We start from the raw sequence: 57,671 nt of genomic DNA on the forward strand, positions 1-57,671 counted from the left end.
TACTTCAACGAGAAGCCGGATATACGGACGCAAACCATTTTAGTCAAAACAGCATGTTTACTCTTGCAATAATGGGGGAGACCATATACAGGCCCTAGAGCAGGGAAGGTAAGGTTAAGGAATTAACGCACTTTAATAAGTTTCGATTGAACTTTGCTCTTGCATCCCCATATAAAAATGACATTTCAAACTAATTGAGAACAAGTATGACAGTTGAGCGTGAAAATCGCATTGAAATTCCTGTGCTTGCCTTGCGGGACGTGGTTGTTTACCCGCATATGGTCATACCCCTATTTGTTGGGCGTGAGAAATCAATTCGTTGTCTAGAAGCGGCAATGGATAATGACAAACAAATTTTTCTAGTAGCACAAAAAGACGCTGGCGTAGATGAGCCTGAAGCGGACGACATCTATACCGTCGGTACTATTGCTACTATCCTACAACTTCTAAAGCTACCCGACGGTACGGTTAAAGTGCTGGTAGAAGGTAGTGTACGCGGTGAAATTGAAAGCTATAAGCAATCAGAGCCGTTCTTTGTTGCTAATGTAGACAAACTAACTGATGAAGAGATTGATGAGAGTGAACAAGAAGTGCTTATTCGCTCTGCGGTTTCTCAGTTTGAAGGCTATGTAAAGCTAAACAAAAAAATTCCACCAGAAGTACTGACATCACTAAATGGCATTGAAGATGCGCCTCGTTTAGCCGACACCATGGCTGCACATATGCCTCTTAAGCTTACTGAAAAGCAAAAAGTGTTAGAGATGCAGGGCGTCAATGAGCGTCTTGAATATCTGATGGCGCTGATGGAAGGCGAAATAGATTTGCTGCAGGTCGAAAAGAAAATTCGTACCCGCGTTAAAAAGCAAATGGAAAAGAGCCAGCGCGAGTACTACTTGAATGAGCAGATGAAGGCTATTCAGAAGGAGTTGGGTGAACTGGATGACGCACCTGATGAATTTGAAGCGTTATCTAAAAAGATAGCCGACGCTAAAATGCCTAAAGAAGCGGAAGATAAAGCGAAAGCTGAACTTCAAAAGCTTAAGATGATGTCACCAATGTCTGCAGAAGCTACCGTGCTTCGAAGTTACATTGAATGGCTGACTAACGTGCCGTGGAACAAGCGCTCGCCGGTTAAGAAAGATCTTTCCCGCGCAGAAGGTGTGCTCAACGAAGACCACTACGGCCTTGAGAAAGTGAAAGAGCGCATTCTTGAGTATTTAGCCGTTCAGCAGCGTGTTAAGAAGCTAAAAGGCCCAATTCTGTGTCTTGTTGGTCCTCCAGGTGTAGGTAAAACTTCATTAGGCCAGTCGATAGCTAAAGCGACAGGTCGCAAATATGTGCGTATGGCACTAGGTGGCGTACGTGACGAAGCTGAAATCCGTGGTCACCGTCGTACTTACATTGGTTCATTGCCAGGTAAGCTAGTTCAAAAAATGGCGAAAGTAGGGGTTAAAAACCCGCTCTTCTTACTTGATGAAATCGATAAGATGTCATCAGATATGCGAGGCGACCCTGCGTCAGCGCTGCTTGAAGTACTAGATCCAGAGCAAAACAATAGCTTTAGTGATCATTATCTGGAAGTCGACTACGACCTGTCAGACGTTATGTTCGTAGCCACCTCTAACAGCATGAATATTCCAGGCCCATTACTTGACCGTATGGAAGTGATTCGTCTATCTGGCTACACAGAAGATGAAAAACTCAACATTGCAAAGAACCATTTAATTGGTAAGCAAATGGAACGCAATGGGCTTAAAGCGAAGGAGTTGGAAATTACCGATTCTGCCGTTATCGGTATGATTCGATACTATACCCGTGAAGCCGGGGTTCGTAGCTTAGAGCGCGAAGTGTCGAAAGTATGCCGTAAAGCGGTAAAAGATATCTTGCTTAAGAAGAGCAAAGACAAAGTAGTCGTAACGCAGGATAACCTTAAAGATTACCTTGGCGTTCAACGCTTTGACTACGGTAAAGCCGATAAAGACAATCAAATTGGCCAAGTTACAGGACTTGCTTGGACGCAGGTAGGTGGTGACTTACTGACCATTGAAACAACGTCGGTTCCGGGCAAAGGCAAAATGACATCAACGGGTTCGTTAGGTGATGTCATGCAAGAGTCTATTAAGGCTGCTATGACGGTGGTAAGAAGTCGTGCAGAAAAGCTTCGCATAAACGATGACTTCTACGAGAAACGTGATATTCACGTGCACGTACCTGAAGGTGCTACGCCGAAAGATGGCCCTAGCGCAGGTATTGCTATGTGTACTGCACTTGTTTCGTCACTTACGGGTAACCCTGTGAAGTGCGATGTAGCCATGACCGGTGAAATCACCCTACGTGGTGAGGTGCTTGCAATTGGTGGACTTAAAGAAAAACTATTAGCTGCGCATCGAGGCGGCATTAAAACTGTCGTTATTCCAAAAGATAACGAGCGTGATTTGGAAGAAATTCCAGACAACGTGAAGAAAGATTTATCAATCCATCCGGTTAAGTGGATTGATGAAGTTCTTGATATTGCACTGCAGGAACCTGTAGAAAGCGTCAAGGTGGTTAAAAAATAACTGAATCGACTGGCTACAATCCTTTGTTTTTAAAGGCGTGTAGCCGTTTTTTTGCTATAAAATTGCAATAATTGAACAAAAAATGTGCATTGAGCGAAAGAAAACCTGATTTTTTTAAAATTAGGGCTTTCAAGTCGCAAAAGTTGTGTTACCTTTAAGTGGTATTCGCTTGAAGCCTTGCCACAAAAGGGATTGCAGCGATTCATTAATAAAGTTAATTATTTGTGACTGAAGCTTGATGTTAACAATCAAGCTTGCTATAACGTTCAAGCAAAATCGTTTTGGACAAACAGTATAATAACAATCGAAGGGGATCATAATTGTGAACAAGTCTCAACTTATCGACCAAATCGCTGCTGGTGCAGACATTTCTAAAGCAGCTGCTGGCCGCGCTCTTGACGCATTCACTGACTCAGTAACTGCGGCGCTTAAAGACGGCGACCAAGTTGCACTAGTAGGCTTTGGTACTTTCTCAGTTCGCGAACGTTCAGCTCGCAGTGGCCGCAACCCACAAACTGGTGAGACTATTCAGATTTCAGCAGCGAAAGTTCCATCTTTCAAAGCTGGTAAAGCACTGAAAGACGCTTGTAACTAAGCACAAAAATTATAGAAAAAGGCGATGGCTAGTCCATCGCCTTTTTTATTTCTAAAACAAAGAATTCAATATTGGGGTCAGAGTAATGACTCTGACCCCAATATTTTAAGAGTAGAAATAACCCTACGAGGCTTGATGAGTTTTATACATGTCCTCGCAACGTTCGAACTTAACGAAAGACAGTACAAATAGTGTGTTTTGGTCGTTTATATTCGGCAGCATTGGGTTATAATCAGCGCTTATTTTATCTCGCACTCACGGATTTGTGATGGTTTGAGGTAACTGTAGTAAGCAACGGAGTTGAAGAACAATCATGCTAGAAAGAATCAGAGAAGGTTCTCAAGGCCCATGGGCGATGGCGATTATCGCGCTTATCGTTTTAAGTTTCGTATTCGCAGGTGTAGGTAGCTACCTCACATCATCAGGTACTACTGCAGTAGCTACTGTTAATGGCGAAGAAATTTCGGCACAAGAACTAGAGCGTGCATATCAGAATCAGCGTGCACAAATGGAGTCACAATACGGCGAAAGCATCGCACAGCTTTTCTCTAGTGAGCAATACCTCGCAGATTTCAGAAGAAATGTACTGGACAGACTTATTGCTGAAAAACTAATTCAGCAACAAGCGACGGACATGGGATTGCGCGTAAGTGATAAACAAATTCGCGAAACCATAACACAAATGCCTGAATTCCAGTTTGGTGGTCAGTTCGATAACGAACGTTTCCAAGCCATTCTTCGTCAAAACGGTTTTCAAGTAGCCGATTTCCGTGATTATCTGCGCGTTCAAATGACACAAAACCAGTTGGCTGCAGCGCTAACGAATTCTTCATTTGCGTTGGACGGTGAAGTACAGCAAGCGAATGCGCTACAGCGCCAAACTCGTGATGCGAAATACGTGCTAGTGAGCTCTGATGAATTTGCCGGCTCAATTGAAGTGACAGATGCGGATGTTGAAGCTTTTTATAATAACAACATCGCCTCTTTCGATACTGACGAGCAGGTTAAACTTGCTTACGTTAAGTTAAGTGTCGATGACTTGAAAGATCGCGTTTCGGTTGATGAAGAAGCGGTTCGCACGTACTACGAAAATAACCTGGGAAGCTACGGCAAAGAAGAAGAGCGACGTGTTTCTCATATTCTTATCGAAGCGGGCGATGATGCCGATGCAGCGAAAGCAAAAGCAGAATCATTAAAAGCAGAACTCGACAACGGTGCAAACTTTGCGGCTCTTGCAGAAGCAAACTCTGATGACACATTCTCTGCCGAAAACGGTGGTGACCTAGACTTCATTACGCCAGAAATGATGGATCCAGCGTTTGATGAAGCAGCTTTTGCTTTACAAAATGTTGGCGATGTATCCGACGTAGTTGAAACCGAGTTTGGTTTTCACATCATCAAGTTGACAGACTTAAAAGAAGCACAAGTTAAATCTTTCGATGAAGTAGCGGGTGAGATTCGCGATACGCTTCTTTATGACGCAGCTATGGAAAAGTACTTTGAGCTTCAAAATACGTTAGCTGAAATTGCGTTTGAAGTACCTGATACGTTAGAAGATGCAGCGAACGCGGTTGATTTGCCTGTGCAAGAGTCAGTGGTATTTAGTCGCAACACCGCACCCGCTGATCTAAGCTTCCCTGGTTTACTAGACGTTGCTTTCTCTTCTGAACTTATTGATGAAGGGCTTAATAGCGATATTATAGAACTAGACGACGAAACCGTTGTTGTTGCGCGTGTTATTGAGCATCAGCCTCAGCGTACTCAATCTCTTGAAGAAGTACGCGAAGGCATCGAAGCCTCTGTTAAGGCTGAAAAGTCAAAAGAAGCTGCAGAAGCTTGGGCGTTTGATATCGCACAAAAAGTGCGTGCTGGAGAAAGCGTTGAAAGCGAGCTAGCTGAAAAGTCTGTGTCTTGGGAGACAGCAGCTGCTGTTCCGAGAGCGGGCGGTACACTTGCACGTGCACTCGTTGACACGCTTTTCTCTCTTGCCCTTGAAGGCGAAGATAAAGTTGATGTTGCAACAACGGTAAACGGTGACGTTGCTGTTGTTATGCTTGAAAACGTTAACGCAGCACCAGAGCTTGAGAATGAGTTGGGTGAAAGCCTGAAGCAGCGCCTTGCTCAGGTACAAGGCCAGCGCGTTTATCAACAATATATTGATGCGCTTCGCGCAAATGCAGAAGTGACTATCTCACAGACGCTATAAGCACTGCTGCATAAAAGCTGTCGCTGCGACTAACAGTGACACCGGCAAATACTAAAAAGCCAGCCTCTTTCATAGATGCTGGCTTTTTTTTACAACACAGTGATTGGCTATTTATTTGAAGTGCGTTAGTTCGTTAAGAACAGCATCAGTGTATAAAATGCCGCAATAACACCAGATAACACAAATATGTACAGAAACCCTTGCTTGCCTTGCTCCAGAGTGTATTTATTGGCTTGTAAATAGCCAAACCAGAGTAGTGACAAAATAAGGGGTATTAAAACAATGATTTTTAACACAGTAATGCCTTTCTTTAAGTTATGTTCTAGTTATAACAACGCGCGTTGATTTAGACAAATCTTAACGAGCCAGTCCTAGTCGCCAACTCATCCATTGTCGCCTTCCTTGTTGTCATCCTTTATTATTTTTAACTTCAGGTTACCTTGTCCGCTGTCATGGCATTGTCGTAAATCTGTTATTGCCGTGTCACTTTACATTTGTGTAATAGACCCACGTTTCATAAAGGTTTCTTATGCATGTCAATTCAGCCTTTACCTTCCATAGCGCCAGCTCGCAGTATTTATTTTGCCGAAGTGCTTATGGCAAGAGCGTCGATTACCCCACAGGACGCTGGTTGCCAAAGTTACCTGATATACAAGCTCGAAAAGCTCGGTTTCTTTTGTGAGAAATACACAATTAATGGAGTGAGCAACCTCATCGCCAGGTGGGGGCAGGGCACGAATCACTTTGCATTTAGCGGCCATACTGATGTTGTGCCCCCAGGTCCTCTTGATAAGTGGAAGTCACCGCCTTTTAGTCCCGTAATTAGCAAAAATAAATTATATGGACGTGGTGCTGCCGATATGAAAACAGGCATCGCAGCCATGCTAGCGGCAACAGAGCGAACCATTGCCTCGTTAGATAAGGAAAAGGTCTCTTTCTGGTGGCTAATCACCAGTGATGAAGAAGGGGAGGCGGAGTGGGGCTCTAAATGGATAGCTGAATATTTGGCATCTAAAAATGTCCAGCTTGATATGTGCCTAGTCGGTGAACCTTCTGCATCTGCATCAACCGGCGATACAATTAAGATTGGCCGCAGGGGCTCACTTTCCGGCACTATCCATATTGCAGGAAAGCAAGGTCACGTGGCTTATTCAAAGACAGCGGTAAATGCTATCCACAAAGCGAGTAACGTGATTAATGCGCTAACACAGTACCCATTTGACAAGGGGAGTGATGATTTCCCTGGTACTACGCTTCAAATAACACATATGGACACGGGAAGCTTCACAGATAACATAGTGCCTAGTGCTGTTCGTATAGAGTTTAATGTCAGATATTCGTGGCAGTTTAATCAAAACAGTTTATCGGTATTGCTGCGCAGTATTATCAATAGCATTGATACAGAAGCCAAAGTTAGCTTTTCAAGACCCTGTGAAGCTTACTTGAGCAAGCCTAAGAGTAATGCGGAGCATTGCTTAATTGCATGCGTAGAAAAAGCGATAAAGGGCGCTACAGGGCGTTACCCTGTTATCAGTACATCTGGTGGTACTTCTGACGGGCGTTTTTTTGCTAGTGAGCACACACAAGTGGTTGAAGTGGGTGTGCCAAACACCACCATTCACCAAATAAACGAACACATTCATGTGTCTGATTTGCTCACTCTTGAAGATATTTATACCGACATTCTTAAGTATGTTGGCGAGCGATAACGACTTCTGAAATTTTCAGTAAAGCGGAAGGCCGTAGAATGAGAAAGGGAGCGTTTGTCAGAAGCTCCCTCTTCGCTTAGGCTGTGGCTTTAAGCTGAATATCGGTTAGATAGCGTTTGCGCTTTTTCTCAGTAAGTGTTTGCATGTCAACCACCACCAGTCCGTCGATACAGTCGTTAAAATCTGGGTCGACATTAAAGCCTAAAAATGCCACCCCGCCGTCTTTAGCCACTTCAGAATACTGCTTATACAGCGTTGGTACGTTTACGCCCATGTTAGCCAGTAAATGCTTTAGCTGCGTAAATTCTGCCTTGTAATCGTTACCTGTAAATTGATGTAACGCGTCGTTCGCCATTTGATAAGGTCGCTTGCAGGTCGCTTCGCCAAACTTGGCAGGGAAGTACGTGGAATAGAATTGTACCAATAAATCTTTAGCGGGTTCAGGGTAGGCATTACTGAGTGACACCGCACCAAACAGATAGCGATACTTTGGGTAGCGGCTTAAAAATGCCCCGATACCAAACCACAAATAATCTAAACTACGCTTTCCCCAATAGCGAGGCTGGACAAAGCTTCGCCCTAGCTCTAAGCCTTCTTTGAAGAGTTTATCGTTGTCCTTACCGTAATTAAATAAGGTGGCAGAGTAGAGTCCGGTAGGGTGGTCTGGCGCTGTCAAAAGCTCAGCATCGCCAAAGCGGTAGGCCCCCACAATTTCTAAATCGTTGTCATCCCAAAGTACAAGGTGATAATAGTGGGAGTCGTACTGATCGATGTCTCTACGCTTGTTGGTACCTTCGCCCACGGCTCGAAACGCCACTTCGCGCAGGCGGCCAATCTCTCGCATAATCGGTGAACAGCTTTTGTGTTGGTATAGGTAAATAGATTTTCCGTCGCCAGTTTCACCTAAATGTTCGCAGTCTCGCATAGCGCGGGCCAGTTCTTTTCTGTCTTCTGGCATGGCAATAGAAGCCTGGGTTTCAAATACGCCTTTCTTGTTACTGCCAATACGATACAGATGGCGCTTAAACAGCTTTACCTGCTCTTTTAGCGGTATATTGGTTTGCTGGTACGCTTCAAATGGAATAAGTTCGCCAATGCGCATAGGTAAATGCTTCTTACGCTGTTTGAACATCTCTTTAACGAGCAGCGCGGTGGCTAATGGCTTGTATACCATGGACACGCCGTAAAAAAGCGGGCTATTTTTCGCGTCTATATAAACCGGCAATATCGGTGCTTTTGCTTGCTTTGCAATGCGTAAAAAACCTGTGTGCCATCTGGTGTCGCGAACACCTTGTGGGCGTAATCGAGAAACTTCACCGGCTGGGAAAATCAGTATGGCGCCGTCGCTGTTAAGGTGTTTTTGAATTGCCGATAAATGCTGTTTTGGTGTGCCTCCCTGCATATTGTTTACAGGTAACAGCATATCGTGAAGCGGTTCAATGGCCATAAGCATTTCATTGGCGACCACTTTCAAGTCGTGACGTACTTCACTAACCAGCTTTATAAGCGCAAGTGCGTCGAGTGAGCCAATCGGATGGTTAGCAATAATCACCACTCTACCTTCACTTGGAATGCGTTCTTTTTCTACATCGCGGGTGGAGTAGCTGATATTAAAATATTCCAGCACTTGCTCTACGAAATCGATATCTTCGTAATGCGGATATGCTTCACCAAATTCGGTAATTTCACGTTCGTGAAGAAGGTGCCTTAAGACGAATGACAGCGACTTAAATAGAATGGGGTTATTTGCTACTTGAGGGTAATGCTTGTTCAGTACGTCGTTTACAGTAAACATAGAACCTGTTTCTCTTCCGGTTTTGGCGAACAATAGCAGGGCAATGTGACGCTTTTCACACAGTTTCATGGCAGTTATTTGACAGTGTTAAAAAGTTGTAACTATGACCTGTTAACCTATGATGTGGGGCACAGGTCAGCAGGCCCTAACCTTTATGGATGGGTTTGGAATTCACCTGTTGCTTGGTGAGTAGTAAAAGTCAGGGGCCGTTACAGCCCCATTTGTGTAATGCCAGCTATGCTGCTTCTGAGCGAGAGGTTTTGGTTGTAATAGACGTTACGGTAGCTGACTCTAATGAATCAAGGTAACGAATAAGAGATAAGCTACCGTTCACGTCTTCTGACAGTGCACTGCAGTTTTCTATCCAGTCCCCATCATTAATGTAGTGAATGCCGTTTTCAAAGCTGCTTTCAGGGTGATGAATATGGCCACACACAACACCGTCGAGCCCCATTTCATCGGCGCGCCTGCAGCATGCTTCTCGATAACGGGAGATGGCTTCATTCGCTCCCTTAATGTGTTTTTTAATATAGCCCGCAAGTGACCAGTATTCTCGCTTGCGCCACGCGCGTAGGCGATTAAACTCTCTATTTAGAAAAAGCAAAAGGTCGTAACCTTTATCGCCAATCCACGCATGGAATTTGCCCATAGTTACATCGCCATCGAACTGATCGCCATGTAAGACTAAATAACGCTTCCCTTGTGCTGTGGTGTGAACCAACTCTCGCTCTATTTCTATATCACCGAAGGCCATACCAGAATAAGACTGAATTGGTTCATCGTGGTTGCCGGGTAAGTACACCACACGCGTGCCGTCTTGGCTCATTTGCATGAATTTGTGCATGACTTGATTATGCGCCTGTGGCCAGCGAAATTGCTTGGTCATTTGCCACATATCAACAATATCACCCACCAAATAGAGGGTGTCTACAGTGATGCTATCAAGAAAGGAAAGTAAGTATTCAGCTTTGCAGTCGCGATTTCCCAAATGGATATCAGAAAGCCAAAGTGTTCGATAGTGTGTCTTTTTCATAGCGGTTTCCCAAAGCGATGCCTTGGATCGTCACTATAGGTTTGCAAATTGACACTACCGTGACGCTTGCTTGACCATTGTGTTACAGCAACACAAATACGGGCTATAACCCTAATGCCAGTCAGTTAAGCTGACTGGCTTTTTTCTTTGTGGGGTATTTAGTCGGCCTTTTCCTCACAACTCGTGGATAATACCTGTCAGGTCGTTTGTCAGGTAACTTCATCATCCTCAACGATTCCATCAGGTATTCATAGTGGACGGGCAGTTTGGTCACTGTGTCTGGGATGGTGGTCAGGAAGAAAACGATGATATGCCTCATGCATAGACCGAAGCTAAGCCGTGAGGGAGATAGCTCCGGCATATCTTTTACGGCATCAAGCATCATCATTCTAATCAGATTGTAGGCGAGTAATAGTCCCCACAGTTCCTGACGCACCATCTCAGATTTCTTGCTGCGAAGCGTCAGCTTTGCCTGATGTAACGTCTGTTTCATTTCCCTGAAGCCCAGTTCTATTTCCCAGCGTTGAACGTACACATCGGCAATCTCTTCGTAGGGGAACTGCATAGCATCGACCATTGAACTAAGCACGCGGTAGGTCTTTCCGTTTACTTCGTAGCTGGTCAGTCTCGCTTCGATGGTTTCAGGTAAACCATCAAACTTCTTCCGCGCCTGAGGCGAGGTCTTGAGGGTGACTACAGCATCATGTTCTCTTAGTTGATGTTTCACTATGTACTGTAAATCTTTACGGGCGGGCAGCATCCAGTGCGTATTAACACCTTTGGTCATCCACAGGTGCAGTAATCCCAGCGAGTAATATCCTCTGTCGAAGAGGGTTAGAGAGTTATCAGGGACTGAAGGAATAAGCCGCTCTGCAAGAGACATCTCTCCGACATCACGGCCGTCAAATTCACTGGCCAAAAGAAGGTGGCTAGACGTTTCCATCAGACTACACATGCGTACCTGCGGGTACGGGTTATCGCCCATCACATTCCGGTCACATCCGAATGCGGCAAGGTTCTCAGTGGTATCCTGGGCACGGAACATCACACCATCAACCGCCAGTACATTTAAACCACACCACTGTTCAAAGGCATACTCACCAAATGCCCGCTGTGCCATCAGCTTAAAGACATGACCGACAGCTTCTTCGCCCAGTCGCTGCCGGGCCTGCACCACTGCGCTGGGAGCAACAAACCTGTTTTTACCAGGTAACGAGATATCCAGTTTATTCGCGATATCCCAGACCGGATCACTACGAAACAGACTCATACCAACAATAGTAAATACGACCGAATCCAAAGGTAAGCGGCGACGTCTGACGGTCGCTACCCCCGATAAAGCATAAGCTTGCTGAAGAAGCTCAGGGTCAATTAAAGACATCAGTTTATTAATAGCATTCAAATCTTCTGCATGAGCAAATGTATCATCAAGGTTTGTAAGCAAAGACATAAAAAAATCCGATACCAGAGACTGATATCGGATTTTGAAGCCTTAAAACGATCGGTCAACCGATCAGGAAAATATTCTTAACTGATCGGCATTAGGCTATAACCCCAACTTATTCGCCACTGCTAAAAGCTTCTCTCGCATCCATACATTCACTAAGTATTCATCGGCGTGTTTGTGCCAATACATGTGTACGGGGAGTGGGAGGACGTCAAATGGAAGGGGCAGAATTTCGATAGCGAATTTATTACTGAATTGTTGGGCAAAGTGCGTTGGCGGCTTTCGTAATGCCGCCCTGATCGTAGACCGCATGCAGCACAACAAACAAATTTAGGTCTAATTTTCCATGCATATCATTTATGGGTTTCCATAATAAGGCATCATTTTTATTTATTATTAAACAGAGTACACTGGCTTAAATGTTAATAAAAGATTTCTTTTATAGAGGCTTCTTTTGTAAGGGGCGTGTGCATGCAGGCATCTGTACTTACCGAGGTGTTGTTACCTCTAGCGTTGGCATTTGTTATGTTTGGTATGGGGCTAACGCTAACCCTTGCAGACTTTGCCCGACTACTTAAAGCACCTAAAGCAGTAATAACGGGTTTTATAGGGCAAATTATATTGCTGCCTATGTTGGCGCTAGGACTGTGCTTTGTTTTTGGTCTACCCGATTATATTGCGGTTGGTGTCATGGTTTTAGCGGCATGCCCAGGCGGAACGACCAGTAATTTAATCAGCCACATTGCAAAAGCAAGTCTGGCCCTTTCAGTCAGCTTAACCGCTATTTCTACCATCGCTTGCGTTTTCTCAACGCCCTTCATCATTCAATTTGCTCTTGATTACTTTGTAAAAGAAAACGCGCCAGACTTTTCTATTATTCAAACAGTGATCGGGCTGGTTGGTATATCAATTGTACCGGTCATTTTAGGCATGACCATTCGTCGCTTTAACAGCAGGTTTGCTACTAAAACTGAAAGCTTCTTCCGGCAGTTTTCTATGTACTTCATGTTGCTTATGATTGTGGGCGTGTTGGTTTCAGAAAGAAACAATTTAGCCGCGTCCTTTGAAAGCGCGTTTTTGGTTTGCTTAACGTTAAATTTATCATCGGTATTGTTAGGGCTCGGGCTTGCTAAGCTTTCAAACCTAGCATTTAAAGACTCGCTCACGCTGGCCATTGAAATAGGCGTGCAAAACGCGGCGCTTGCAATGCTGATATGTATTACCTTTTTAGATGCGCCTGATTACGCGATTGCACCTGGTGTATATGGCGTAGCAATGTACATCGGGCCCGCACTATTGGCCCTGTGGGCAAAACGAAAAATGCGTGACGAAGAGCCATCAGTGCCACTGCAAAAGACGGAATCAGTTTGATTGGATTGATAAGGCGGTCAATTAGAGAGAATAGTGAAGTACTGATTAGCGCTTAACACAATAAAGCGCAACTAAACATAAACGCCGATACAAGAATAATGAAACAAGAACAGTTAGGAAACACATCATGCGCGTATTGATTACCGGTGGCTCTACCGGCTTAGGTCAGGCCATTGCCCTTAAGTGGGCGGAAAAGTGGGCAGGCAAAGACGAGGGGTTAGATATTTGCATTGCCGATATTAACCAAGAAAGAGGCGATGAAACAGTAAATACGCTATCCGCCCAAGGTGCCAATGCGTTTTACATCCATTGCGATATAACCTCTGAAAATGATGTTCAAACGTTAGCGAACACCTTAGAAAATCGCTGGGGCGGTGTTGATATCGTATTTAACAATGCGGGTGTTGCTTCTGGTGGCAGCCTTTTAGATGAGAGCATTGAGCAGTGGCAGTGGGTGTTTGATATTAATGTGTTAGGCATGGTGAGAGTCAGTCGTGCACTCTTACCGTTAATGCGAGAGCAAGGCGGTGGCTATTTCATTAATATTGCATCGCAAGCGGGGCTAACGCCTATTCCTTATATGGGAAGTTATAACGCGGTTAAAGCTGCAGTCGTGTCGTTTTCTGAAACCATGAAGTTGGAATTAGCACCTGACAATATTGACGTTAGTGTAGTTTGTCCAAGCTTCTTCAAAACGAATTTAGATGAGTCGATGCGAAGCAGCAACCCAGCGTCGCACAAAATGCTCAACAAGTTCTTTGCCAAAGCAGACATGACGAAAGAAGACGTGGCTGAGTCCATATTTCAGCAAGTCGATAAAAAGCAGTTTCTTATTCTTACCCATAAACTGGGTAAACGCGCTTTCCTGTTAAAGAAGCTGCTGCCAACCCAGCGTTATATCAAAAATATGCTCAATCAAACGAAGATGATGAAGCGTGCAATGGAAAAGCAAATTTAAAGCAAAATTAGGTAAAACGGAAACGCGCTCACCTGTGTTTGTCGCCAAGCTATCTGAAGATAATTGTCGAGCTGCTCTTGTACAGGCACAAACAGAAGTATCTTCTAGCCAAAGATTGTGAGTTAGCACTTTGAATAGGCCCTTTGAAACAGAATTACAAGAAGATTGAGATATGCAACAACAGGTCGTAGATAAAGCTGACAGCGTACGTGCAGGCGAAGAGCTAGACGTGAACGCTGTACACAATTGGCTTAAGGAAAATATTAGTGCCTCCAGTCCATCATTGAAGGCCATGATACAAAGTAGCGATAGCTTGCCTCAAGTCACCCAGTATTCTGGGGGCGCTTCTAATTGGACGTACTGCTTGGACTATCAAGGCAGTAAACAAAACCAGAGCGAGCAAACGTCGTTAATTTTGCGAAGGGCACCGGCAGGTACTAAAGCGAAAGGTGCTCACGATATGGGGCGGGAGTACCGGTTACAGCATGCGTTAAAACCTGTTTACCGCTATGTGCCAGAAATGCTTGGACTTTGTGAAGACGAGAGCGTTATAGGCACAGAGTTTTATGTAATGGAGAAGTTTACCGGCGTGATACCACGTAAGAACTTACCCAAAGGCTTAAACACGTCTGAGCAGCAAACCAAACAACTCTGCACTAATGTACTTGATAGCTTAATCGAGCTTCATAAAGTGGATTATAAGAAAGCGGGGCTTGAGCACTTAGGTAAAGGTGCTGGCTACATAGAACGCCAAATAAGCGGGTGGAGCGAACGCTATAGTAAAGCAAAAACCTGGAATGTCCCCTCGGGTAAAAAAATAATGCGCTGGCTAGAAAACCACATGCCCGCTAATGAACGCATTTGTATTACCCACAATGACTTCCGATTCGACAACGTGGTGTTAAAGCCAGATAACTATACGCAAATTATTGGTGTGTTGGACTGGGAACTGGCGACCTTGGGGGACCCGCTTATGGACTTGGGTAATACCTTGGCGTATTGGGTACAACCGGATGATGACTTTTTGGCCCAATCAACGCGCCGCCAGCCTACTCACTTACCCGGTATGCTAACTCGAAAGCAGGTGGTTGCGTACTACTGCAAAGAGATGGAAATAGATGTAGATGATTTTACCTTTTACGAGGTATACGGGCTTTTCCGTTTAGCCGGTATTGCCCAGCAAATCTACTATCGATACCACCACAAGCAAACCAATAATCCAGCGTTTAAAAACTTTTGGATCTTCATTCATTACTTAATGTGGCGTTGTAATAAGGCCATAAAAGCATCAGGAAAACGATAATGACAACAAGACGCAATATTCTGATCACAGGCGCGAGTTCAGGCCTAGGCAAGGGAATGGCGATTGAGTTTGCCAAACAGGGTTGTAACCTAGCCCTATGCGCAAGACGCTTTGAGAATTTAGAAAAATTGAAAGACGAATTGCATTCAATTAACCCAAACATTGATGTGTATATTCGCTCGCTGGATGTCAATGATCACGATGCGGTTTTTGAAGTATTCGACGCATTCAAAGCCGACATGGGAACCCTTGATAGAGTCATTGTAAACGCAGGCATGGGCAAGGGCGCGTCTATTGGCACTGGGTATTTCCACGCTAACAAGCAAACGGCGGTGACTAACTTTGTGTCGGCGCTAGCACAATGTGAAGCGGCAATGGCTATCTTTAGGGCACAAAATAGTGGTCATCTTGTGACGATTTCATCTATAAGCGCGGTGCGCGGGTTTAGACGCGCCATGACTGTATACGCGGCAACAAAAGCAGGGCTTACATCAATGACCGAAGGCATTCGAATGGATGTAATGAATACGCCAATTAACGTCACCTGTATTCACCCCGGTTTTATTCGCAGCGAAATAAACGAAAAAGTAGAGAAAGTACCGTTTATTGTTGATACCGATGTGGGCTGTCGTGCGATGGTCAATGCAATCAATAAAGAAAAAGCGAATGCGTTTGTGCCAAGCTGGCCTTGGGCCATCCTTCACTGGATCATGCGTATTGCACCGGCAAGCTCAATAAGAAAAATGAGCTGATAAGCGGATAGCTGGGATGTGAATACACCGCAAAGACTGTAACAGAGCTCGCCTAGTGGTGGGCTTTATGCCTTTAAGTCTAAATTTGAAATCAGTAACCCATGCTAATTAGCGTCGATTACAGATACAAAAAAAGCGCCGAAGGGCGCTTTTTTAACTACTAATCGTAAAGATTAACCTAGTGCTTTGATTTGTGCAGCTAGACGGCTCTTATGACGAGCAGCTTTGTTCTTGTGAATCAAGCCTTTAGTAGCCATTCTGTCAAGTACTGGAGTAGCAGCAGTAAGTGCAGCTTGTGCCGCTTCTTTGTCACCGCTTGCAATTGCAGCGATAACTTTCTTGATGCTTGTACGAGTCATTGAACGACGGCTAGCGTTGTGCTGACGACGCTTTTCGGCTTGGATTGCACGCTTCTTAGCAGACTTAATGTTAGCCAAGGTGTAACTCCCAAAATAAATTCATGTCAAAAACGAGGGTGCGGATTGTGCCTACCAAACGCCCAAATGTCAAACGATTTAAAACTTAAATCGTTCCGCGTTAAAACGCGCAAGCTATTGAACACAAAGTATGCTCAACACGTTGCACATTCTTTGCGACATTTCTCTGCGACATTTTTTGAAAGAGATTCGTAGTGATATTCTTTCAAGACATTTTAGCGATAGACATGCATAAACGACAGCACCCCATACCGGGCGCGGATTATAACAAGAAAGTTGTTAAAGATGCACAACTATTTTGAAGAAATCGTTTCGCCTGCGATAGCCTTTAGTTATTATGGCTCGCTTGCAACCTAGCGTTGCCGCTTTGCGGTTAGCAGACGCCTTTGACTATCTTTCAAATGGCTGATGCTATTCAGCCTATTCTTTACCTCTTATTGGAAGTGTGACGTGTCACGGAAGTTAATAAAATCTGGTCTTATCGTCAGTATTATGACCTTGGTCTCGCGAGTATTAGGCTTGGTACGTGATGTTGTTGTTGCCAAGCTTATGGGCGATGGAGCAGCCGCTGACGTATTTTTCTTTGCTAACAAAATTCCTAATTTTCTTCGTCGTCTATTCGCTGAAGGTGCATTTGCACAAGCGTTTATTCCGGTATTAACCGAAGTCCACGAGAACGACGATAAAAAGCAGCTTAGAGAGTTCGTTGCAAAAGTCAGCGGTACATTAGGCGCTATTGTTTTTGTAGTTTCTATTATAGGGGTAATAGCATCTCCTGTTTTGGCGGCTTTATTTGGTACAGGCTGGTTTGTGGCGTGGCTCGAAGGGGACGAGGCCGGAGATAAGTTTGTGCTCGCGTCGACCATGTTAAAAATTACCTTTCCTTATTTGGCGTTTATCTCTCTGACTGGGTTGGCAGGGGCGATACTCAATACGCTCAATAAGTTTGCGGTTGCTGCCTTTACCCCTGTTTTACTTAACGTATGCATTATTGCATGCGCAATATACTTAGCACCTACGCTGGAGCAACCCGCATACGCGCTAGCGTGGGGTGTGTTTATCGGCGGTATCGTACAGTTCTTGTTTCAACTACCGTTTTTGTTCAGGGCAGGGCTCTTGGTAAAGCCAAAGTGGGGCTGGCATGACGAAAACGTGGTAAAAGTACGCACCCTGATGATCCCTGCCTTATTCGGTGTGTCAGTAGGGCAAATCAATTTGTTGTTTGATACCTTCATCGCCAGCTTTTTAGTTACCGGTTCTATTAGCTGGTTATACTATTCAGACAGGCTGCTTGAATTTCCCCTAGGGTTGTTTGGTATTGCCATCGCAACAGTCATTTTACCTACGCTATCCCGAAACCACGTCAGTAATAACCCCAAAGCGTTTGCTGCGAATATCGATTGGGCGTTTCGCATGGTGTGTTTATTGGGCATACCTGCTGCAGTGGGACTTGGCGTGATGGCAAGGCCTATTTTGACCGTTATTTTTCAGCGCGGCGCGTTTACTGCTGAAACCGCTATTATGGCGTCTTACTCGCTTACCGCGTACTCGTTTGGCTTGCTCAGCTTTATGCTGGTAAAAATTCTCGCGCCAGGGTTTTATTCCCGCCAAGACACCAAGACGCCAGTGAAATTTGGTATTTGGTGTATGGTCGCAAACATGGTGTTTAACCTTATTTTAGCGATTCCGTTTGGTTATGTAGGGCTTGCTGTCGCTACCAGTATGTCAGCTACGCTTAACGCCGCTTTGCTTTATATAACACTGCATAGACAAGGTGTATTTGCGTTAAGCCGCACATCGGTTTTGTTTATTGCCCGTGTGGTTATTGCAAGTGCTGCCATGGGCGGGCTTATTTATTATCGCGATCAAGGCTTAGCTTTCTTTGAATTGTCTCTTCCCGCCCAAATGTTAGAGGTAGGAATAACCATTTCGCTGTCGGTTATATTGTTTGTGACCACCATGGTGGTGCTGGGCATGCGACCCAGACATTTCAGAAGCGGCGGCGATTAGTATTCAATAGATGCGAAATAGAGCATGGAGCCAGAATGGCCCGTGTGCTTGGTATTGTGCTCGCGGTCGGCTATAATCGCGAGCTTTGATTTTCTAGCAGTTAAAAGGTAGTGGCTAACAGTGGAATTTATCCGCGGGCTAAACAATGTAAAACCGCACCATAAAGGGTGTGTGCTCACTATTGGCAAGTTCGACGGCGTACACCGTGGTCATCAAGCTGTGTTGGCTAACGTGCTTGAAAAAGCGAGATCGCTATCACTTCCTGCCACCGTAATGGTGTTCGAACCTCAGCCTGAAGAAGTCTTTATGCCTGATAAAGCACCAGCGCGTATAAGCCCTCTTCGCGAAAAGTACGAGTTGCTGCGCCAACAAGGTGTCGACAGGCTGCTTGCTGTGCGATTTAATGCGGAGTTTGCTAAGCAAAGTGCCGATACCTTCGTCCACGATTTACTGGTGGACAAACTGGGTGTTAAATTTCTTGTTGTTGGCGACGATTTCCGTTTTGGCAATGGCCGCAAAGGGGATTTCGAAATGCTTGAGGCGGCAGGTCGCCAATACGGTTTCGAAGTAGTAAGTACCCACAGTTTTACCATGCATGCCCATCGAATAAGCTCTACCGCGGTGCGAGAAGCGTTGGCTGACAGCGACTTTGGTCTGTCTACCGAAATGCTAGGGCGCCCGTTTGCTATTCACGGTAGGGTGGTTCACGGCGAGAAAAAAGGTCGTACCATTGGTTTTCCCACCGCGAATGTCATGCTAAAACGCCAAAAAACGCCAATTCACGGCGTGTTCGCAGTTCGTGTCGACGTAGATGGTAAACACTATAACGGCGTTGCGAACATTGGTACCCGTCCTACTGTTAACGGGGTAAGAAACCAGTTAGAAGTCCATATTTTTGATTTGTCATCTGACCTTTACGGCAAGCCCATTACGGTGTTTCCGATGGCAAAAATAAGAGATGAAATTAAATTTGATTCTTTTGAGGCGTTGAAAAATCAAATTCAAGCAGATGCAGCACAAGCGCGTCTGTTATTAGCATAGTTAAACGTGATAAAGTCACGAAAAGTTTCTGCGCGTATTAATTTTATTGAGCTTGATTTTTTAAACGTGGATCCTTGTTCGCGAAACGCGTAAGTAAGTCACTGTGCTAGAACATATAATGTCAGCCTTGCGCTAGTAAGAGCGACACACAGTTTTACGTTGAACCTTTTACATTCAGCGTTTTAATTTAAACATCGCAAAATGAATATCGCCTTCACAATGTGTTAGTGCATTGGGTGAAAATTAAGGTAACCGGATAATACAATTTTATGAGTGATTACAAAGCCACACTGAACCTTCCAGAAACTGCGTTCCCGATGCGCGGTAACCTTGCTCAGCGCGAGCCGAAAATGCTTAAAGACTGGCAGGAAAGAGGGGTATACAGCAAAATTCGTGAAGCGAAAAAAGGCAAAAAGCCATTTATTCTTCACGATGGCCCTCCTTATGCAAATGGCGATATTCACATTGGTCACGCGGTTAACAAAATTCTTAAAGACATTATTGTAAAGTCAAAAAACCTTTCTGACTTCGATTCTCCGTACGTTCCTGGATGGGACTGTCACGGTTTGCCGATTGAATTGATGGTAGAAAAGAAAGTTGGTAAGCCAGGTAAGAAAGTTACTGCGGCTGAATTTCGCCAGAAGTGTCGCGAATACGCACAAAAGCAAATTGACGGCCAAATGGCTGACTTTAAACGCTTAGGTGTGTTTGGTGAATGGGATAACCCATACAAAACGATGGACTTCAAATCTGAAGCCGACATCATTCGCGCATTAAGTAAAATTGTAGACTCGGGTCACTTAGAAAAGGGCTTCAAACCTGTTCATTGGTGTACAGATTGTGGTTCGGCACTCGCTGAAGCAGAAGTTGAATACAAAGACAAAGTATCACCGGCTATCGACGTTAAGTTCCCAGTAGCTGATGTGGCTGCTATTGCAGAAGCGTTTGGTGTGTCTGAAGGTGATTTAACCACACACAAAGCAGGTGTAGTTATTTGGACTACCACACCGTGGACACTGCCAGCCAACCGTGCAATCAGCTTACACCCAGAGCTTACCTATGCGATTGTTGAAGTTCAGCCTTCAAATGAATGGCTAGTGGTAGCGCAGGACCTGCTTGAAAGCTGCATGAACCGTTACGGCGTTGAAGATTTCCGCGAAGTGGCAACCTGTACTGGTGCTGCGCTTGATAAGCTTAAAGTTAATCACCCATTCTTAGACCTTGAAGTTCCGTTAATTCTAGGCGACCACGTTACGACTGAGTCTGGTACAGGTTGTGTACACACAGCGCCAGCTCATGGTGTTGACGACTTTAACGTGGGCAAGCAATACGATATCGAAGTGTACAATCCGGTAGGCAACAATGGCGTGTACCTTGAAAACACACCGCTGTTTGCAGGTCAGTTTGTATTTAAAGCCAACGATGAAATTATCGAAACGGTTAAAGAGAAGGGTAACCTTGTCCTAAACGTAAAATACGAGCACAGCTACCCGCATTGCTGGCGCCACAAAACGCCAATCATCTTCCGCGCTACGCCTCAGTGGTTTGTCAGCATGGATAAAAAAGGCCTTCGCGCTGAATCACTTGAACAAATTAAGCAAACCAAATGGATCCCGGACTGGGGCCAAAACCGCATTGAGAAGATGGTTGAAGGTCGTCCAGACTGGTGTATCTCACGTCAACGTACGTGGGGCGTGCCTATTCCTTTGTATGTGCACAAACTTACCGGTGAAATCCACCCAGAGTCTGCGGCGTTAATGGAAAAGGTGGCACAAGAAGTTGAAGCTAAAGGCATTCAAGCGTGGTGGGATCTCGATGATGCAGCCCTGCTTGGTAGCGAATTAGACAACTATGAAAAAGTGACCGATACCCTAGACGTTTGGTTTGACTCAGGCGTGACGCATTACTTCGTTGTAGACCGTCGCGATGATATCCCGGCCTCTGCCGATTTATATCTTGAAGGTTCAGACCAACACCGCGGTTGGTTTATGTCTTCGCTTATGTCATCAACTGCCATGCACGGTCACGCGCCTTATAAAGAAGTGCTAACACACGGCTTTACGGTAGATGCCCACGGCAGAAAAATGTCGAAGTCGGTAGGTAACGTTGTGGCGCCTCAGGAAGTGACTAACAAATTAGGCGCAGACATCCTTCGTCTATGGGTAGCATCTACTGACTATCGCGGCGAGATTGCGGTATCGGATGAAATTTTAAAGCGTGCTGCAGATGGCTACCGCCGCGTACGTAACACTGCACGCTTCTTGCTAGCAAACCTGAACGGTTTCTCGGTTGAAGATGCGGTTGCAGAAGAAGATATGGTCGCGCTTGACCGCTGGGTTGTTGCTCGTGCTAAGGCACTTCAAGAAGAGCTTATCGAAGCGTATGACAACTACGACTTGCTGGTAGTGTCACAGAAGCTTACGCACTTCTGCTCAATTGAGCTGGGCTCATTCTATTTAGACGTGATTAAAGACCGCCAGTACACAGCTAAAGCAGATGGGCTAGCCCGTCGTTCATGCCAAACGGCCATGTATCATATCATTGAAGCATTGGTTCGCTGGATGGCGCCTATTACCAGTTTTACTGCACAAGAAATCTGGGAAACGTTACCAGGTGAGCGCAGCGAGTTTGTATTCACTGAAACTTGGTACGAAGGGTTTAATAACTTCACGCAAAGCGATACGTTTAACGATGCCTTATGGCATCAAGTACTAAGCGTAAAAGACGCCGCAAACCAGGCGATGGAGCAGGCGCGTAAAGATGGCGAGCTAGGTGGCTCACTAGAAGCGAGCATTTCGCTTTATGCTACTGAGTCGTTGTACAACGTACTTGCAAAGCTTGAAGACGAGCTACGCTTCGTACTTATTACCTCAGGCGTTACGCTAACGAAAGTTGACAGTGCACCGTCTGATGCGAAAGCTACAGACGTTGAAGGTTTATGGTTGAGCGTTGATAAAGCAAGCGGTGAAAAGTGTGTTCGCTGCTGGCATCACCGTGAAGATGTAGGCTCACATGAAGGTCACGAAGAGCTTTGTGGTCGCTGTGTGACAAACATTGATGGTGATGGAGAAGAACGCCACTATGCTTAAGCTTTTTCGCGATACAGGCTTGCGTTTTTTGTGGATAAGCGCAATTGCGTTTATCCTCGACCAATGGAGTAAGTACACGGTTATCGACAGCATGTCGTTGTATCAGTCGATACAGGTATTGCCGTTTTTTAACTTTACTTACGTACATAATTACGGCGCCGCATTTAGTTTTTTAGAAAATGCAGGTGGTTGGCAGCGCTGGTTCTTCACTGCCATTGCTGTCGTGGTAAGTGTAGTGATTTTGTGGTGGCTGAAGCAGTCACCCCGTTCGCAAAAAATGCTGCCCGTTGCGTTTGCCTTTATTCTAGGTGGTGCATTAGGTAACGTTTACGACCGTTTAGTCCATGGTTATGTCATCGACTTCTTAGATTTTTACGTAAACAATTACCACTGGCCAGCGTTTAACATTGCTGACAGCGCAATATTTATAGGCGCTGCCTTACTTATTATCGACATGTTTAAAAATGGCGACAAAAAAAGTGAAGGGAACGGTGCAGACGCGCGAGCCAGTGCCGCTGACAATAGCGAAACCATTAAGTAGTATTCGGAAAGGTTATGACAGACTCATTGATAATTGGTGCTGACAACGAAGTTATTCTTCACTTTGATTTAAAGCTAGAAGATGGCTCTGCCGCTGACAGTACTCGTGTAAACAACAAACCTGCCAAAATGGTGATGGGTGACGGTAGCCTTACGCCGAATTTTGAAGCGTGTTTACTTGGGCTTAAAAAAGGTGACAAAAAGTCATTTAAATTAGGCCCTGAAGATGCATTCGGCCAGTCTGATCCGAATAATATTCACTATATGGATAGAAGCCGCTTTGGTGCAGATTTACAGGTTGAGGAAGGCATGATTTTAGCGTTTGCTCAGCCTGACGGTTCAGAGATTCCGGGGATTATTCGAAGTGCTGCTGGAGATTCTGTTACGGTAGACTTCAATCACCCGCTAGCAGGGCAAACGGTTATCTTTGACGTTGAAATTATTGATGTTAAACCTGGCGTGTCAGCACAAGGTGGAAACTAGTTATGCAAATTCATTTAGCTAACCCTCGTGGCTTCTGCGCGGGCGTTGATAGAGCTATCACCATCGTTGAACGCGCGCTTGAAATGTTCGAGCCGCCCATTTATGTACGCCACGAAGTGGTACACAATAAATTTGTGGTAGATGGGCTACGTGAGCGTGGTGCGCTATTTGTTGATGAGCTTCACGAAGTACCAGACGACAGCATAGTAATATTTTCTGCCCATGGCGTATCGCAAGCGGTAAGAAAAGAAGCGGAAAATCGCGGTTTAAAGGTCTTTGATGCCACGTGCCCCTTAGTGACGAAAGTACATATGGAAGTTACCCGCGCTAGCAAAACGGGCACTGAATGTGTCTTGATTGGTCATGCTGGTCACCCTGAAGTAGAGGGCACCATGGGGCAGTACAGCAATGAAGATGGCGGTATTTATTTAGTTGAATCTGAAGCTGATGTGGCAACGCTTGAAGTTAAAGATCCGACCAATCTTTATTATTGCAGCCAAACTACGCTGTCTGTTGATGATACCGCCGATGTTATTGACGCACTTCGCGCTAAGTTCCCCAAAATCAATGGTCCGAGAAAAGACGACATTTGCTATGCCACGCAGAATCGCCAAGACGCGGTGCGTGACCTAGCCCAAGATTGTCAGGTTTTACTGGTTGTTGGGGCACAGAATAGCTCAAACTCGAACCGTCTTCGCGAGTTGGCTGAAAAAATTGGCGCAAAAGCGTATTTGATTGCTGACGCTAATTGCATTCAAGAGGAATGGCTAGAAGGTGTAGAGCATATTGGCGTTACTGCAGGCGCGTCTGCACCGGAAGTGTTAGTGCAAGGTGTGGTAAACAAGCTCAAAGCGTGGGGTGCTGTTTCAGCTTCTGAGCGTGCTGGACGCGAAGAGAATGTGGAATTTGCTGTACCTAAAGAGCTGCGTGTTAAACAGGTCGTTTAATTTATCCGCACTATCAAAATAAAAAAACACCGCACTTAGTTGCGGTGTTTTTTTATGCTTTTGTCTACTGGAAATTCAACAAGTTGCGAATGGATAATAATACCTTTAGAACTGGGTATTTTAACATGAACAGGCTACACGGTTCGGCTTTAAGGTAGCACCTTTTATGCCGTAAACGTACATTGTAAAGCGGTGTTATAGCACGCTAACCATTTAGAGCCTGCTACTTTAAAGATAAAGTGGTTGAACAGTCTGCCTTGTACTTGCTTGCTAGAACAGGTCACAGAAAATTATACGTTTTAATAACCATTGATACCCAGTGTTATACGCTTTTGTCTTACTATACTACATTGGTGATAACACCAATTTGAATGTTAGGTATATGGCAAAAAAAGATGATTGCTGAAAAGGTGATAATGAAGCGAGTGAAGGGAAGTCATATTCGCGCACAACGCGGTGCAGGTCTTATAGAGATCTTAATCACCTTATTTATATTAGCTGTGGGCTTACTGGGTGTTGCTGCGCTCCAGTTTACGGGCTCTTTTGCCAATAAAGACGCAATAAGCCGAACTCAGGCCGAAATGGTGGCAGCACAAGTTGCAGAACGATTGAGAGCCGCCGCTCGCCCAGCAACAGTGGGAGACGGCATGGTAGTCAACAATGCGTACTTCTCTAGCGATACCTATAATTTTGCCACGTTAAGTTGTTCTGGCTCGTCTCATCCTTATCACTGCTACTGTCTGGCAAGGCCGGCAGGGATCCCAAATTGCGAAGGCCAGGCTTGTACTGAAGCACAGATGGCTGAGTACGATGGTTGGGCGCTATCGTGTTCAGCGGTACAAACCAATCCTCAAACTAAAGTGTCGGTATCGTGTGACGACAACAATACGGCAGATATTTACAGCTGTAGTGCAGGTTCTCGTGTAGAAGTGTTGTTGACGTGGCCTGTCGCTTCTTCGGGAAATCAGACCTATACGCTTAATGCGCGATGTAACGAATCTGAAGGTGACAGTAACGCATGTGTGTTTAAGGACATTACATTATGAATGCACGTCGCCACCGCCCACAGCAGGGTTTCTCCCTTGTCGAGTTAATGATTACGTTAACGCTGGGGTTAGTGATATCAGGCGCGATTATTCAAGTGCTCGTCAGTAGTAGTGTGACGAATAAGCTCAATCAAGCCGTGGCTCAAGTACAAGAGTCAGGCCGCTTTATCATGGCTCGCCTCTCAGCAGAATTCTATGAAGTCGGCCGTTATGATCAGATAGTCGCGGATGTGGATACATCCGTTGATATCGTTGCCGAAGCGGCCTATGTGGAAAATCACCCCATCGCTGTAGCAGGGGATTTCGCTACCAACGCGACACTAGGCAGCATACAAACCTCTAGTGGCGGCAGTGATAAGCTGGTTGTGAGCCTACTAAGTGACGAAGATTGTACTGGAAACCAGCACGGCTATGGCGGTCTCGAGTTTCACGTTGTTAATCACTACTTTGTAAGCGGCAGTACACTTAAGTGCACAGGATATGATGGTCGTGTACTTCGTGGCCTAAAGGTGCAGACAGTGTCGCCCCTTACCGTAACATTGCTCGATAACGTCGAAAGTTTCCAAGTGCAGTTCGGCGTTTCAAGCAGCATTACCAATTCTCAAGGGCAAGCTGTTTCGTATGTAACCGCAGATGAAATTGAAGATTTAAGGGCGCTTAATCAACAAGTTGTATCACTGCGCTGGGCGCTAATGCTTAAAAGCTATCAAAATGAAGTGAGACAAACACAGTCTCAGAAATATGCGCTGTTAAACGAAGCATCTAAAACGATGGACACGGCCCATTATTATCAAGTGTTCTCAAAAACGTTGGCACTTCGAAATATGAAAAATTTTGTCAGGAGTTCGCGATGAAACAACAAGGCTTAGTGATGGTATTCGCACTTCTTGTGTTGCTTTCAATCACTGTTTTAGGGGTAAGCGCGGTAACCAGTAGCTTGTCTCAGTCTAAAATGGCAGTGTCTATGCAGCAAAGTGGTTTGGCTTTTGATGCTGCTGAAGCAGCGATCGCGGGCGTTTTCTTTGAATCTGAAGATGAAACCCTACTTACCGACCCGAATAAGACAGATCCGCTCTCGGAAGCTCGGCAGGGTAACGTGTTTGACCCTGAAGCAGATTCAATGAGCTGTTTCGATGACGGGGAGTGGACTGACAGATACATGACTGAAGGCGGCCTTGCTGTTGGTGACAGACATGTGGTGGATGGCACGTATCAAAGTGAGGCCTCGTCAAAGAGTTGGTCGCGCACTGCCTTTATCAGAGAGCAGGCTTGTCGAGGCTCGAGTAACGTGATTGGTGGAAGCAACGTCAATTGCCATGTATTCATTATCAGAGGATGTGGGAAAGTGGCGGGTAAATCTTCTGTTGTGGCGAACAGCTTGGCTGCCTCTGTATTTGGCCCTGCGTCTCAATAGGTATTAATATGAAGAAACTCTCGACTTACCTTGCCTCTATTACACTATTTAGCTGTATCGGTTTCTCTGCGTTTGGTGACGACCTCGATATTTACCTAGGCAACGCAAATAACGCCGTAACCTATAACCCGAATGTGCTGTTTATCATGGACTCATCGGGAAGTATGGGATCGTACGATAACACCAGCCAAACTCGAATGTTGCGCGTACAGAATGCACTAAAAGAAGCGCTCGGTTCGGCGACCAATATTAACGCAGGTTTGATGCGTTTTTCGGATTACGGTGGCCCAATCCTCTATCCGGTTCGCAATATAGATGAAGCGGTAAGACCTGAAATTATCATTTCAACCAACGACGACGATCACGACGCACATGAAATAGACGGTAGCGTTACCACTGACAGCAATGACCTTGTATTAAGCAGCGGTACCCAAACCGTAACCTCTGGTCTGCGTTTTACCGAGTTAAACATACCTCAAGGCGCGACAATCGTTAATGCCAGTATTAGGTTTACTTCAGAAAAATTCAATGTGGCGGGTACATCCCTTGTTATATCAGCTGAAGCATCGGCATCAAGTACAGCCTTTGCTTCGTCTTCGAACAATTTGAGTGCGCGAACGAAGACCGCGGCTAACGTTGAGTGGGCAACCGACAATAGCTTTCCCGCCTCAGGCGAGGTGATAACCACACCTGACATAAGTGCAGTCATTCAAGAAGTCGTCGATTTATCGGCATGGTGTGGCGGCAAGAACCTTAATATTTTAATAGAAGGCTCTAGCACCGATTCAGCAAGCTCTCGTGAGGTAAGAGCCAGTGACGTAGGCCAAAGTGGTGCGCCACAGTTGGTGGTAACTTATGATGACTCTACCGCTACGGGCTGTGTTCAAGGCGAAGCAATTTATCAAGTAGCCAGTTCACGAGATAACTTGGAAGAGAACGTAAACGGCTACCCGAATACCGGTAGTGAACTGACCTTCCACCCATCTTACAATGATTACATAGGCGTTCGATTTCGCAATGTGAACATTCCTCAAGGGGCTGTAGTAACAGAAGCGTATCTTGAGTTTACTGCTTACAGTACGGTGACCTATGGTAACCCGAGTATGCGTATTAGGGGCGTAGCTGATGATGATGCGTCTGATTTTCATCCAGACCGTCGTAACCGCTTACGAAATTTGCCTAAAACATCGGGTATTACTTGGTCCATGCCTGATTTTTACAACAATTATACCTACCGTACGCCTGACGTGAGCAACATTGTTAAGCAAATTGTTGATCGTTCAGGGTGGCAGTCAGGTAACGATATGGCATTTGTTCTTGATGATTTTGTGTCGTACCGCGGTGCGCATACGTATAACAACTCGCCATCTAAAGCACCGAAGCTTATTGTGAAGTTTAACGGCTCGGCGACACCTGGCGCTTCAGCAACGGTCCGTGAACATTTGATCAGCAAAATAGATGAGCTTAGCGCCAACGGTCTAACCCCTATAGTAGACACATTGTTGGAAGCGGCTAACTATTATGGCGGTAGAGACGTAGATTATGGGCGAAAACGTGGGGAAAGTGACGTTAGCAGCTCTGTGCGAAGAAGTACTCGTGTGAGCCACAGAAGCTCTTATATAGGTGCAGATTCAATTTTGCCTTCGGGATGCTCGGAAGACAACTTGTCAGACAGCGCCTGTATCACTGAGCAGATCCCAACACCGGCAAGTTACATTTCACCGGTGTCTGACCTACAGTGCCAAACGAACAACCACATTGTTTTATTGTCCGACGGTGAAGCGAACAACAACCACAGTGTTTCGAAAATTCAGACGTTACTTGGTAAAAGCTGTACCGGAAGTAGCGGTGAGAAGTGCGGCCTAGATTTAGTGAGAAATATCAGTGAAGCGTCAACGTCAGTAATAGGCCCAAGGGTTATTACACACACCATCGGGTTTGCGGCGAACAATAACGCCAACAACTTCCTTAATCAGCTTGCTTTGCAAAGTGGTGGTGGTTTCTATCAGGCTGATAACAGTACGGATTTGCTCGAGGCGTTTAATACTATTTTGCGTTCTGTAAAAGATATTAATGCAACCTTTGTGTCGCCTGGTGTGGCGGTTAACCAGCTAAACCGTCTAACCCATAGAGATGAATTATACTTCGCATTGTTTAAGCCGAGCGAGGGGGCGATTTGGCCAGGGAACCTTAAACGTTATCGCTTAAGTGGTGATGAAATTCTCGACAAAAACAGCCTAAACGCGGTGGATAGCGTTACGGGATTCTTTGCTGAAAATGCACACAGCTATTGGTCAACCCTTGCTGACGGTAGCGAGGTAAGTGAAGGTGGTGCAGCCAGTCGCTTGGACGGGAACCGAAATATATACGTGTTTAATGATACGGGCAGCATTGTAAGAAGTGCCAATGAATTACACGAAAACAATACGAATATAACGAATGCTGATCTTGCCATTCAGGATGAAACTGATGCGAATGCACTAAGAGATGCCATCTTAAAGTGGACTCGAGGCGTGGACGTAAAAGACAGTAACGGCGATGGAAGTACAACTGACTATCGCTCTCAAATGGGCGATCCCATTCACTCTCAGCCTATAATTGTTAACTACGGTACTGACGACTCGGCCATTTTTGTCGCCACCAACCAAGGAATGTTGCATTCATTCGACACTTCAACAGGCGAAGAGAACTTTGCCATCATGCCTAAAACATTGCTGCAGAATCTACATCATTTTTATAAAGACACATCATCGCTAGAGCACAAATATGGCTTAGATGGTGACATGATTCTAAGAACAGTTGGAGACAACAAGTACCTTTATGTTGGTATGCGCAGGGGGGGACGTAATTATTATGTCTTTGATGTGACGCAAAAGACCTCACCCACGCTGAAATTCAAAATTGAAGGCGGGGCGGGGACGCTGGCAAAGTTGGGCCAGACGTGGTCGAGACCAACAATCACTAAAGTGAACATGGGCGGACAAGTTAAAAATGTCATGATTGTTGGCGGTGGCTACGATGACGCACAAGATGATCGTGCTATTCGAGCAAATGATGTCGTTGGCAATGCTGTGTTTATGTTCGACGCTGATACTGGCAGCCTCTTGTGGCATGCAAGTAATGAAGATGCGGATTTAAACTTAACGAATATGACATACAGCGTTCCAGGGCGAATTTCAGTTATTGATAGGGATAACGATGGGTTTGCGGACCATATGTATGTGGCCGATATGGGCGGCCAGTTATTCAGGTTAGACATCTATAATGGAAATTCAGGTACGAATTTTATAAAAGGCGCGCGCATTGCCGACTTCGGTGGCGACACAGCAGAAACCAACCGACATTTCTACTATGGGCCAGACGTAACAGAGATAGCGCTAGGCGATGAGTTGTATTATGGCATAGCCCTTGGCAGTGGATGGCGTGCATCTCCGCTAGATACCGTAGTTGAAGACAACTTTTATATGCTTAAAGACAGCGGCGTATTTAACCGTGATGTAAATGGGAATTACACATTTATGCAAACGGTTTATGAGAGTGGAATGTACAACGCCACGAGTCATGCCTTAAATAGTAGTGACGAGGGGGAGCGCGAGTTGGCTTCACAGGACTTTGCTAACAAGGCTGGGTGGTATTTGAATTTAACCACTAACGGTGAAAAGGTACTGTCTTCTCCGCTAATTATCGATTACAAGGTGTTCTTTACGACCTATGTTCCGGCGGCGAGTAGTACCAGTGCATGTGCTCCGCCCACGGGTAATAGTCGCGCTTATTTAGTCAGTATGTTTAATGGCAACGCCGTCACAGATGTAAATAATGACGGAGAAGTTAACGACGCTGACCGCTCAGCAGAATTAAAACAAACTGGCATCGCACCAGAGACCAAAATTCTTATAGAAGATATTGTGAGCCCAGTGGTTTGCTTGGGTACTGAATGTGTCTCAGCAGTGATCGACGTTGATGAAGATGGCAACGACGAGGCATGTACTAACGCATTTGAGTGTTTAGCTGAAAATATTTACGGAAGATTCGAGCGAATTCAGCGTGGTAGTTGGCACTCAGAAACAGAGAGGGAATAATTGTGAAGCATAAAAAAACAGAGAGCGGATTTTCATTAATTGAGCTTATGATAGTTGTGGCGATAGTGGGCATTATTGCCGCCATTGCATACCCTTCTTACCAAGGTGTTATTGCCGATGGATACCGCGGCACAGGGCAGGCTGACTTGTTGGGGTTCGCATCTGCAATGGAACGTCATCACAGTGGTTCTTTCAGTTATGAAGGTGCGGCAAGTGGTGGCGCAAACACCGGCGCGCCAGCCGTTTTTTCTACTTATTCTCCGTCTTCTGAGCCCCAAGTAAATCGCCGTTATAATTTAACTATACAAGCGGCCAGCGCAACAGCTTATGAGTTGAGGGCAACGCCAGTCAGCGGCACAGGTCAAGCATCAGATGGCACGTTGTTTTACTTCAGTGATGGGAGAAAGGGTTGGGATAAAAATAACAATGGATCCCTTGAGTCCGATGAATATTGCTGGTCATGTTAATTATTAATACTGGTAGATATTCGTTAACCGATTAATGCCACAGGTCGTTTTGACGCCTTAAAAAAACGTGGCGTTGATGTGCTATTGGGCTGAAATTACCAGTAATGACGGTTCACCAAATATTGCAATGTCATCCCAACGTTGGTCAACCGGGTCGTTAACCAGGGTGAGTCGGTCCGAATTCAATGAGCCATTGTGCTCAGCGTTTTCATCCAAAGTCACTTGAAAGAGAAGCCTAGAATCAATGTGAGTGGCAAGTAGATAGGTGGTAGTGCTTGTTAAAATAAGCAGTGTCAGCAACACTTCAATTAAAATACTTCCTGTATTTTTCAATTTAGGCATCTTTGAGGATCCTCTATTTCTGGTTTTTCGTTTACCTAATATTCAGCTCAATCGTTTGTTGAGTTATTCCTATACCATGAACCCGGGATAGGGATAATTTTAGCGAGTGTAGTGTGCGATTGAAGGTTTTTTAGCACCGTGGTGGACGGTGTTAATGACCCATCAAGACTCGTGTTCAAGGGGTGGTTGGAAACGTAAGCGCCTTTTATAGATGCCCCAGGCGAAACATGCAAAGTGTGCGTATATGGCGTGGTGGAAAGCATAACTATCAAACCATGGAATTGCGTATCGGCGTGAAGTGAAAGGTCGCCATCCACTATCAGTAGCATTAAAGGCTGGTTTTCGTCTGAGTGTGCTATATCTTCGTTATCCAATTGGCAATCTCCCTCTATCCAGAAAATACTGGCAGGCGGAAGGTCCACACAATCCTGTTTGGCAACGCTTTGAGGAAAATACGTCGCACTCAGGTGCTCTATGCTTCGATTAAAAAGCCATTCGGTAAGCTGATTGTCCCATGATAATTGTTGAGTTGAAGTAGGTAGCCTTAACAGTGACGGGTAGCGCAGAAATTTAGCTGTGTAAATCGTATTACTTTCGTCTTGGGAAACCCGCACTTCAAAGTGTTGCAAAGACTGCTGTTCTTCACCAACTAAATCGGTCTGCTCAATAAGTATCGTTGCATTGGATATGTCTATCCTATTCAACGTTTGCGAGGCCGAATGACTTCGTAACAACGTGGCGATTTCTTTGACTTGCTGCATGGATGTAACATGCGCCTTCTCGGTTTCCCGCTTTGTCTTTTCAATCGTATAAAATTGTTGAACCTGCTGTGATGTACTTATAGCTGAGAAGGTAATAGCGCTTAATAATATGGCCACAATTCCCAACACGGCGATGCCTTGCTGAAAGCGAAGCGGTGCAGTAGGGCGTGTAGGTACAACCCCTCCATGGCTTGTTTTGAACTCAGTTTTTCTGTTGCCTCTTTGAGGCCACTGCATTTCGGTATTAGTCGTAGGCATTGACAGCCTCAACTATGAACGTTCTGGCGCTTTTGACGGTAGGATCAACTTTACTGTGCAACTCTATTTCAATTTCATAGGCACTTCCCCAGCTACTGCTGTGCCTTCGGTTAACCGTGAATTTGGTGGCAACGGTAGTTTGCGTATCGGTTAAGTCGTACCAACCGCTTTGTATACAGGAATGTCCCGCTACTCGGTACTCGATGGCATTGTCGTGCAATCGGTATCCAAAAAACTCCCCCTGAGCCTGCGATACCACGCCGTCCTTGTTCTTATCATAAGAAAAGGTAACACAGCTATTTTCAGGTTCATTTGCGCGGTGGCCAGTGGTTACTTCGAATACCGTATTTTCGATTGTGGTCGCACCGAAAGGTGATAGGGTGTTAGGGGAGTAAACAAAACCCGCTTTGCTTAGGTGTTGTGTAATTGTACTTTGTAGCGCACGTATGTCGTCTTCTACGCTGGTAGCGTGTTGAATTGATGAGTGTGCAATGTGCGACCGCGCCGCTTGAGTTGCAACGGCTGAAATCACTATACTTGCCAAGCCACAGGCCACCAGCAGTTCGGTGAGACTATATCCACAATACGGCTTGATTGCGCCACGACGCATTACATGTTTTAGCATGGCGCTATTCCAGAAATAGACTGAACGCTACATAGCTTTATTCGCCCCAATGTATTAATAACTAACTTTGCCCTGAAGCGCTGGCTTGAAAGCGTTAGCGTCGTATTACTGGCAAAATTGAGGGTACCGTTTTTATTGAACGCGACAATCTTGTCCTCATTATTGGTTGTGCTCAATTCTGTATTCCACCGCGAAGGCAGTGACAAGAAACTCGACTCAGTCAAGGCACAGCTTGGGCGGGTGGCGCAAGAGCACGAGTCTTCTTCGCTCACGAGTACACAGCTATTGTGTTCAATTTGCGCAATCAGGAACATGTTCTTTTTGTTTATTAGTGCTTTCATTCTCGCCTGTTTTGCGAGTGAGGCTATTCCGGTGGCAGCATGTTTAAAGGCATTTCGCTCATTCCATGCATCAAATGAAGGAATAGCAATTAACGATAGGAGACTGATTACTGCCAGTACAACTAGCATTTCTAAAAGCGTAAACCCATTCAATCTCCGTTGTGGAATGCTTAGCTTGTTGTTGGATGTGTAAGCGTGAAAAGCCATGCGTAAGTCCAGTTACCCTGCTTAATTCATATTGGTAATCTCAATGTACTGAAATTCAATTAGAGAGATAGCTGTACCATGGAAGGGAATTATAAAGCGTACATACAACATCATCTGACTGAAGGGTTTTCGCTTGTAGAAATACTGGTTGCAACGGCTATAGCAGGCATATTGTGCGTTGCGACTACGTCGGCAATTACCGCTAGCAAACAACTAAGTCAGCTCAACAAGGTCAAAGCGTACCTTCTGTCTGCCCAAGCAATTCAGTCGCGAAGTTGGCTACTCACAGGCGAGTACGTAACGCACGATGCGTTGCCACCCTCTGGAATAGCCAGCGTACGCATCTCACAAACCATCAGCGACACGGGAATGTATGAAATTAGTGCTACACTGACATCTAGAGCATCTACGGACAGCTGTAGAGTAATAAAAATACGTGAAGACGCACTGACGCCCACAGAATGTTGGTAAGAAAATGCTCGAAACTTAACGATACGAAAAGTGAACGGTTAGCTACAGCTTAACTCATTACCTTCTAAGTCTTCTTTTTTGCCGTTGTCATCACTGTCTACGGCAACAGATATTCTTCCGTAAAGCGATAATAAAAGTGCTGATGCATAGTTTGCATCGTTGTTATTGGGACATAAGGTGATGGTTGCGGCGCGGTCTATTCCGCCTTGTTCGTCGAAGATAAGGCTGCCGGTTATACCGGAGATGGTATTGGCATTACTTAGTGGATCGCTTGCTACAATTAAGACCTCATTGTTATCCCGGCCGCCGTTTCCATTTGCATCTATAAACACCATTTTTGCATTGCGCCAACTCGACGTGCAGGCTGTATAGTTTTGCGTAGGGCAGAGCACTACGTTTGTTTGTTCGTCTACCGCAGAAAAGCGAGCGCGTTGAACCACTGCACTTAAATTGTTTAAGTCAGAGGTAATTCTATTTTTGATTACGATATTTTGAATGCCAGGCGCAACTGTGGTGAGAATAATGGCAAGAATAGCGACGGCAACAAGCATTTCTAGAAGGGTTAGTCCTTGCTGTCTCGACATTATGGATAGTCGTGCTGTAAGCCTAGTGTTTGTCATAAACGGTATTCGATTCCACGCGTTGCTATAAAGAGAAACAGGCGAGTTTGCTTTTGCGCCGCCTTTCTCCAATGTAATGTTGTAGCGCCATAATTTTACGCTACTTACTCATATTTTAGGGTAAACTAATTTGAGTTGGCAAAGGTATGTTTTACCGCGCAACCGCATATTTGGCCATACGCCTTACGTTTACTGGCTTGTCGTTCTGCTGTGCTTGAATCTCAACTTAATAATAAATAAATTGCTGACCTTAAGTGCTGCACAACTGTAATACCAGAAGAGTAAATCCAAATAGATGCGCGGATACCACTAACATCTGCGGTCAGATTGTCGTAGAATCAAGTTCCAGGACGCCCCAAAAATACGTGGATATAATGATGCAAAAACAAGCAGTTATTGATGAAATGAAAGTGCTGCCTGAAATTGACGTAGAGTACGAAGTCGCACGTCGAGTCTCGTTCATAAAAAAGCAGTTACTTACTTCTGGTTTAAATTCGCTGGTACTGGGTATTAGTGGCGGCATTGATTCATGCACATTGGGTCGGTTAGCTCAATTAGCAGTAAATGAATTAAACGATGAGCACCACGAAAAATACCAATTTATCGCGGTTCGTTTACCTTATGATACCCAAGCCGATGAAGACGATGCACAGAAATCTATCGACTTTATCCAGCCCTCTCATTCTCTTGCAGTGAATGTAAAACCTGGCGCAGATGCTATTCATGCGTCTACTTCACAAGCGCTTGCCAGTGCTAACCTTCTTCCCGACAATGAAGCGAAACAAGACTTTGTGAAGGGAAATGTTAAAGCACGTACCCGTATGGTTATCCAGTATGAAATTGCTGGGATGGTTGATGGCCTCGTTTTAGGTACCGATCATTCGGCTGAAAATATTACAGGGTTTTATACCAAGTATGGTGATGGTGCATGTGACCTTGCGCCGTTGTTTGGTCTCAGTAAGCGCCAAGTACGTGCAGTGGCAGCCCATTTGGGTGCACCACATAACGTCATCACTAAAGCGCCAACTGCTGACTTGGAAAGCCTGTCTCCGCAAAAAGCCGATGAGCAAGCATTGGGCATGTCTTACGACCAAATTGATGACTTTTTGGAAGGAAAGCCAGTTTCTGCGGAAGTGGAAGAGAAATTGCTCTATATTTATGAGCGTACACAGCATAAACGTGTACCAATTCCAACAATTTACGATGAGTTGTAGTCATGAAAAAAATTGAAGCTATCATTAAACCGTTCAAAATGGACGATGTTAGGGAAGCGCTAGCTGAAGTCGGTATCGCAGGGATGACAGTGTCAGAAGTGAAAGGGTTTGGTCGTCAAAAAGGCCATACTGAACTTTATCGCGGTGCTGAGTACCAAGTTGACTTCCTACCTAAGATCAAAATTGAGCTTGTATTAGACGATGACCGCGTTGAGCAAGCGGTTGAAGCTATTCAAACGTCAGCTAAGACAGGCAAGATTGGCGACGGGAAAATCTTCGTTTACAACGTTGAGACCGCCGTACGAATTCGTACCGGTGAACAAAACGAAGACGCGATTTAATTAAATGGTGTTTATTAAAAAAAGGAGCCAATGGCTCCTTTTTTAATATATTAAGTATTTATTAAAGCTTAATAGCAACGTGACTTAGTGGTCGTGACCACAACCGCCTTCACTGTGTACATGACCGTGCTCAAGCTCTTCTTTCGTTGCTTCTCGTACGTCAACAACAGTTACGTCAAAAGTTAGCGGAATACCGGCAAGAGGGTGGTTACCATCAACAACAACCTCTTCGTCAGTTGTTTCGATAATAATGACCGATTGCTCACCTTGTGGCGTAGTTGCGCGGAAAGACATACCCACTTCAACATCCATACCGTCAAACATTGAGCGTGGTACAGTTTGTACAAGTTCGTCAGCACGTTCACCGTAAGCTTTTTCAGGGTTTACTGAAACGTTGAAGCTATCTTCCTTCGATTTACCAATAAGTGCATCTTCTAGTCCTTCAATTAAGAAGCGACGGCCTAGTAGTACTACTAGTGGCGATTTCCCTTCTGAAGAGTCTAGCGTTGTGCCGTCTTCGGTAGATACGGTGTAGTGTAGCGTTACAACGCTGTCAGAAGTAATTGTCATAACAAATCCTATCTTGGCCCTTTAATAAAGGGCAATAAATGTAATGCAGTAAAAACTGCTTATCGACGTTTTTTCACAATATTGCTAGCTTTCTGCTCAATACTGTACGGCAAAGCATTAGGGTAACAGGTAATGGCGTTATTATCAGCCAATCTGTGTAAATCTTCGCTGGTGGTGTCGTTGTTGAGCACAGCAATAAACCAGGTTTCATTATCGAGCGACGCAACATTGAGTATTTTGCCCGCTACACGCCAATTTTCGCCCAACTGCTTTTCTAATGCATCGCCAGGTTTAATATCTACGTTACCTTCAAGCTTAAAGCTGTAGGCGGCGCGTTTGTTTTTACCCAGAAAGCGGGTTCGCGCAACCACCTCTTGCCCCATATAGCAGCCTTTATCAAAGTCGATACCGCCCAGCGCCTGCACATTAATCATTTGGGGCACGTATTCCGCCACTGCGTCGCCTTGCACTAAAGCGTGTACGCTTTGAATTTGTATAGCGTCAAACACGGTTTGGGGATAGCAAGAAAGGGTTTGCGCCTCTATTAACGAATTTATTTGCTTTGCGCCATTATCATCTAAAAGCACAATAATTCCTTTGCAGCTAGTGTTGGCAAAATAGGCAACGCCGTGTTCGCTCTCGACCTTTTCAAGTGAGCCATTGTCAGGAGTATCGCTCTCTAGAAGGCGTTCCACGTCGTTTTCTGAGAAAAGCTGGTTTAACGCCGCCTTTACTTCGTTAGTTTTCACTGCATCAAGCGAAATAAAGTAAGCACTGTATGTTTGTGTGTCGTCGAGAATATCAACCTTAGAGAACACACCATACTTATTAAGCTGTGCTAATGAACGACTACCCGCATCTTCATTGGTAACCAACAATAATTTGTTTTGGTGGCGAGTTACGTATCCAGTAGACCACGTTTTGCCTTTATTATCACAATGGGCGAAATGCCTGGCAGTATTTTCGGTTAGCTTATTAATGTTGACCGTAATCTGCCCTTGTAGGTAACTGTCGGCCTGTTCTCCTTCCAAAGAAATTATCATGGCGTTTGAAAGCTTGACCACAAATTTACTTGGAAGACTTTGTAATGATGCGATAGATGTCATATTCACCACTGTAAAATTCGCTGTATGTACTCAAGGTATGGTAAAACCATCAATATTCAAGGGCAATACATGGGAATGTGCGCAGATTAAGTTCTATTTAGTTTGCCTATCTGACCAAAAGAGCAGTGATCCCCACGCATAGGGCATGGTATTATTGTTAGAGAATAAAAAACGGTATGAAAGACATATGTTTGAACCAAAAAGATTAGCGCGATTAAAGTGGGCGTGTCGCAGAGGCATGCTAGAATTAGACGTACTTTTACTTCCTTTTGTGGAAGAAGCCTTCAATTCTTTAAGTTATGAAGATCAAGAAACATTTGAACGTTTACTTACCAGTGATGACCCTGATTTGTTTGCATGGATCATGGGACACCAGAAGTGCGAAGATCCTGAACTAGCCGCCATGGTGGCGACTATCGTCAACCGTGTCAAAGTATAGAATTTGTATTACGCACAATAGGTTTAGAAGGTTATTTGGGGAAGTAGGTGTTGCTGTTTGCCTTTTCGCAGCATTGTGCAGCCTTTCTCAATACTTGTGGTATTGGCTGAGCTTCTCAAAATTGATAGCGCTTGTTGCCGTTGCAACTACGTTAGTTATTTTCTGGCGTCTTTATGACGCGTTTAGTAACAAAATTTCTGCTACTCAATACGTTCTCTCTTTGACCAGCGATGGTATTATCCGGGTCGTTGACGACAGTACGCTCCCACTGGATGTGCAAAGCATACCAAAAGGTAGCTTGTTAGTTGATGCTCAGGCCGACGGCACATCAATGAGCATTCATCATTCATCCCAGCTCTTTACATGGGGGCTGTGTATCAATGTGCTGCGCCAAAAACGCAGATGGTTTGAAAAAGATCATAGCCATCTCGCTTGGATCTTAAAAGGTGAGTGCTGCGAAGCAGACTATCGCCGGTTGGCTAGAGCCATTATCTTGGCCCGAAAAGCAACGCCTTAAAGGAATTAAAAAGATGTTTCGTGAGTATACCAAAGCGTTATTTAAACGCGTTGACGCCAGGCAGCTTATGCAGTTTAAACCGCCTACGTTGCCTCAGCGCATCTATACCAAAACGCTCAATGTCGACAATGTGCACTACGCTTCTTTTTGTCAGGAAGTTGACTGGCCGGCAAATGAGCATGCCCATCCACTTTATTTGCAGATGCTTTCCTTACCATTGCAAATGCAGTGCTTGCTTGACAAACAAAGCCCATTTCCATTGCTTGGCCTTATCCACGCAGCTAACAAAGTATCGGTAATAGACCATTGCGATTTAAGCGAACCCTTTGAATGTCGCGTGCGCTTTCACGATGTAAGACCGCATAACCGAGGTTGGGAAGTGGATGTGATGTTAGAGGCGCTGCAGGCAGGTAACCTGGTTTACAGGGCGATAAGTAGTTATTTAGTGAAGGTGAAAGCCGTTCATGTAGCTCCACTTGGTGCTAAAAGTGACTTACATGACGATTGTGAATTAGAGAATAGGGCGCTCATCGGCGAAATCAGTGCTTCGGCTAATACAGGTCGCCGCTATGCAAAGCTTTCTGGCGACTATAACCCTATTCACTTGTCTGCAATATCTGCTAAAGCATTTGGGTTTAAACAGCCTATAGCGCACGGCATGTGGACATTGTCACGCGCTGTGTCGGCGTTTGTAAGTCAACAAGACTTCAGACAATCTATGAGCATAAAAGAAGTAAACTGCCGCTTTAGAAAACCCGTGTTTTTACCTTGTGATATTCATATTCAACAACACTGTAAAACAGATAATAGTGTGCTAATAGACGTTACCGATAGTAATGACAGCCTTGTGCACTTATCTGCTAGTTTAGCGTTTAATCAGGCCTAAATTAACGTTCAATCAGGCGCAGATAAGCAAAAGGTAAGCGGGAGATAACTATTAAAAAAGGCGCATTAACATTAGCGCCTTCTTTAGACTGATACAGATCTTACTTTATGCACTAATCGGCATCGGCGAAGCTGTCTTGGGTAATTAGCGAGCCAACGTCAGCGCCTGACAGCTGTTTTCTGGGAATAAGTATTGTAGGAACGGGGTTGTCTAACTGTTCAGGGTAGTCCAAATTAAAGTGTAACCCTCTGCTTTCCTTTCGCTCCATCGCACATCGCACAATGAGTTCTGCAACCGTAACAAGGTTTCGAAGCTCTAGCAGGTTATTACTCACCCTGAAGTGTGAGTAATACTCAGTAATCTCTTGCTCTAATAGCTTAATGCGGCGCATGGCCCGTTCAAGGCGCTTATCCGTGCGTACAATACCTACGTAATCCCACATAAACAGCCTAAGTTCGTGCCAGTTATGTTGAATGATGACTTCTTCGTCAGAGTTAGACACTTGGCTCTCATCCCAAGGCGCAATAGACTCTTCACAGTCTGCACTTGGAAGATTTTTAATAATATCTTCCGCTGCAGCGCTGGCAAAAACCACACATTCAAGTAAAGAGTTCGATGCCATGCGGTTGGCGCCATGCAGACCTGTGTAGGCCACTTCACCGATTGCGTATACATTATTCAAGTCGGTTTTGGCATTAAAGTCGGTCATCACTCCGCCGCAGCTGTAGTGCGCAGCGGGCACGACTGGGATAGGTTCACGGGTTATATCGATACCAAGCGAGCGGCACTTACGATAAATATTAGGGAAGTGCTTAACGATAAAGTCAGCAGGCTTATGACTGATATCCAAGTACATGCAGTCAGCGCCCAATCGCTTCATTTCATAGTCGATTGCGCGAGCGACTACGTCGCGCGGCGCAAGATCGCCACGCTCATCAAATTTGTGCATAAAGCGGGTACCGTCGGCGTGGCAGAGGTTTGCGCCTTCGCCGCGCAGCGCTTCTGTAATCAAGAAGTTACGTGCCTGCGGGTGGAATAAGCAAGTCGGATGAAATTGATTGAATTCCATATTGGCCACGCGGCAACCCGCTCGCCATGCCATGGCAATGCCGTCACCGCTCGACACATCGGGGTTCGATGTATACTGGTATACCTTGCTACCACCGCCAGTCGCTAGCGCAACGAAAGGGGCGCGAATTACTTCAACGTGCTCTTGTTGTCTATTCCAAACATAAGCACCCACCACGCTGTTCTTTTCTTCCTTTGAAGGAATGAGATCAATGGCGTTATAGCGCTCAAATATGTGAATGTTTGGATGGGTCGATACCGCGTCGTTTAATGTAATTTGAAGCGCTTCGCCTGTGGCATCTGCAGCGTGAAGAATTCGCCGGTGGCTGTGTCCGCCCTCGCGGGTAAGATGAAAGCGCTCCTCACCAGATTCACTTTTTTCTGTATCAAACGGTACACCGTAACTGATAAGCCACTCAAGTGACGCCTTTGCTCGTTCTGCAGTAAATCTTACGGCAGGCTCTTCGCAAAGCCCAGCGCCTGCAGTAAGCGTGTCTTTTACGTGTGCGTCTATGGAGTCTTGTTCATCGAATACTGCGGCAATACCACCTTGTGCATAGCGGGTAGAGCCTTCATTGCGGTCACTTTTACTGAGTACAATAACCTGACAATGGTCGGCAAGCTTAAGCGCTAAGCTCAATCCTGCCGCGCCACTCCCAATAATCAATACGTCACAACGGTGTTCTATTGCATTTGATGTGGAAGTTAGTGAAGACGATACAGATTTCATGTATTTTTATATCAATTCAAACGAGCAAAGGTTCGGCAAGTCTAAAGGATGAGTAGCAAAACACAATCATTCTTGCCCCCTAGCCTAAGCATTTTTTTAAATATTTAATGCTTTTACAGAACTTTTGTAAAAAGAACGCGTCTATACACATGCTTGTTAGAGCTATTGTGTAGTTGAAGTAGGGAGTAATGGCTCGAATGAGCGAGCAGATAACCGACCAACAACTGGTCGAAAAAGTACAGCGTGGCGATAAAAATGCGTTCAACTTGTTGGTAACTCGTTACCAACATAAAGTGATGCATCTCGTTTCTCGCTATGTGAAAAATACCGGTGACGTTGCTGATGTAACGCAAGAAGCGTTCATTAAAGCCTACCGTGCCTTACCTAATTTTCGTGGCGACAGTGCATTTTATACTTGGCTTTATCGCATTGCGGTAAACAGTGCCAAGAACTATCTTGTATCTCAAGGTCGCAAGCCGCCTGCAAGCGATGTCGATGCTGACGAAGCAGATTTCTACGAAGGTAGTGATGCATTACAAGAGCAATCTACACCCGAGCGAAGCCTGTTATCTGAGGAAATTGAAGAAACCCTGTTTAAGGTAGTTGAGAAGCTGCCGGACGATTTACGTATGGCGATAACGCTGCGTGAAATTGAAGGGTTGAGCTATGAAGAAATCGCGAACGTAATGTCGTGTCCTGTGGGTACGGTGAGATCCCGTATTTTTAGGGCTCGCGAGGCGATTGATAAAGTTATTCAACCGTTGTTAGAAAATTAAAAAGAAATAAAATCAAAAAAAGATGAACTTTCTTTTTTCCACGATGACTAACAGCTGTGTTAGGGTAGTTAACGATCACTTTGATCTGGAAATGAATATATGACGCAACAGCAAGAAAAATTGTCCGCATTCATGGATGGTGAGATAGAAGGCAATGACATCATCGATGCGATTAAGCAAGATGAAGCGCTTCAGGCCAAATGGCAACGTTACCATGTGTATCGCGGTGCAATGCGAAAAGAAGCAAGTGTTGCTCCACAGTTGGACATCACCGCAAGCGTAGCAGCTGCGCTTGAAAACGAGCCAGCTATAGTCGCACCTAAACGCTCGCGCTGGCAGTCGATACCATTGATTGGCAATGTCGTTCCTTTTGCGAAGCAGTCAGGCCAGTTTGCAGTAGCTGCGTCGGTGGCAGTGGCAGTTATCTTTGGTGTTCAATACACTAATCAAGAAGCGCCTACCGAGCCATTTATGACAGCGCCAACGATTGCTCCTCAAGGTGGATTGTCTCCAGTGAGTTTGGAACAAACCAGAACGTTACCACGTAACGACATGAATGAAATGCTTGAGAAGAAGCGCAAAATTAATGCATTGATTGCTGATCATGAGCAGCAAATAAAGCTTAAGCAAGCGCAAGAGGACGAAGGTGAAAGCGAAACAAGTGGACCAGAGCGCCCATAAGTTATCGCAGCCAGTCAACATTAGTTGGAATGTGCTTTCGCAAGTAAATTGCGACTGACATACATTTCATATTTTAATCATACCAGCATATACTGCTGGTATGTTTGTTTTAAGGCGGGAAAAATGCGCTGTAGTTCTATCCTTGCACTTTTTTTCATTTCGGGCGCGGCTATTCAGCCCACTGTTGCCCAAACCACTTCGCTGAGCGAAGAAACGAAAGCTCCTATTATCCCAGTCCAAAACGTGAATGATGGCGACGTTAAATTAGACGCTAACCCAGAATCAAACACGAGAGCTGGCCCACTAGATGAAGCCGATCAAGAAGAAGCAGTGCGAGAAGACGTGATTCAAGAGCAACTTGAACAAAGTCGAAGCGAGCAAAATGCATCTGCTTCTCGCACACGAGAGCCTCAATCGGCCAATCAGTGGCTAGCTGAACTTCAAAACATTATAACCAATGCCAATTTCCAAGTGTCTTTTGTGCAAACTATTGCAGGAAAGGAAACCGTTCCATATTTATGGCGCCACGGGATAATGGAAGATGGTTCTGAATTAGAGCAGTTAAATCTTCAAAATGGACCAGGCCGCGAGCTTATTCGTGTGAACGATGTGGTGAGTGTATTTGAGCCAGATGTACAACCCTATAGCTTGCGTTCAAAGCATATCAACGGTCCAATACCAAGTGTATTATTGTATCATCCTGAACAGCTTGCCGAAGCCTATGAGTTCGTCGCTGTGGGAAGAGCGCGGGTGGCAGGACGTTCAGCGCAACAAATTCGAATAGTCAGCCGAGATAACACGCGATTTGGTTATCAACTGTGGCTGGATGAGTCGTCTGGTATGTTGCTCAAACTGAACATGCTTGATTTGCAAGGGGCGCTATTAGAGCAGATTCAGGTCACGGCCTTTGCGATATCGCCAGAGCCTGCTGATTATTTCTCACGAATTAATTCTGCGTCGTTACCCGCGCCCATGGCGCTGAGCAACACGCCAAATCGTGCACACAAATGGGATGTCACCTATTTGCCGGCTGGCATGCGAGAAATAAAGCAAGATACAAGACGATTGGCCTTAACAGGACAGATTGTAGAATATAAACTCTTTTCAGATGGATTGGTTGACGTATCTGTGTATGTTCAGCCTGCGGAAGATGCGTTAGGTGAAACGCTGGCGCTGCGCAATGAAGTGAGTACGTTCTTAACGTTGACAGACGGCAAAGCCCAGGTGACAGTGGTGGGAGAAATACCTTTGCAAACCGCTAACGCTATTGCTACGTCTTTACGCCCCGTCAGCAGTGTAAGTGAATAACCGCTTAATTGAGTAACAATGATAAGAGAAACCGCCACCGTAGTTGCCGTTAATGGTGATACGGTCACCGTAGAAGCAGCGATTAAATCGACCTGTAACGCATGCCAAGCACAAAGTGATTGTGGTACCGGCGTTATTTCTCGTGCGCTTGCACCGAAAACGCAGCAGTTGACGCTGCGTACTCCCATGCCTGTGCGGGTTGGCCAAGAAGTGACTGTAGGCATACCGGAAGCAGGTATTTTAAGTGCATCGGCTTGGTTGTATTTGCTACCGCTTATAGCGTTTATCGGGGCATATTCGGTGTCGATATCATTACTTAGTAGTAACGGATTTACTCACGAGTTATGGGCCATGCTGCCAAGTGGGTTAGTAACCTTCTTTACCTATAAGCTAATTGCTTACAAGTTGCGTCGTGTAGAACGTACGAAATATCAACCTGTCCTATTGGGTCAACAAGAGCACAGTGCAGTAGAACATTGATTTTTTGAAGGGCTTTACGCTGCTCAATGGTTTAATACAGGACTGCTCCATACGAGGCCGTTTTATACGAGGCCAATTTATACGAGATTATAGTGTTAACTCACGCTCATCAATGTAGCCAAGTTTTGAGATAGGCCGAGGAAGTCACGTCAGGTTGCCACTTCCATTCGTTATGTTTCTTGAAAGTAATAAATTTTCCACCACGCCAATTCGCTTTTCGCGCCAGAAATGGGTAAAATCCGCACGCGCTGCGTATAACCCTTTAAGCAAGGCAAGCAGCATTTTTTGTTTAATGAATTTTTCTGCAGGTAATTTCCAGCATTATGCAACAATCGCACATTCGTAACTTCAGTATTATCGCCCACATCGACCACGGTAAGTCTACGCTGTCAGACCGTCTAATCCAGCATTGTGGAGGGCTAACAGACCGTGAAATGGCTGAACAGGTTCTCGACTCAATGGACCTGGAAAAAGAGCGCGGTATTACTATCAAAGCGCAAAGCGTAACGCTGAACTACGAAGCGCGCGACGGTGAAACTTATCAGCTTAACTTCATCGACACTCCCGGACACGTTGACTTTACCTATGAAGTATCTCGTTCTCTTGCTGCCTGTGAAGGTGCGCTTTTGGTTGTTGATGCAGGTCAGGGCGTAGAAGCACAGACATTGGCAAACTGCTATACCGCCATCGAGATGGATATGGAAGTGGTGCCTGTACTAAATAAAATCGACCTGCCTCAGGCTGAACCAGACCGCGTTGCAGAAGAAATTGAAGATATTGTTGGTATCGATGCGCTGGACGCTGTGCGCTGCTCAGCAAAAACCGGTATCGGTATTGAAGATGTACTTGAAGTTATTGTAAATAAAATTCCGCCGCCAGAAGGTGACCGCGAAGCGCCACTTAAGGCGTTGATTATCGATTCTTGGTTTGACAACTATCAAGGCGTTGTTTCACTGGTACGTATTGTCGAAGGCCAGTTGACTAAGAAAGACAAAATTCAAATTATGTCAAACGGTCAAACGCATCAGGTTGACAAAATTGGTGTATTTACGCCTAAGCCACTCGATACAGGCACATTAAGAGCCGGTGAAGTAGGCTTTATCATTGCAGGGATTAAAGATATCCAAGGCGCGCCTGTGGGCGACACCATTACCTTGGCTCGCGAGCCAGCTGATGCAATGCTGCCGGGCTTTAAAAAGGTTAAACCTCAGGTTTATGCCGGTATTTTCCCAATAAGCTCAGACGATTATGAAGATTTCCGTGACGCCCTGGCGAAATTAAGCCTGAACGACGCTTCACTATTCTATGAGCCAGAAAGCTCTGCAGCGCTAGGTTTTGGATTCCGTATTGGTTTCCTTGGCATGCTGCACATGGAAATCATTCAAGAGCGTTTAGAGCGTGAATATGACTTGGGTCTTATCACTACTGCGCCTACCGTAATATACGAAGTAGAAACGACCAAGGGCGAAACCCTTACCGTAGATAGCCCAGCTAAATTGCCTCCGGTAAATGATATCGCTGAAATTCGTGAGCCTATGGTTGAAGCCAATATTCTTGTGCCACAAGAGTATCTAGGCAACGTAATTACACTTTGCGTTGAAAAGCGCGGTATGCAAACCAACATGACATACCACGGTAAGCAAGTGGCGGTAACTTATGAACTGCCAATGGCAGAAGTGGTGCTCGATTTCTTCGACCGTTTGAAATCTACGAGCCGTGGTTTTGCATCGCTTGATTACAACTTTAAGCGTTTCCAGACATCAGACATGGTGCGTGTTGATATTCTAATTAACGGTGAACGTGTAGACGCGTTAGCGGTAATTACGCACAGAGAAAACTCTCAAGGCCGTGGTCGTGAGCTGGTCGAAAAGCTTCGCGAGCTTATTCCACGACAAATGTTCGATATCGCTATTCAGGCGGCTATCGGTAACCATATTGTTGCAAGAAGTACAGTTAAACAGCTACGTAAAAACGTAATCGCGAAGTGTTACGGCGGTGACGTAAGCCGTAAGAAGAAACTACTTCAAAAGCAGAAAGAAGGTAAAAAGCGAATGAAGCAAGTGGGTAATGTTGAATTGCCACAAGATGCGTTCCTTGCAGTATTGAAGGTGGGCAAATAATGGCGAATTACTTCTCCTTGATTTTGGTGGCACTCACCTTAATAACAGGATTAATCTGGCTAGTGGATAGCCTAGTGTTTGCACCAAAGCGAAAAGCACGTTTACAGGCTGCGGCAACCGCAGAAGGAGCGGGCTATGGAGAAGATCCTCAACTGCCGTACCTTGTTGATACTTCGCAACAGATTTTTCCTGTTATTGCTTTCGTATTGGTATTACGTTCGTTTTTATATGAACCATTTCAAATTCCTTCAGGCTCAATGATGCCCACTCTCTTAGTGGGTGACTTCATTTTGGTTGAAAAGTTTGCCTATGGCGTGAAAGACCCGGTTTTCAGAAGTAAGCTTATTGAAACTGGCGTTCCAGAGCGTGGTGATGTGGTGGTTTTCAAGTACCCTGAAGAGCCTTCAATAGACTACATTAAGCGCGTGATCGGTTTACCGGGCGATACTGTGGTTTATCAAAACAAACAGGTTTATATCAAACCGAAGTGTGAGACTGGCAACAACTGTCCTAAATTGAAAGCCGTACCGCTGACGTTCCAAGAGCGTGGTGAGTTCGTACAGGACATGGCGCAGCTTATGCGTTACACCGAAGATTTAGGCACAGTAGAGCACGACATTTTGCGCCACCCAGTACGCGAGATTTCGCCGGTTAATTTTTATACCCAGCCTGGAACGCGCAGCAATGAGTGGATTGTGCCAGAAGGTCAGTATTTCGTGCTAGGCGATAACCGTGACAACAGCCGCGACAGCCGTTTTTGGGGTTTTGTGCCAGATGCAAACTTGGTTGGAAAAGCGGTGGCGATTTGGATTTCATTTGAATTTGAGCGCAGCCCGTCAGACTTCCTTCCAACTTGGGTACCAACAGGTGTTCGATTTGAGCGAGCAGGTGGCATTCATTAATGCAGGGAATTGATAAATATCGTCGTCTGTACAAGGCGATAGGCTACACATTTACCAATGAAGCTCTATTGGAACAAGCACTTACTCATCGCAGTGCGGCTAAACAGCACAATGAGCGACTAGAATTTCTGGGTGACGCTATTTTAGGCATGATTGTTGGGGAAACGCTGTTTAAGCGATTCCCAACTGTGCCAGAAGGCAAACTCACACGAATGCGCTCTACTTTGGTTAAAGGAGACACACTGGCAGAACTTGCAAAGGAAGCCAGTGTGGGTGAACTACTTAACTTAGGGCCCGGTGAGCTCAAAAGCGGTGGTCATCGCAGAAGTTCGATTTTAGCCGATGCAGTTGAAGCTATTTTAGGGGCTATTTACCTCGATTCCGGTATGGACGAGGTTCGAGGCGTTATAGACCGTTTATGGGAAACCCGCATAAACAAACTAGACCCTAATGCCCACCCTAAAGACAGCAAAACTCGTCTTCAAGAGTTTTTACAAGGTCGTAAACAAGCGCTGCCAACCTATGAAGTGCTATCTATTTCAGGGAAAGATCATGCTCAGACTTTTGAAGTTAGCTGTCAGGTAGAAAGCTTACCAGAAGCGGTAGTGGCGTCTGGCAATAGCCGCCGAAAAGCAGAACAAGAAGCTGCTCGTTTAACATTGGAGAAGCTTGATGACAACGCATGATGAATCGAATTTGCCAGAAATGCCTGATATTCAAACTCGCTGTGGCCTAGTTGCCATAGTAGGTCGCCCTAATGTGGGTAAATCGACCTTGCTCAATCGCTTGCTAGGTCAAAAAGTAAGCATTACGTCGCGTAAGCCGCAAACCACGCGCCACCGCATTCTCGGTATAGACACCGATGGTGACTATCAAGCGATTTACGTTGATACCCCTGGACTTCACCAAGACGAAAAGCGCGCGATTAATCGCTACATGAACCGCGCGGCATCAAGCTCTTTGGCTGAGGTTGGTCTTGTGCTTTTCGTTGTTGAAGGCGATCGATTCAACGCCGAAGATGAAATGGTATTAAGTAAGGTTAAACAAGCAAACCTTCCTTGCTATCTCATCGTAAACAAGATGGATAAGGTTGAAGATAAAGAAAACTTTATGGTTCACCTTAAAAAGCTTGGCGAAAAGCACCCGTTTGAGCACATGATCCCTATCAGTGCTAAACAGGGCCGAATGGTTGACGAAATTAGAGAGTTAGTGGCCAAGTCGCTACCTAAAAGTGAGTTTTTCTTCCCGGAAGATTACATTACTGACCGCTCAAGCCGCTTTATGGCTGCTGAAATCATTCGCGAAAAGCTTATGCGCTTTACCGGCGATGAACTGCCTTACTCTACTACTGTGGAAATTGAGCAATTCAAAATGGCAGACAATGGTGTTTATCGTATCAGCGGTCTGATTTTGGTAGAGCGTGAAACCCAAAAACGCATGATCATCGGCAAAGGCGGAAAGCATTTGAAAACCATTGGTGAGCAAGCGCGTAAAGATATGGAAAACTTGTTCGACAACAAAGTATTTCTAGAACTTTGGGTGAAAGTGAAACAAGGCTGGGCAGACGATGAACGTGCTCTGCGCTCTCTAGGTTACGGAGACGACAGTAACTTCTAGTTCACGCTAATATTATCTTTATAACGCTAGTTAGCTGTAACTGGCGTTATATTAGCACGTTATATTAGCAAAGATAGTGAGTCAGCATTTTCGCCAAGTGGTGTAGCTGATGGCTTGTGGACAACTACCTCAGTTAGATGCGCTTATGTGAGCATTTACACGGTGGTTTATTTACTCGGTTTCAACATCTCTAGCAGGCACAACAACTTCTTTTTAGGAGCGGTATATGGCAATTTCAGATATGCGCAGGCAGTACTCAAAGGGCAGTTTGAGTGAGTCAGATATTACTTCAAGTCCATTTATCATGTTCGATAAATGGTTAAAAGACGCCATAGACGCCGGAATTCCTGATCCTACTGCAATGACGGTTGCCACCGTCGATGCCAACGGCCAACCCTCTCAGCGTATTGTTTTGTTAAAAGATGTCAGTGAAAAGGGCTTTGTGTTTTTCACTAACTTAGGCAGCCGTAAGGCACAAGAGTTAGCGGTAAACCCTAAAGTGTCGTGCCACTTTCCCTGGTTTTTTATGGAGCGTCAGGTTCGCGTATGTGGCAGCGTTGAAAAGCTTTCTGTTTCTGAGAATGCTGCTTATTTCTTTTCGCGACCGAAAGACAGTCAGCTAGCAGCGTACGCGTCAAAACAAAGCAAACCTATTGGCAGCAGGGAGCTTCTACTGACCCAGTTTAAGCAGTTAAAAGATAAGTTTGCTAACAAAGAGCTTCCCGTGCCGGACTTTTGGGGCGGTTTCAGGATCGTGCCTCATCAAATTGAGTTTTGGCAAGGTGGAGAAGATAGGCTACATGACCGCTTTGAATACAACAAAACTGAAGATGGCGCGTGGGTAACACAGCGCCTTATGCCGTAGGGAATACGTTCACCTTTCGTTCCCGCTAAAGTACTTCACTAGAATGTGAGCCCGTTTAACTATTGAGCTTGTAGATAGCGTGCGGCGAGATAAGTAACAAGGAGGCATCGAAACCGTGATTGATAGTCATTGCCATCTCGACTTACTTGCACAAAAGAAAGATCTTAGAGTTGCATTAGAAAGCGCCAAAGCCGCAGGGCTTACCCGCATCATGGCGCCTAGCATTACCCCCGAATCTTGGCAGGCGTTACAAGCGCTCAATGAACGCTATGAAAGCCTTTTATCTATTGATACTGCGCTTGGACTCCATCCTTATTTTTTAACTGGCAGTGAGCTTGAAAAGCCAGAGCAAACACTCAAGAAGAGTCTTCGTCAACTTGAGGACGCTACGGCTAACTTGCACCCTTCGGTAAAAGCCGTGGGGGAAACAGGTATCGATGGGCATATAAGCGTGCCATTAGCGCTTCAAAAGGAAGCGCTACATAACCATTTGAAACTTGCCGATAAAGTATCGTTACCCGTAATTTTACATCACAGAAAAAGTCATCACCTGCTAGTTGAAGCATTGAAGCAAACCAAATACCAAGGTATAGGCGTTGTACATGCTTTTTCAGGAAGTATTGAAGCGGCCAAAGGGTATATTGAAAGAGGGTTTTACCTAGGTATAGGCGGTACGATTACCTATGAGCGTGCTCAAAAAACACGAAACACCCTTGGGTTTTTGTTAGAACACCATTTTGATAAATTGCTTTTAGAAACGGATGCCCCGGATATGCCCATGTGCGGTAGACAAGGAGAAGCAAACGAACCTCGTTATTTATCAGATGTCGTTGATGTTATAAGCGACCGCTATGGCATGTCACATAAAGAAATAGTGTCCACCACCACAGCGAACTACACTCGACTATTTAATATTGATGCTGGAAGTGAAGCATAGACTTCCAAACTAGCTATCTAGCGCTTCTCTTTATTTCTTTTTGATTCGATTACCTGAATAAACCATGGACGAGATTTATAAAAGGCCCGGGTTAGGTAAATACCTAGCATGAGCGCTAAAAAGACGAGAATACACGCAATAAGAGCAAGCTGGTAACGCAATGTCAGTGGACTCTCGAGGACAGCCTGCGTGTTCATGTGAATATTCACATAACCTAGTAAATTTTCATTATCGTCAGTGATAACGCCAACATAGGTTAGCGGCGTTACACTTTGCGACTGACTCATCGACACCACACTGGCAATTTGAGGCAAAGGAGCAATATACCTCCCGTCCTTATCAAACACAGACAAGGCAAGAATGTGTGGCTCGTCGACCAAAATAGAGGCGACACTTTCAATATACTCCCGTTGAGTGAGAGTATCAGATAGCGCGGAATCTACATTGTTCTCAGTTTCCTGATTCGAAAGTGCGTCAGCGATAAAGGCAGGTTGTAGCAGTTTTGCATACTGCCTTGCTATGCTCTCACCAGAGAAGCGAGTTTGCACGGTAAGCCAGTCGTTTTGGTATTGTTGGAATAACAGAAGCAATACCACTATCAAAGCAAACACCGCACTCACTACTATTGTGTGGAACAATCGCTTTAGAACTGTGTACAACGAATGCGAGTCATTCTTTGTTTGTGAAGCTGCTTTGCTTAGCCCGTCTACCAATTCGCTTTTCCATAAAGTCACGAGGGTTGCCTAACAGTAGGATAATTCGAAATAATTTAAAAGGAGATATTTTATTAGTTAGCCTAATTGGTTAGCATTAGAGCACCATTTGCCAATCACCGCAGTTTCTGTGTGCGTTATGAAAGACACTCTTCTTAATAATATCGATAATGACGATATCCATTTAGCTTCTTTTTTGTCTCATGTAGTTAGCAATAGTCACAACGACAGTGCGTATTCACATACGTTAACCGTTATTGGTCAAGCTGTAACACCTTATCTACTGCACAGCGTTTTAATTAAACTCAACGATGTGTTTACTCCTTCTAGCGCTGCTTTCCATCATTTACACAAGCAAATGGGGGATGATGTAATAGAAATTAGAGGTGCTTTGCAAAACACTGAGCTTGAGCAGATTAAGCCACTGCTGGGCGACGTATCCAAGGCATATAATGTTGATGTTGGTTTGCAGGGCTCTCGCCCCTCATTGTCTGAGCCAGGACTACTGGTCATGGACATGGATAGCACTGTCATCGCGATTGAATGTATCGATGAAATAGCTAAATTGGCGGGTGTTGGCGAGCAGGTGGCAGAAGTTACCGCTAAGGCAATGCGTGGAGAAATTGCGTTTAATGATAGCTTAACGCATAGAGTGGCCTGCTTGGAAGGTGTGCCAGTTAGTCACCTTAATCAAATTCGTGACAGCATACCTATCATGCCCGGCATTCAAGCCTTGCTTACTCACTTGAAACAGCATAATTGGAAATTAGCGATCGCCTCAGGTGGGTTCACCTTTTTCGCTGACCACCTAAAAGCAAGGCTTGGACTCGATTTTGCCATTTCTAACACGCTTGCGGTGAAAAACGAGCAGCTGACTGGAAAAGTAGAGGGTGAAATTGTCAATGCAGACGTTAAGGCGCGAACCGTAAACGCCCTTGCCGAGAAGTGGCAAATTTCAGCCAAACAAACCGTTGCTATGGGGGATGGGGCTAACGATTTGGTCATGATGGCTGAATCAGCGCTAGGCGTGGCGTGTCACGGTAAGCCACTGGTTAATGAAAAGGCGGATGTGGCAATCCGCATTGGCAGTTTACATAGCCTTCTGTATTTTCTAGACAAGTAGTTAACGAGAGTCTGTAATACAAGCGCTAGTTTTGGGAAAATAAAACTAGCGCTTCACACTTTATCGATTACCTTTCACCGGCCACAAGTTTCCAAAATCTTGTGATTAAAATCCTCCCGTGATGGGTTTTAACCTTCGGGCTCATTTAAATTGATAGGCTTTGCGATTTCACTACGCGTTGCGCGCAATGGCCTTAGGTTGAACCGCACTTTTTAACGTTTTATTTGCCGTGATGTCTTCCACTGTAAAGCCGTATCTTATAAGTACTTCATCTGTGACATCGACTAGATGAGAGCACGCTGCAATACTCCACATTTTCTTCTCTAGCTCACGGGCCCGGTGCATGGCGTACATGGTGACGTAATTGATTTCCGTTTGCAGCATGGTCATGTCTGGCTTGCCGGTTGTGGTTAGCATGACATGAATAGCTACGAACTGGCCGCGAACCATAGCTTCTCTAATAAACGCTCGGCGCTGCTCGTTATTTTCGAATTTATCGGAATAGCGAGGAATGATCGCCATTCGCGGCTCTTTTTGTGATGCATCGAATGAGATAAATAATTCCTGTCGCAACGGCATATTTTCAAGCTTAACGGCCTTAATGCCACTTTGTACAAAAGGTATATCTTGTTTTCGGTCTCTAAAGAGAAACTCTAAATTCACTTGCCCACGTTCGGCGTATTGCGTGGTTAGGGTGGTTATGCGTTCGTCCTGCTTTCCGACAATACAAGCCTGTGGAGTGTAGCGAACACCTTCCTTACTCATTAAGAAGGATAGGGAAGTAGCGTTTCGCGCATTAATACAACGAAGCGCCTGTCCCATGCCTGGTACTTCTTCTTCGTCGTTCTCTACTTTAAGGCTGCCTTTGTTCTTTTTAATCAGTTCTTCAAAGAAGTTTCTAGCACTTTTGCCTTCGTCGCCCGGCATAGTTTTTAAATGAAGAATGTTCTTGTCGACGTTGTGATAAATGATTTCGTATTGCAAATGCATGACATCAAAGGAACTGGCAATTTCTTGCAGACGAGGGAAAGCGACTTCTACTTTGCCCTCTAAATTACCTTTATATTCTTTGCTCAACTCTATACGAAGTCCAAGTCCATGCACCGAAATATCTTCGCTGATCCCTTTGTGCACCAGTTCTTCATCATTGAAGCGAGCTTCAATTTGGGTTCTCAGCTGATAGCGACTTTCAATGCGTTGCTCTTCATATTTAAACCTGACAACCTGAACATTCGAAGGAGCGCGATTGCGCGGATGCCCAAAATTTCGCAGATGAGAGAGGTTTTCTCGATTAAACTTAAACTCGTTGTAGGTCTCTTGCCCTGTTACTGAGGTTACATCGGTTACGTGTGCCAAGAATCGCAGGTTTTTCAGCTTTGACATTAGTCGAGCTGATGGCGGAGTGTTTAGTTTTTTAACTTTATTACCTACAGAATCCGGAATGGAAAGTGGGATATGGGCCTGCTCAGGGTCAACCTCTGTTAAGGTTATTTTAAATACCCGCCAACTCGCTTTTTTAGAGCCAAACCCTAAAAATACTCGGGTTAGTACGTCTTTTTGCAAGAGTTCCTCGTAAGACGCTGAGTAAAAGTAGACCTTGTCGTTCTGCAAATGAGTAAAACTAAATACGAAAATCTCTCTTACTTCTTCTGACTTCTGCAATAAGCGCATAAGCCTTTCCTGGGTGAGTAAGAAGTTCAATCGACAGTTATCGTCTTCGTCTTGCCAATACTGCACGGTTTCGCGGTTCACTTCGTTAACCATAGCAAACCGGGGAACCAGCGTTTTATTAATGACGTCTATATACACCGGCAGCGTGGGGCTACGCGGCGAAAAGTACTGCTCACAAATCTTACTGGTAATCGCCTCAATCGTATTGCTCATATTAACTTTATATCGGCGTTTATTGCCGTGTATAAAGCTTTCTAAGAATTTGTCGAATGCGGGGCTTGGCTTTTCTTTATCTCGTTGCAAGGCAAGATAGTTAACATCGTTTTTAGTTATTATCTTTACGAGCTTATATGCAATGCCATTCTTTTTGTCCATGGCAAATTCATTCTCTAAGCCCCTAAAGAATATAAACAGCGTTTCTCCTTTTTTGAAAAACGCGTCTTTAGAGAGTTTTACCTGTAAGCCTTCAAGAGATATATCAACACTCAAACCGCGCATTGATTGATTGGCGCTATTAAATAATTCTACCGCCACAGCGAAGTTCATGCGTTCAGTGTTGCGCTGTCTGTAATCAAGCAGGTTTACGGTAGGAACTTTAAACTGCTCCAATACTGCTGAGCGCTTTTTGAGTTCAGGATTTTCTTTATCAGCGCGTTCTTGTGCGAGTTCTTTTTCGCGCATTAAGCGAAAGTTGTTTTCGGTGTTTTGTACCGCTTCGTAAACACCGTAAGTATATCGGCCAAATACCCTCAACTGCTCTTCAAACTTGTCAACAGCGACGTCATCCATGTAATGGCTACGTCCTTCGTGTACATATTTATTGCACTTTCCGTCAACATGACCACGCAAGTCTATGGTGCGCATACAGGGTTTGGCTAGGCGTTTCACTTCCATTTTGATGAGGAAGCGCTTTTCTTTCGGCACATCAGATGCAGTTTGAAGCAATACCTGGTTAAACTCAGGCTCATTAACCATGGGCTTTAGCTGTTCAATAATATCAGCATATTGCTTTAAATCTTGACTCATGAATGCGCAACTTTGTTGTTTAGTATCATTATTTTAGTTGTTATCGGCAAATCAGCAAAACTCATTAACCCGTAAAGTCGTTATACTTTTGTACCGTTTTACTGGAGGAGAACTGACCTTAGGTTTGTGCTTATTTCACCGTTGTTAAGTGTTAGAATACTCTTTTTAAGCAATGGATAAAACTGGAATATGGCAAAACGTAAAACTGCTTATGTGTGTTCTGACTGCGGTGCAGAGTTCCCTCGCTGGCAAGGTCAATGCTCGGAGTGTAAAGCGTGGAATACGATAAGTGAGTTTGTGGTTGCAAGTGCCAAAAGTGTCGCACGCCAAACCACGTCAGGCTATGCTGGGCAAACCGCTGCCAAAATTGAGACATTAAATGCAATAGATCTCGAATCACTACCGCGATTCTCGTCAACATTTAAAGAGCTAGATAGAGTGTTAGGGGGCGGAATAGTCCCTGGGGCAGCTATGTTAATTGGTGGCTCGCCAGGTGCAGGCAAGAGTACGCTTCTGCTTCAAGTAATGTGTCAGATGGCAAAAAGTGAAACCGCGCTTTATGTCACGGGGGAAGAGTCGCTTCAGCAAGTCGCCATGCGAGCAAAGCGCTTAAATCTACCTGACGACAAGCTGATGATGTTAGCCGAAACAAACGTGGAAACTATCTGCGATTTAGCCCTTACGAAAAAGCCTAAAATTATGGTTATCGACTCTATTCAGGTGATGCACGTGTCAGACGTTCAGTCTGCGCCAGGCAGTGTGTCGCAAGTACGAGAAAGCGCGGCGTATTTAACGCGCTTTGCCAAGCAAAATCATATTGCTATGTTCATTGTTGGCCATGTAACAAAAGACGGTAACTTGGCGGGTCCGAAAGTTCTTGAGCACTGTATCGACAGCTCTATGATGCTGGAAGGAGAAAGTGATGGTCGCTACCGTACGCTTCGAAGTCATAAAAACCGCTTTGGTGCGGTAAATGAGCTTGGCGTATTTGCCATGACAGAAAAAGGCCTTAAAGAAGTAAGCAACCCATCGGCCATATTCTTAAGTCGAGGTGACAATGAAACGCCAGGGTCTAGCGTTATGGTTATTTGGGAGGGCACCCGCCCGTTACTTGTAGAAATTCAGGCGTTGGTAGACTATTCGCAGATGTCGAACCCAAGGCGAATCGCTGTAGGGTTGGATCAGAACCGTTTGTCTATGCTGCTCGCGGTTTTGCATCGCCATGGCAATGTGCAAATGAACGATCAAGACGTTTTTGTCAACGTGGTAGGCGGTGTAAGAGTATCAGAGACCAGTGCAGACTTAGCCTTATTATTGGCCATGATTTCAAGCTTTAGAAATCGCTCGCTGCCCAGAGATTTAATTGTATTCGGCGAAGTCGGGCTAGCCGGCGAGATTCGCCCGGTTCCTAACGGAACGGAACGCATTATCGAGGCGGCGAAACATGGTTTTAAGCGGGCGATCGTGCCAAAAGCCAATGCGCCTAAACAAGCCATTAATGGTATGAAAGTGGTGCCGGTAGCGCGCTTATCTGAGGCGTTAGACGCGCTTGAGTAATGCGAAAGGCTCAACATTTAAGTAAAGTGTTGACGGTGCCTGTTAAATTGAAAGGCCCATTTAATAGGCCTTTCCTGCATTAAACGAGTGAAACGCGTTTTTTAAAGGTTAATGTGGCG

Annotated in this window: 52 protein-coding genes and 1 pseudogene (1 of these 53 running past the window's edge); 37 read left to right on the forward strand and 16 right to left on the reverse strand. The window is 45.1% G+C overall.

Annotated features, from left to right (window positions below; genetic code table 11):
• The first annotated feature begins 206 nt into the window (after window positions 1–206).
• From lon to dapE, 4 genes are all read left to right on the forward strand, one after another.
• Entirely contained in the window at window positions 207–2,558 is a 2,352-nt protein-coding gene (gene lon / locus MHM99_RS09650) for an endopeptidase La (protein ID WP_039228334.1), read from the forward strand.
• Window positions 2,559–2,880: 322 nt separating this feature from the next.
• Complete coding sequence (gene hupB, locus MHM99_RS09655) at window positions 2,881–3,153, forward strand: nucleoid-associated protein HU-beta (protein ID WP_012518978.1); 273 nt, start codon at window positions 2,881–2,883, stop codon at window positions 3,151–3,153.
• Between the two features lie 313 nt (window positions 3,154–3,466).
• Window positions 3,467–5,359 carry a SurA N-terminal domain-containing protein gene (locus MHM99_RS09660; RefSeq protein ID WP_239219151.1) on the forward strand — a complete coding sequence of 631 codons (1,893 nt, stop codon included), beginning with the start codon at window positions 3,467–3,469 and terminating at the stop codon, window positions 5,357–5,359.
• Window positions 5,360–5,892: 533 nt separating this feature from the next.
• Window positions 5,893–7,068, forward strand: coding sequence for a succinyl-diaminopimelate desuccinylase (gene dapE / locus MHM99_RS09665; protein WP_239219153.1), 1,176 nt, complete (start codon window positions 5,893–5,895; stop codon window positions 7,066–7,068).
• A gap of 76 nt (window positions 7,069–7,144) precedes the next feature.
• Here dapE and MHM99_RS09670 read toward each other — a convergent pair whose 3' ends face one another.
• From MHM99_RS09670 to MHM99_RS21375, 4 genes and pseudogenes are all read right to left on the reverse strand, one after another.
• Window positions 7,145–8,932 (reverse strand): lysophospholipid acyltransferase family protein, encoded by a 1,788-nt coding sequence (locus MHM99_RS09670; RefSeq protein ID WP_275444204.1) that lies wholly within the window; start codon window positions 8,930–8,932, stop codon window positions 7,145–7,147.
• A 166-nt stretch (window positions 8,933–9,098) separates the two neighbouring features.
• The gene (locus MHM99_RS09675; protein WP_168463245.1) at window positions 9,099–9,896 is read right to left on the reverse strand and encodes a UDP-2,3-diacylglucosamine diphosphatase; all 798 of its coding nucleotides are present in this window, start codon (window positions 9,894–9,896) and stop codon (window positions 9,099–9,101) included.
• A gap of 121 nt (window positions 9,897–10,017) precedes the next feature.
• Window positions 10,018–11,346, reverse strand: coding sequence for an IS4 family transposase (locus MHM99_RS09680; protein ID WP_061095784.1), 1,329 nt, complete (start codon window positions 11,344–11,346; stop codon window positions 10,018–10,020).
• A 96-nt stretch (window positions 11,347–11,442) separates the two neighbouring features.
• Window positions 11,443–11,619, reverse strand: a pseudogene (locus MHM99_RS21375) (LysR family transcriptional regulator); the annotation flags it as partial.
• Between the two features lie 195 nt (window positions 11,620–11,814).
• Between MHM99_RS21375 and MHM99_RS09685 the strand changes: the two are divergent.
• The 4 genes from MHM99_RS09685 (at window position 11,815) to MHM99_RS09700 (ending at window position 15,727) form a co-directional block, all read left to right on the forward strand.
• Window positions 11,815–12,714, forward strand: coding sequence for a bile acid:sodium symporter family protein (locus MHM99_RS09685; protein ID WP_049586567.1), 900 nt, complete (start codon window positions 11,815–11,817; stop codon window positions 12,712–12,714).
• Window positions 12,715–12,841: 127 nt separating this feature from the next.
• Window positions 12,842–13,672, forward strand: a complete 831-nt coding sequence (locus MHM99_RS09690; protein ID WP_049586569.1) for an SDR family oxidoreductase — start codon at window positions 12,842–12,844, stop codon at window positions 13,670–13,672.
• Between the two features lie 172 nt (window positions 13,673–13,844).
• Complete coding sequence (locus MHM99_RS09695; protein ID WP_049586571.1) at window positions 13,845–14,975, forward strand: phosphotransferase family protein; 1,131 nt, start codon at window positions 13,845–13,847, stop codon at window positions 14,973–14,975.
• Window positions 14,975–15,727: an SDR family oxidoreductase gene (locus MHM99_RS09700; protein WP_039216949.1), complete on the forward strand. Its 753-nt coding sequence runs from the start codon at window positions 14,975–14,977 to the stop codon at window positions 15,725–15,727. Before MHM99_RS09695 ends, MHM99_RS09700 begins: the two co-directional genes overlap by 1 nt.
• Window positions 15,728–15,900: 173 nt before the next feature.
• On the opposite strand, the gene rpsT is transcribed toward MHM99_RS09700, so the two are convergent.
• On the reverse strand, window positions 15,901–16,164 hold the full coding sequence (gene rpsT, locus MHM99_RS09705; RefSeq protein WP_014950134.1) for a 30S ribosomal protein S20: 264 nt from the start codon (window positions 16,162–16,164) through the stop codon (window positions 15,901–15,903).
• A 450-nt stretch (window positions 16,165–16,614) separates the two neighbouring features.
• On the opposite strand from rpsT, the gene murJ reads away from it, so the two are divergent.
• The 11 genes from murJ (at window position 16,615) to MHM99_RS09760 (ending at window position 31,280) form a co-directional block, all read left to right on the forward strand.
• Complete coding sequence (gene murJ, locus MHM99_RS09710; RefSeq protein WP_168463244.1) at window positions 16,615–18,174, forward strand: murein biosynthesis integral membrane protein MurJ; 1,560 nt, start codon at window positions 16,615–16,617, stop codon at window positions 18,172–18,174.
• A gap of 120 nt (window positions 18,175–18,294) precedes the next feature.
• Window positions 18,295–19,215 (forward strand): bifunctional riboflavin kinase/FAD synthetase, encoded by a 921-nt coding sequence (ribF, locus tag MHM99_RS09715; RefSeq protein ID WP_239219155.1) that lies wholly within the window; start codon window positions 18,295–18,297, stop codon window positions 19,213–19,215.
• Window positions 19,216–19,484: 269 nt separating this feature from the next.
• Complete coding sequence (ileS, locus tag MHM99_RS09720) at window positions 19,485–22,304, forward strand: isoleucine--tRNA ligase (protein WP_239219157.1); 2,820 nt, start codon at window positions 19,485–19,487, stop codon at window positions 22,302–22,304.
• Window positions 22,297–22,845 (forward strand): signal peptidase II, encoded by a 549-nt coding sequence (gene lspA / locus MHM99_RS09725; protein ID WP_049586575.1) that lies wholly within the window; start codon window positions 22,297–22,299, stop codon window positions 22,843–22,845. The genes ileS and lspA overlap by 8 nt, the downstream gene beginning before the upstream one ends.
• Window positions 22,846–22,859: 14 nt before the next feature.
• Window positions 22,860–23,327 carry an FKBP-type peptidyl-prolyl cis-trans isomerase gene (fkpB, locus tag MHM99_RS09730; RefSeq protein ID WP_014950129.1) on the forward strand — a complete coding sequence of 156 codons (468 nt, stop codon included), beginning with the start codon at window positions 22,860–22,862 and terminating at the stop codon, window positions 23,325–23,327.
• Window positions 23,328–23,329: 2 nt separating this feature from the next.
• On the forward strand, window positions 23,330–24,274 hold the full coding sequence (gene ispH, locus MHM99_RS09735) for a 4-hydroxy-3-methylbut-2-enyl diphosphate reductase (RefSeq protein ID WP_049586577.1): 945 nt from the start codon (window positions 23,330–23,332) through the stop codon (window positions 24,272–24,274).
• Window positions 24,275–24,669: 395 nt separating this feature from the next.
• The gene (locus MHM99_RS09740; RefSeq protein ID WP_080590400.1) at window positions 24,670–25,320 is read left to right on the forward strand and encodes a pilus assembly protein PilV; all 651 of its coding nucleotides are present in this window, start codon (window positions 24,670–24,672) and stop codon (window positions 25,318–25,320) included.
• Window positions 25,317–26,174 (forward strand): PilW family protein, encoded by an 858-nt coding sequence (locus MHM99_RS09745; protein ID WP_014950126.1) that lies wholly within the window; start codon window positions 25,317–25,319, stop codon window positions 26,172–26,174. Before MHM99_RS09740 ends, MHM99_RS09745 begins: the two co-directional genes overlap by 4 nt.
• Complete coding sequence (locus MHM99_RS09750; RefSeq protein WP_014950125.1) at window positions 26,171–26,734, forward strand: PilX N-terminal domain-containing pilus assembly protein; 564 nt, start codon at window positions 26,171–26,173, stop codon at window positions 26,732–26,734. Before MHM99_RS09745 ends, MHM99_RS09750 begins: the two co-directional genes overlap by 4 nt.
• 8 nt (window positions 26,735–26,742) lie before the next feature.
• Window positions 26,743–30,813: a PilC/PilY family type IV pilus protein gene (locus MHM99_RS09755; RefSeq protein ID WP_239219159.1), complete on the forward strand. Its 4,071-nt coding sequence runs from the start codon at window positions 26,743–26,745 to the stop codon at window positions 30,811–30,813.
• Window positions 30,814–30,815: 2 nt separating this feature from the next.
• Window positions 30,816–31,280 (forward strand): type IV pilin protein, encoded by a 465-nt coding sequence (locus MHM99_RS09760; RefSeq protein WP_283625447.1) that lies wholly within the window; start codon window positions 30,816–30,818, stop codon window positions 31,278–31,280.
• 81 nt (window positions 31,281–31,361) lie between these two features.
• Here MHM99_RS09760 and MHM99_RS09765 read toward each other — a convergent pair whose 3' ends face one another.
• From MHM99_RS09765 to MHM99_RS09780, 4 genes are read right to left on the reverse strand one after another with little or no spacing between them, the layout of a single operon-like run.
• Entirely contained in the window at window positions 31,362–31,622 is a 261-nt protein-coding gene (locus MHM99_RS09765) for a hypothetical protein (protein ID WP_101565240.1), read from the reverse strand.
• 47 nt (window positions 31,623–31,669) lie between these two features.
• A complete protein-coding gene (locus MHM99_RS09770; protein WP_101565238.1) occupies window positions 31,670–32,641 on the reverse strand; it encodes a hypothetical protein in 972 nt (323 codons plus the stop codon).
• On the reverse strand, window positions 32,628–33,266 hold the full coding sequence (locus MHM99_RS09775) for a potassium:proton antiporter (protein ID WP_101565236.1): 639 nt from the start codon (window positions 33,264–33,266) through the stop codon (window positions 32,628–32,630). The genes MHM99_RS09770 and MHM99_RS09775 overlap by 14 nt, the downstream gene beginning before the upstream one ends.
• Entirely contained in the window at window positions 33,260–33,814 is a 555-nt protein-coding gene (locus MHM99_RS09780; protein ID WP_014950119.1) for a prepilin-type N-terminal cleavage/methylation domain-containing protein, read from the reverse strand. The genes MHM99_RS09775 and MHM99_RS09780 overlap by 7 nt, the downstream gene beginning before the upstream one ends.
• A gap of 78 nt (window positions 33,815–33,892) precedes the next feature.
• Between MHM99_RS09780 and MHM99_RS09785 the strand changes: the two genes are divergently transcribed.
• The gene (locus tag MHM99_RS09785) at window positions 33,893–34,285 is read left to right on the forward strand and encodes a prepilin-type N-terminal cleavage/methylation domain-containing protein (RefSeq protein ID WP_014977002.1); all 393 of its coding nucleotides are present in this window, start codon (window positions 33,893–33,895) and stop codon (window positions 34,283–34,285) included.
• 38 nt (window positions 34,286–34,323) lie between these two features.
• Here MHM99_RS09785 and MHM99_RS09790 read toward each other — a convergent pair whose 3' ends face one another.
• On the reverse strand, window positions 34,324–34,869 hold the full coding sequence (locus MHM99_RS09790; protein WP_039228301.1) for a GspH/FimT family pseudopilin: 546 nt from the start codon (window positions 34,867–34,869) through the stop codon (window positions 34,324–34,326).
• 413 nt (window positions 34,870–35,282) lie between these two features.
• On the opposite strand from MHM99_RS09790, the gene nadE reads away from it, so the two are divergent.
• Entirely contained in the window at window positions 35,283–36,119 is an 837-nt protein-coding gene (gene nadE / locus MHM99_RS09795) for an ammonia-dependent NAD(+) synthetase (protein WP_014950116.1), read from the forward strand.
• Window positions 36,120–36,121: 2 nt separating this feature from the next.
• Window positions 36,122–36,460: a P-II family nitrogen regulator gene (locus MHM99_RS09800; RefSeq protein WP_014950115.1), complete on the forward strand. Its 339-nt coding sequence runs from the start codon at window positions 36,122–36,124 to the stop codon at window positions 36,458–36,460.
• Between the two features lie 84 nt (window positions 36,461–36,544).
• Here MHM99_RS09800 and MHM99_RS09805 read toward each other — a convergent pair whose 3' ends face one another.
• Together MHM99_RS09805 and MHM99_RS09810 are read right to left on the reverse strand one after the other, a co-directional pair.
• Window positions 36,545–37,030 carry a peptidylprolyl isomerase gene (locus MHM99_RS09805; protein ID WP_014950114.1) on the reverse strand — a complete coding sequence of 162 codons (486 nt, stop codon included), beginning with the start codon at window positions 37,028–37,030 and terminating at the stop codon, window positions 36,545–36,547.
• A gap of 59 nt (window positions 37,031–37,089) precedes the next feature.
• Window positions 37,090–38,136 (reverse strand): glycine cleavage system protein T, encoded by a 1,047-nt coding sequence (locus MHM99_RS09810; protein WP_239219161.1) that lies wholly within the window; start codon window positions 38,134–38,136, stop codon window positions 37,090–37,092.
• Window positions 38,137–38,323: 187 nt separating this feature from the next.
• Between MHM99_RS09810 and MHM99_RS09815 the strand changes: the two genes are divergently transcribed.
• From MHM99_RS09815 to MHM99_RS09825, 3 genes are read left to right on the forward strand one after another with little or no spacing between them, the layout of a single operon-like run.
• Window positions 38,324–38,575 (forward strand): succinate dehydrogenase assembly factor 2, encoded by a 252-nt coding sequence (locus tag MHM99_RS09815; RefSeq protein WP_239219163.1) that lies wholly within the window; start codon window positions 38,324–38,326, stop codon window positions 38,573–38,575.
• Window positions 38,562–39,092, forward strand: a complete 531-nt coding sequence (locus MHM99_RS09820) for a hypothetical protein (protein WP_239219165.1) — start codon at window positions 38,562–38,564, stop codon at window positions 39,090–39,092. Before MHM99_RS09815 ends, MHM99_RS09820 begins: the two co-directional genes overlap by 14 nt.
• Before the next feature lie 13 nt (window positions 39,093–39,105).
• A complete protein-coding gene (locus MHM99_RS09825) occupies window positions 39,106–39,978 on the forward strand; it encodes a MaoC/PaaZ C-terminal domain-containing protein (protein WP_239219167.1) in 873 nt (290 codons plus the stop codon).
• A gap of 112 nt (window positions 39,979–40,090) precedes the next feature.
• Here MHM99_RS09825 and nadB read toward each other — a convergent pair whose 3' ends face one another.
• Window positions 40,091–41,776 carry an L-aspartate oxidase gene (gene nadB / locus MHM99_RS09830; protein WP_239219169.1) on the reverse strand — a complete coding sequence of 562 codons (1,686 nt, stop codon included), beginning with the start codon at window positions 41,774–41,776 and terminating at the stop codon, window positions 40,091–40,093.
• A 197-nt stretch (window positions 41,777–41,973) separates the two neighbouring features.
• Between nadB and rpoE the strand changes: the two genes are divergently transcribed.
• The 10 genes from rpoE (at window position 41,974) to MHM99_RS09880 (ending at window position 51,462) form a co-directional block, all read left to right on the forward strand.
• On the forward strand, window positions 41,974–42,552 hold the full coding sequence (rpoE, locus tag MHM99_RS09835; protein ID WP_239219171.1) for an RNA polymerase sigma factor RpoE: 579 nt from the start codon (window positions 41,974–41,976) through the stop codon (window positions 42,550–42,552).
• A 99-nt stretch (window positions 42,553–42,651) separates the two neighbouring features.
• Window positions 42,652–43,233: an RseA family anti-sigma factor gene (locus tag MHM99_RS09840; protein ID WP_014976995.1), complete on the forward strand. Its 582-nt coding sequence runs from the start codon at window positions 42,652–42,654 to the stop codon at window positions 43,231–43,233.
• Between the two features lie 123 nt (window positions 43,234–43,356).
• Window positions 43,357–44,541 (forward strand): MucB/RseB C-terminal domain-containing protein, encoded by a 1,185-nt coding sequence (locus tag MHM99_RS09845; RefSeq protein ID WP_239219173.1) that lies wholly within the window; start codon window positions 43,357–43,359, stop codon window positions 44,539–44,541.
• 18 nt (window positions 44,542–44,559) lie between these two features.
• Window positions 44,560–45,021 (forward strand): SoxR reducing system RseC family protein, encoded by a 462-nt coding sequence (locus MHM99_RS09850; protein WP_039228286.1) that lies wholly within the window; start codon window positions 44,560–44,562, stop codon window positions 45,019–45,021.
• Window positions 45,022–45,344: 323 nt separating this feature from the next.
• The gene (lepA, locus tag MHM99_RS09855; RefSeq protein ID WP_014950105.1) at window positions 45,345–47,141 is read left to right on the forward strand and encodes a translation elongation factor 4; all 1,797 of its coding nucleotides are present in this window, start codon (window positions 45,345–45,347) and stop codon (window positions 47,139–47,141) included.
• Window positions 47,141–48,043 carry a signal peptidase I gene (gene lepB / locus MHM99_RS09860; RefSeq protein ID WP_014950104.1) on the forward strand — a complete coding sequence of 301 codons (903 nt, stop codon included), beginning with the start codon at window positions 47,141–47,143 and terminating at the stop codon, window positions 48,041–48,043. Before lepA ends, lepB begins: the two co-directional genes overlap by 1 nt.
• Window positions 48,043–48,729, forward strand: coding sequence for a ribonuclease III (gene rnc, locus MHM99_RS09865; protein WP_014950103.1), 687 nt, complete (start codon window positions 48,043–48,045; stop codon window positions 48,727–48,729). The genes lepB and rnc overlap by 1 nt, the downstream gene beginning before the upstream one ends.
• A 19-nt stretch (window positions 48,730–48,748) precedes the next feature.
• A complete protein-coding gene (gene era, locus MHM99_RS09870) occupies window positions 48,749–49,660 on the forward strand; it encodes a GTPase Era (protein ID WP_014950102.1) in 912 nt (303 codons plus the stop codon).
• A 226-nt stretch (window positions 49,661–49,886) separates the two neighbouring features.
• Complete coding sequence (pdxH, locus tag MHM99_RS09875) at window positions 49,887–50,525, forward strand: pyridoxamine 5'-phosphate oxidase (RefSeq protein ID WP_014950101.1); 639 nt, start codon at window positions 49,887–49,889, stop codon at window positions 50,523–50,525.
• 115 nt (window positions 50,526–50,640) lie between these two features.
• Complete coding sequence (locus MHM99_RS09880) at window positions 50,641–51,462, forward strand: TatD family hydrolase (RefSeq protein ID WP_110289207.1); 822 nt, start codon at window positions 50,641–50,643, stop codon at window positions 51,460–51,462.
• A 17-nt stretch (window positions 51,463–51,479) separates the two neighbouring features.
• Here MHM99_RS09880 and MHM99_RS09885 read toward each other — a convergent pair whose 3' ends face one another.
• Window positions 51,480–52,196, reverse strand: a complete 717-nt coding sequence (locus MHM99_RS09885; RefSeq protein WP_014950099.1) for a hypothetical protein — start codon at window positions 52,194–52,196, stop codon at window positions 51,480–51,482.
• A 118-nt stretch (window positions 52,197–52,314) separates the two neighbouring features.
• On the opposite strand from MHM99_RS09885, the gene serB reads away from it, so the two are divergent.
• Entirely contained in the window at window positions 52,315–53,298 is a 984-nt protein-coding gene (gene serB / locus MHM99_RS09890; RefSeq protein ID WP_039231744.1) for a phosphoserine phosphatase SerB, read from the forward strand.
• A 171-nt stretch (window positions 53,299–53,469) separates the two neighbouring features.
• Here serB and MHM99_RS09895 read toward each other — a convergent pair whose 3' ends face one another.
• Window positions 53,470–55,995 carry a PilZ domain-containing protein gene (locus MHM99_RS09895; protein ID WP_039228273.1) on the reverse strand — a complete coding sequence of 842 codons (2,526 nt, stop codon included), beginning with the start codon at window positions 55,993–55,995 and terminating at the stop codon, window positions 53,470–53,472.
• A 189-nt stretch (window positions 55,996–56,184) separates the two neighbouring features.
• On the opposite strand from MHM99_RS09895, the gene radA reads away from it, so the two are divergent.
• On the forward strand, window positions 56,185–57,552 hold the full coding sequence (radA, locus tag MHM99_RS09900) for a DNA repair protein RadA (RefSeq protein WP_014950096.1): 1,368 nt from the start codon (window positions 56,185–56,187) through the stop codon (window positions 57,550–57,552).
• A gap of 108 nt (window positions 57,553–57,660) precedes the next feature.
• On the opposite strand, the gene MHM99_RS09905 is transcribed toward radA, so the two are convergent.
• Window positions 57,661–57,671, reverse strand: the 3' end of a protein-coding gene (locus tag MHM99_RS09905; protein ID WP_187446178.1) for a PilZ domain-containing protein. Its footprint extends 397 nt past the window's final position; only the last 11 of its 408 coding nucleotides appear in the window; the start codon falls outside the window, past its right edge — the gene reads right to left on this strand; its stop codon occupies window positions 57,661–57,663.

Origin of the sequence: Alteromonas sp. MmMcT2-2, assembly GCF_022348305.1 — a bacterium.
In the GTDB taxonomy this organism is placed as follows: domain Bacteria; phylum Pseudomonadota; class Gammaproteobacteria; order Enterobacterales; family Alteromonadaceae; genus Alteromonas; species Alteromonas macleodii.

Bases quoted from the DNA above. Each gene is read 5' to 3' on its own strand.
- lepB (WP_014950104.1), top strand. From the start codon at position 47,141: ATGGCGAATTACTTCTCCTTGATTTTGGTGGCACTCACCTTAATAACA.
- fkpB (WP_014950129.1), top strand. From the start codon at position 22,860: ATGACAGACTCATTGATAATTGGTGCTGACAACGAAGTTATTCTTCAC.
- pdxH (WP_014950101.1), top strand. From the start codon at position 49,887: ATGGCAATTTCAGATATGCGCAGGCAGTACTCAAAGGGCAGTTTGAGT.
- MHM99_RS09770 (WP_101565238.1), bottom strand. From the start codon at position 32,641: ATGCCTACGACTAATACCGAAATGCAGTGGCCTCAAAGAGGCAACAGA.
- MHM99_RS09780 (WP_014950119.1), bottom strand. From the start codon at position 33,814: ATGGCTTTTCACGCTTACACATCCAACAACAAGCTAAGCATTCCACAA.
- ileS (WP_239219157.1), top strand. From the start codon at position 19,485: ATGAGTGATTACAAAGCCACACTGAACCTTCCAGAAACTGCGTTCCCG.
- serB (WP_039231744.1), top strand. From the start codon at position 52,315: ATGAAAGACACTCTTCTTAATAATATCGATAATGACGATATCCATTTA.
- era (WP_014950102.1), top strand. From the start codon at position 48,749: ATGCCTGATATTCAAACTCGCTGTGGCCTAGTTGCCATAGTAGGTCGC.
- nadB (WP_239219169.1), bottom strand. From the start codon at position 41,776: ATGAAATCTGTATCGTCTTCACTAACTTCCACATCAAATGCAATAGAA.
- MHM99_RS09825 (WP_239219167.1), top strand. From the start codon at position 39,106: ATGTTTCGTGAGTATACCAAAGCGTTATTTAAACGCGTTGACGCCAGG.
- lon (WP_039228334.1), top strand. From the start codon at position 207: ATGACAGTTGAGCGTGAAAATCGCATTGAAATTCCTGTGCTTGCCTTG.
- MHM99_RS09695 (WP_049586571.1), top strand. From the start codon at position 13,845: ATGCAACAACAGGTCGTAGATAAAGCTGACAGCGTACGTGCAGGCGAA.
- MHM99_RS09685 (WP_049586567.1), top strand. From the start codon at position 11,815: ATGCAGGCATCTGTACTTACCGAGGTGTTGTTACCTCTAGCGTTGGCA.
- MHM99_RS09800 (WP_014950115.1), top strand. From the start codon at position 36,122: ATGAAAAAAATTGAAGCTATCATTAAACCGTTCAAAATGGACGATGTT.
- MHM99_RS09895 (WP_039228273.1), bottom strand. From the start codon at position 55,995: ATGAGTCAAGATTTAAAGCAATATGCTGATATTATTGAACAGCTAAAG.
- MHM99_RS09745 (WP_014950126.1), top strand. From the start codon at position 25,317: ATGAATGCACGTCGCCACCGCCCACAGCAGGGTTTCTCCCTTGTCGAG.
- MHM99_RS09740 (WP_080590400.1), top strand. From the start codon at position 24,670: ATGATTGCTGAAAAGGTGATAATGAAGCGAGTGAAGGGAAGTCATATT.
- ispH (WP_049586577.1), top strand. From the start codon at position 23,330: ATGCAAATTCATTTAGCTAACCCTCGTGGCTTCTGCGCGGGCGTTGAT.
- MHM99_RS09840 (WP_014976995.1), top strand. From the start codon at position 42,652: ATGACGCAACAGCAAGAAAAATTGTCCGCATTCATGGATGGTGAGATA.
- MHM99_RS09845 (WP_239219173.1), top strand. From the start codon at position 43,357: ATGCGCTGTAGTTCTATCCTTGCACTTTTTTTCATTTCGGGCGCGGCT.
- lspA (WP_049586575.1), top strand. From the start codon at position 22,297: ATGCTTAAGCTTTTTCGCGATACAGGCTTGCGTTTTTTGTGGATAAGC.
- dapE (WP_239219153.1), top strand. From the start codon at position 5,893: ATGTCAATTCAGCCTTTACCTTCCATAGCGCCAGCTCGCAGTATTTAT.
- MHM99_RS09790 (WP_039228301.1), bottom strand. From the start codon at position 34,869: ATGTCGAGACAGCAAGGACTAACCCTTCTAGAAATGCTTGTTGCCGTC.
- MHM99_RS09670 (WP_275444204.1), bottom strand. From the start codon at position 8,932: ATGAAACTGTGTGAAAAGCGTCACATTGCCCTGCTATTGTTCGCCAAA.
- MHM99_RS09755 (WP_239219159.1), top strand. From the start codon at position 26,743: ATGAAGAAACTCTCGACTTACCTTGCCTCTATTACACTATTTAGCTGT.
- MHM99_RS09680 (WP_061095784.1), bottom strand. From the start codon at position 11,346: ATGTCTTTGCTTACAAACCTTGATGATACATTTGCTCATGCAGAAGAT.
- MHM99_RS09805 (WP_014950114.1), bottom strand. From the start codon at position 37,030: ATGACAATTACTTCTGACAGCGTTGTAACGCTACACTACACCGTATCT.
- rnc (WP_014950103.1), top strand. From the start codon at position 48,043: ATGCAGGGAATTGATAAATATCGTCGTCTGTACAAGGCGATAGGCTAC.
- MHM99_RS09815 (WP_239219163.1), top strand. From the start codon at position 38,324: ATGTTTGAACCAAAAAGATTAGCGCGATTAAAGTGGGCGTGTCGCAGA.
- MHM99_RS09690 (WP_049586569.1), top strand. From the start codon at position 12,842: ATGCGCGTATTGATTACCGGTGGCTCTACCGGCTTAGGTCAGGCCATT.
- MHM99_RS09750 (WP_014950125.1), top strand. From the start codon at position 26,171: ATGAAACAACAAGGCTTAGTGATGGTATTCGCACTTCTTGTGTTGCTT.
- lepA (WP_014950105.1), top strand. From the start codon at position 45,345: ATGCAACAATCGCACATTCGTAACTTCAGTATTATCGCCCACATCGAC.
- MHM99_RS09765 (WP_101565240.1), bottom strand. From the start codon at position 31,622: ATGCCTAAATTGAAAAATACAGGAAGTATTTTAATTGAAGTGTTGCTG.
- nadE (WP_014950116.1), top strand. From the start codon at position 35,283: ATGCAAAAACAAGCAGTTATTGATGAAATGAAAGTGCTGCCTGAAATT.
- MHM99_RS09775 (WP_101565236.1), bottom strand. From the start codon at position 33,266: ATGCTAAAACATGTAATGCGTCGTGGCGCAATCAAGCCGTATTGTGGA.
- MHM99_RS09850 (WP_039228286.1), top strand. From the start codon at position 44,560: ATGATAAGAGAAACCGCCACCGTAGTTGCCGTTAATGGTGATACGGTC.
- rpoE (WP_239219171.1), top strand. From the start codon at position 41,974: ATGAGCGAGCAGATAACCGACCAACAACTGGTCGAAAAAGTACAGCGT.
- MHM99_RS09700 (WP_039216949.1), top strand. From the start codon at position 14,975: ATGACAACAAGACGCAATATTCTGATCACAGGCGCGAGTTCAGGCCTA.
- radA (WP_014950096.1), top strand. From the start codon at position 56,185: ATGGCAAAACGTAAAACTGCTTATGTGTGTTCTGACTGCGGTGCAGAG.
- MHM99_RS09660 (WP_239219151.1), top strand. From the start codon at position 3,467: ATGCTAGAAAGAATCAGAGAAGGTTCTCAAGGCCCATGGGCGATGGCG.
- MHM99_RS09785 (WP_014977002.1), top strand. From the start codon at position 33,893: ATGGAAGGGAATTATAAAGCGTACATACAACATCATCTGACTGAAGGG.
- MHM99_RS09675 (WP_168463245.1), bottom strand. From the start codon at position 9,896: ATGAAAAAGACACACTATCGAACACTTTGGCTTTCTGATATCCATTTG.
- MHM99_RS09810 (WP_239219161.1), bottom strand. From the start codon at position 38,136: ATGACATCTATCGCATCATTACAAAGTCTTCCAAGTAAATTTGTGGTC.